This is a genomic window from Streptomyces sp. NPDC006174 (assembly GCF_040614075.1).
In the GTDB taxonomy this organism is placed as follows: Bacteria; Actinomycetota; Actinomycetes; order Streptomycetales; family Streptomycetaceae; genus Streptomyces.
This window is the reverse complement of record NZ_JBEXTJ010000002.1, coordinates 461,374-516,360: the sequence shown is the minus strand read 5'-3', so window position 1 is coordinate 516,360 and position 54,987 is coordinate 461,374. Positions and strand designations below refer to the sequence as shown.

The 54,987-nt window shown below is 69.7% G+C and carries 56 protein-coding genes and 1 tRNA gene (1 of these 57 only partly in view); 18 read left to right on the top strand and 39 right to left on the bottom strand.

The window, feature by feature from the left end:
- The 4 genes from ABZ267_RS06820 to ABZ267_RS06805 form a co-directional block, all read right to left on the bottom strand.
- Positions 1–598, bottom strand: the 5' portion of a protein-coding gene (locus ABZ267_RS06820; RefSeq protein WP_356755593.1) for an MBL fold metallo-hydrolase. Its footprint begins 233 nt before the window's first position; the window shows 598 of its 831 coding nt (coding positions 1–598); its start codon is at positions 596–598; its stop codon lies off the left edge, out of view.
- The gene (locus tag ABZ267_RS06815) at positions 595–1,491 is read right to left on the bottom strand and encodes an NUDIX hydrolase (protein WP_356755595.1); all 897 of its coding nucleotides are present in this window, start codon (positions 1,489–1,491) and stop codon (positions 595–597) included. Before ABZ267_RS06815 ends, ABZ267_RS06820 begins: the two co-directional genes overlap by 4 nt.
- Positions 1,492–1,636: 145 nt before the next feature.
- A complete protein-coding gene (locus ABZ267_RS06810; protein WP_356755597.1) occupies positions 1,637–2,107 on the bottom strand; it encodes a RidA family protein in 471 nt (156 codons plus the stop codon).
- Positions 2,107–2,265: a DUF4177 domain-containing protein gene (locus ABZ267_RS06805; RefSeq protein ID WP_019063748.1), complete on the bottom strand. Its 159-nt coding sequence runs from the start codon at positions 2,263–2,265 to the stop codon at positions 2,107–2,109. Before ABZ267_RS06805 ends, ABZ267_RS06810 begins: the two co-directional genes overlap by 1 nt.
- 72 nt (positions 2,266–2,337) lie before the next feature.
- On the opposite strand from ABZ267_RS06805, the gene ABZ267_RS06800 reads away from it, so the two are divergent.
- Both ABZ267_RS06800 and ABZ267_RS06795 read left to right on the top strand, forming a co-directional pair.
- Positions 2,338–3,312, top strand: a complete 975-nt coding sequence (locus ABZ267_RS06800; RefSeq protein ID WP_356755599.1) for an ArsA-related P-loop ATPase — start codon at positions 2,338–2,340, stop codon at positions 3,310–3,312.
- Positions 3,309–4,727 carry an ArsA family ATPase gene (locus tag ABZ267_RS06795; protein ID WP_356755601.1) on the top strand — a complete coding sequence of 473 codons (1,419 nt, stop codon included), beginning with the start codon at positions 3,309–3,311 and terminating at the stop codon, positions 4,725–4,727. Before ABZ267_RS06800 ends, ABZ267_RS06795 begins: the two co-directional genes overlap by 4 nt.
- A gap of 57 nt (positions 4,728–4,784) precedes the next feature.
- Here ABZ267_RS06795 and ABZ267_RS06790 read toward each other — a convergent pair whose 3' ends face one another.
- Positions 4,785–5,135, bottom strand: coding sequence for a WhiB family transcriptional regulator (locus tag ABZ267_RS06790; protein WP_018489477.1), 351 nt, complete (start codon positions 5,133–5,135; stop codon positions 4,785–4,787).
- 654 nt (positions 5,136–5,789) lie between these two features.
- Here ABZ267_RS06790 and ABZ267_RS06785 point away from each other — a divergent pair.
- Entirely contained in the window at positions 5,790–8,045 is a 2,256-nt protein-coding gene (locus ABZ267_RS06785) for a transglycosylase domain-containing protein (RefSeq protein ID WP_356755603.1), read from the top strand.
- Positions 8,046–8,124: 79 nt separating this feature from the next.
- On the opposite strand, the gene ABZ267_RS06780 is transcribed toward ABZ267_RS06785, so the two are convergent.
- Entirely contained in the window at positions 8,125–8,589 is a 465-nt protein-coding gene (locus ABZ267_RS06780) for a GatB/YqeY domain-containing protein (protein WP_356755605.1), read from the bottom strand.
- A gap of 79 nt (positions 8,590–8,668) precedes the next feature.
- On the opposite strand from ABZ267_RS06780, the gene ABZ267_RS06775 reads away from it, so the two are divergent.
- Both ABZ267_RS06775 and ABZ267_RS06770 read left to right on the top strand, forming a co-directional pair.
- Positions 8,669–9,607, top strand: coding sequence for a metallophosphoesterase (locus ABZ267_RS06775; protein ID WP_356755607.1), 939 nt, complete (start codon positions 8,669–8,671; stop codon positions 9,605–9,607).
- A gap of 99 nt (positions 9,608–9,706) precedes the next feature.
- Positions 9,707–9,780: transfer RNA gene (locus ABZ267_RS06770), tRNA-Pro, on the top strand.
- A 95-nt stretch (positions 9,781–9,875) separates the two neighbouring features.
- On the opposite strand, the gene ABZ267_RS06765 is transcribed toward ABZ267_RS06770, so the two are convergent.
- The 15 genes from ABZ267_RS06765 to ABZ267_RS06695 all read right to left on the bottom strand — a co-directional run bounded on the left by ABZ267_RS06765 (position 9,876) and on the right by ABZ267_RS06695 (position 21,179).
- Positions 9,876–11,045, bottom strand: a complete 1,170-nt coding sequence (locus tag ABZ267_RS06765; RefSeq protein WP_356755609.1) for a site-specific integrase — start codon at positions 11,043–11,045, stop codon at positions 9,876–9,878.
- Positions 11,045–11,227: a helix-turn-helix domain-containing protein gene (locus ABZ267_RS06760; RefSeq protein ID WP_010064779.1), complete on the bottom strand. Its 183-nt coding sequence runs from the start codon at positions 11,225–11,227 to the stop codon at positions 11,045–11,047. Before ABZ267_RS06760 ends, ABZ267_RS06765 begins: the two co-directional genes overlap by 1 nt.
- The gene (locus tag ABZ267_RS06755; RefSeq protein ID WP_356755611.1) at positions 11,220–12,572 is read right to left on the bottom strand and encodes a replication initiator; all 1,353 of its coding nucleotides are present in this window, start codon (positions 12,570–12,572) and stop codon (positions 11,220–11,222) included. The genes ABZ267_RS06760 and ABZ267_RS06755 overlap by 8 nt, the downstream gene beginning before the upstream one ends.
- 92 nt (positions 12,573–12,664) lie before the next feature.
- Positions 12,665–12,934 carry a SpdD protein gene (locus tag ABZ267_RS06750; protein ID WP_356755613.1) on the bottom strand — a complete coding sequence of 90 codons (270 nt, stop codon included), beginning with the start codon at positions 12,932–12,934 and terminating at the stop codon, positions 12,665–12,667.
- Between the two features lie 19 nt (positions 12,935–12,953).
- Positions 12,954–13,109, bottom strand: coding sequence for a hypothetical protein (locus ABZ267_RS06745; RefSeq protein ID WP_010064784.1), 156 nt, complete (start codon positions 13,107–13,109; stop codon positions 12,954–12,956).
- A gap of 15 nt (positions 13,110–13,124) precedes the next feature.
- Complete coding sequence (locus ABZ267_RS06740; RefSeq protein ID WP_019762649.1) at positions 13,125–13,304, bottom strand: mobile element transfer protein; 180 nt, start codon at positions 13,302–13,304, stop codon at positions 13,125–13,127.
- A 16-nt stretch (positions 13,305–13,320) separates the two neighbouring features.
- Positions 13,321–14,001, bottom strand: a complete 681-nt coding sequence (locus ABZ267_RS06735) for a DUF2637 domain-containing protein (protein WP_356755615.1) — start codon at positions 13,999–14,001, stop codon at positions 13,321–13,323.
- 85 nt (positions 14,002–14,086) lie between these two features.
- Positions 14,087–15,451: an FtsK/SpoIIIE domain-containing protein gene (locus ABZ267_RS06730; RefSeq protein WP_356755617.1), complete on the bottom strand. Its 1,365-nt coding sequence runs from the start codon at positions 15,449–15,451 to the stop codon at positions 14,087–14,089.
- A gap of 5 nt (positions 15,452–15,456) precedes the next feature.
- On the bottom strand, positions 15,457–15,804 hold the full coding sequence (locus ABZ267_RS06725) for a hypothetical protein (RefSeq protein WP_030565063.1): 348 nt from the start codon (positions 15,802–15,804) through the stop codon (positions 15,457–15,459).
- A gap of 174 nt (positions 15,805–15,978) precedes the next feature.
- A complete protein-coding gene (locus tag ABZ267_RS06720; protein WP_356755619.1) occupies positions 15,979–16,800 on the bottom strand; it encodes an integrase in 822 nt (273 codons plus the stop codon).
- On the bottom strand, positions 16,797–17,648 hold the full coding sequence (locus tag ABZ267_RS06715; RefSeq protein WP_356755621.1) for a sigma-70 family RNA polymerase sigma factor: 852 nt from the start codon (positions 17,646–17,648) through the stop codon (positions 16,797–16,799). The genes ABZ267_RS06720 and ABZ267_RS06715 overlap by 4 nt, the downstream gene beginning before the upstream one ends.
- Positions 17,649–17,811: 163 nt before the next feature.
- A complete protein-coding gene (locus tag ABZ267_RS06710; RefSeq protein WP_356755623.1) occupies positions 17,812–18,201 on the bottom strand; it encodes an ATP-binding protein in 390 nt (129 codons plus the stop codon).
- Positions 18,202–18,296: 95 nt separating this feature from the next.
- Positions 18,297–19,145, bottom strand: coding sequence for a helix-turn-helix transcriptional regulator (locus tag ABZ267_RS06705; protein ID WP_356364001.1), 849 nt, complete (start codon positions 19,143–19,145; stop codon positions 18,297–18,299).
- Positions 19,146–19,570: 425 nt separating this feature from the next.
- Positions 19,571–20,137 (bottom strand): hypothetical protein, encoded by a 567-nt coding sequence (locus tag ABZ267_RS06700; protein WP_356755625.1) that lies wholly within the window; start codon positions 20,135–20,137, stop codon positions 19,571–19,573.
- Between the two features lie 16 nt (positions 20,138–20,153).
- Positions 20,154–21,179, bottom strand: a complete 1,026-nt coding sequence (locus ABZ267_RS06695) for a hypothetical protein (protein ID WP_356755627.1) — start codon at positions 21,177–21,179, stop codon at positions 20,154–20,156.
- Positions 21,180–21,541: 362 nt separating this feature from the next.
- On the opposite strand from ABZ267_RS06695, the gene ABZ267_RS06690 reads away from it, so the two are divergent.
- From ABZ267_RS06690 to ABZ267_RS06680, 3 genes are all read left to right on the top strand, one after another.
- Positions 21,542–22,021 (top strand): hypothetical protein, encoded by a 480-nt coding sequence (locus tag ABZ267_RS06690; protein ID WP_356755628.1) that lies wholly within the window; start codon positions 21,542–21,544, stop codon positions 22,019–22,021.
- Positions 22,022–22,671: 650 nt separating this feature from the next.
- The gene (locus ABZ267_RS06685) at positions 22,672–23,841 is read left to right on the top strand and encodes a hypothetical protein (protein WP_356755630.1); all 1,170 of its coding nucleotides are present in this window, start codon (positions 22,672–22,674) and stop codon (positions 23,839–23,841) included.
- A gap of 1,072 nt (positions 23,842–24,913) precedes the next feature.
- On the top strand, positions 24,914–25,720 hold the full coding sequence (locus ABZ267_RS06680; RefSeq protein ID WP_356755632.1) for an SGNH/GDSL hydrolase family protein: 807 nt from the start codon (positions 24,914–24,916) through the stop codon (positions 25,718–25,720).
- A 78-nt stretch (positions 25,721–25,798) separates the two neighbouring features.
- Here the strand turns inward: ABZ267_RS06680 and ABZ267_RS06675 are convergent, their stop codons facing one another.
- Complete coding sequence (locus ABZ267_RS06675) at positions 25,799–26,209, bottom strand: nuclear transport factor 2 family protein (RefSeq protein WP_356755634.1); 411 nt, start codon at positions 26,207–26,209, stop codon at positions 25,799–25,801.
- A gap of 59 nt (positions 26,210–26,268) precedes the next feature.
- Positions 26,269–27,111 (bottom strand): class I SAM-dependent methyltransferase, encoded by an 843-nt coding sequence (locus ABZ267_RS06670; protein WP_356755635.1) that lies wholly within the window; start codon positions 27,109–27,111, stop codon positions 26,269–26,271.
- A 180-nt stretch (positions 27,112–27,291) separates the two neighbouring features.
- On the opposite strand from ABZ267_RS06670, the gene ABZ267_RS06665 reads away from it, so the two are divergent.
- A complete protein-coding gene (locus ABZ267_RS06665; protein WP_356755661.1) occupies positions 27,292–29,103 on the top strand; it encodes a prolyl oligopeptidase family serine peptidase in 1,812 nt (603 codons plus the stop codon).
- A gap of 62 nt (positions 29,104–29,165) precedes the next feature.
- Entirely contained in the window at positions 29,166–30,095 is a 930-nt protein-coding gene (locus ABZ267_RS06660; protein WP_356755637.1) for an SURF1 family protein, read from the top strand.
- 109 nt (positions 30,096–30,204) lie between these two features.
- Here ABZ267_RS06660 and ABZ267_RS06655 read toward each other — a convergent pair whose 3' ends face one another.
- The 10 genes from ABZ267_RS06655 to ABZ267_RS06610 form a co-directional block, all read right to left on the bottom strand.
- Positions 30,205–31,497, bottom strand: a complete 1,293-nt coding sequence (locus tag ABZ267_RS06655) for a hypothetical protein (protein ID WP_356755639.1) — start codon at positions 31,495–31,497, stop codon at positions 30,205–30,207.
- A gap of 755 nt (positions 31,498–32,252) precedes the next feature.
- Positions 32,253–32,828 (bottom strand): SigE family RNA polymerase sigma factor, encoded by a 576-nt coding sequence (locus ABZ267_RS06650; RefSeq protein WP_356755663.1) that lies wholly within the window; start codon positions 32,826–32,828, stop codon positions 32,253–32,255.
- Positions 32,829–33,214: 386 nt separating this feature from the next.
- Positions 33,215–34,351 carry an aspartate-semialdehyde dehydrogenase gene (locus ABZ267_RS06645; protein ID WP_356755641.1) on the bottom strand — a complete coding sequence of 379 codons (1,137 nt, stop codon included), beginning with the start codon at positions 34,349–34,351 and terminating at the stop codon, positions 33,215–33,217.
- A complete protein-coding gene (locus ABZ267_RS06640) occupies positions 34,348–35,619 on the bottom strand; it encodes an aspartate kinase (protein ID WP_356755643.1) in 1,272 nt (423 codons plus the stop codon). The genes ABZ267_RS06645 and ABZ267_RS06640 overlap by 4 nt, the downstream gene beginning before the upstream one ends.
- A 282-nt stretch (positions 35,620–35,901) precedes the next feature.
- Complete coding sequence (locus tag ABZ267_RS06635) at positions 35,902–36,666, bottom strand: DUF1838 family protein (RefSeq protein WP_356755644.1); 765 nt, start codon at positions 36,664–36,666, stop codon at positions 35,902–35,904.
- 86 nt (positions 36,667–36,752) lie between these two features.
- Complete coding sequence (locus ABZ267_RS06630; protein ID WP_356755646.1) at positions 36,753–38,882, bottom strand: LamG-like jellyroll fold domain-containing protein; 2,130 nt, start codon at positions 38,880–38,882, stop codon at positions 36,753–36,755.
- A gap of 112 nt (positions 38,883–38,994) precedes the next feature.
- A complete protein-coding gene (locus ABZ267_RS06625; protein WP_356755648.1) occupies positions 38,995–39,504 on the bottom strand; it encodes an SgcJ/EcaC family oxidoreductase in 510 nt (169 codons plus the stop codon).
- A gap of 107 nt (positions 39,505–39,611) precedes the next feature.
- Positions 39,612–40,271, bottom strand: coding sequence for a DUF5063 domain-containing protein (locus tag ABZ267_RS06620; protein ID WP_356755650.1), 660 nt, complete (start codon positions 40,269–40,271; stop codon positions 39,612–39,614).
- A 95-nt stretch (positions 40,272–40,366) separates the two neighbouring features.
- Positions 40,367–40,966 (bottom strand): recombination mediator RecR, encoded by a 600-nt coding sequence (gene recR / locus ABZ267_RS06615; protein ID WP_356755652.1) that lies wholly within the window; start codon positions 40,964–40,966, stop codon positions 40,367–40,369.
- A gap of 88 nt (positions 40,967–41,054) precedes the next feature.
- The gene (locus ABZ267_RS06610; protein ID WP_356755654.1) at positions 41,055–41,399 is read right to left on the bottom strand and encodes a YbaB/EbfC family nucleoid-associated protein; all 345 of its coding nucleotides are present in this window, start codon (positions 41,397–41,399) and stop codon (positions 41,055–41,057) included.
- A gap of 343 nt (positions 41,400–41,742) precedes the next feature.
- Between ABZ267_RS06610 and ABZ267_RS06605 the strand changes: the two genes are divergently transcribed.
- Positions 41,743–42,726, top strand: coding sequence for an SLATT domain-containing protein (locus tag ABZ267_RS06605; RefSeq protein WP_356755665.1), 984 nt, complete (start codon positions 41,743–41,745; stop codon positions 42,724–42,726).
- 264 nt (positions 42,727–42,990) lie between these two features.
- Here ABZ267_RS06605 and ABZ267_RS06600 read toward each other — a convergent pair whose 3' ends face one another.
- The 3 genes from ABZ267_RS06600 to ABZ267_RS06590 all read right to left on the bottom strand — a co-directional run bounded on the left by ABZ267_RS06600 (position 42,991) and on the right by ABZ267_RS06590 (position 45,950).
- Positions 42,991–43,641 carry a hypothetical protein gene (locus ABZ267_RS06600; RefSeq protein WP_356899703.1) on the bottom strand — a complete coding sequence of 217 codons (651 nt, stop codon included), beginning with the start codon at positions 43,639–43,641 and terminating at the stop codon, positions 42,991–42,993.
- A gap of 94 nt (positions 43,642–43,735) precedes the next feature.
- On the bottom strand, positions 43,736–44,434 hold the full coding sequence (locus tag ABZ267_RS06595; RefSeq protein WP_356756135.1) for a GntR family transcriptional regulator: 699 nt from the start codon (positions 44,432–44,434) through the stop codon (positions 43,736–43,738).
- A 142-nt stretch (positions 44,435–44,576) separates the two neighbouring features.
- The gene (locus tag ABZ267_RS06590) at positions 44,577–45,950 is read right to left on the bottom strand and encodes an aspartate aminotransferase family protein (RefSeq protein ID WP_356756133.1); all 1,374 of its coding nucleotides are present in this window, start codon (positions 45,948–45,950) and stop codon (positions 44,577–44,579) included.
- Between the two features lie 203 nt (positions 45,951–46,153).
- Here ABZ267_RS06590 and ABZ267_RS06585 point away from each other — a divergent pair, with 203 nt between their 5' ends.
- The 3 genes from ABZ267_RS06585 to ABZ267_RS06575 all read left to right on the top strand — a co-directional run bounded on the left by ABZ267_RS06585 (position 46,154) and on the right by ABZ267_RS06575 (position 49,289).
- Complete coding sequence (locus tag ABZ267_RS06585; RefSeq protein WP_356756131.1) at positions 46,154–46,756, top strand: DJ-1/PfpI family protein; 603 nt, start codon at positions 46,154–46,156, stop codon at positions 46,754–46,756.
- On the top strand, positions 46,734–47,276 hold the full coding sequence (locus ABZ267_RS06580; protein ID WP_356756129.1) for a MarR family transcriptional regulator: 543 nt from the start codon (positions 46,734–46,736) through the stop codon (positions 47,274–47,276). The genes ABZ267_RS06585 and ABZ267_RS06580 overlap by 23 nt, the downstream gene beginning before the upstream one ends.
- 288 nt (positions 47,277–47,564) lie before the next feature.
- On the top strand, positions 47,565–49,289 hold the full coding sequence (locus tag ABZ267_RS06575) for a serine/threonine-protein kinase (RefSeq protein WP_356756127.1): 1,725 nt from the start codon (positions 47,565–47,567) through the stop codon (positions 49,287–49,289).
- On the opposite strand, the gene ABZ267_RS06570 is transcribed toward ABZ267_RS06575, so the two are convergent.
- A complete protein-coding gene (locus ABZ267_RS06570) occupies positions 49,271–50,524 on the bottom strand; it encodes an MFS transporter (protein ID WP_356756125.1) in 1,254 nt (417 codons plus the stop codon). The two genes, ABZ267_RS06575 and ABZ267_RS06570, sit on opposite strands and share 19 nt — an antisense overlap.
- 265 nt (positions 50,525–50,789) lie before the next feature.
- Here ABZ267_RS06570 and ABZ267_RS06565 point away from each other — a divergent pair, with 265 nt between their 5' ends.
- The 3 genes from ABZ267_RS06565 to ABZ267_RS06555 all read left to right on the top strand — a co-directional run bounded on the left by ABZ267_RS06565 (position 50,790) and on the right by ABZ267_RS06555 (position 53,460).
- The gene (locus ABZ267_RS06565) at positions 50,790–51,476 is read left to right on the top strand and encodes an MFS transporter (protein WP_356756123.1); all 687 of its coding nucleotides are present in this window, start codon (positions 50,790–50,792) and stop codon (positions 51,474–51,476) included.
- A 70-nt stretch (positions 51,477–51,546) separates the two neighbouring features.
- Positions 51,547–52,134, top strand: a complete 588-nt coding sequence (locus ABZ267_RS06560) for a TetR family transcriptional regulator (protein ID WP_356756121.1) — start codon at positions 51,547–51,549, stop codon at positions 52,132–52,134.
- Positions 52,135–52,359: 225 nt separating this feature from the next.
- Positions 52,360–53,460 (top strand): methyltransferase domain-containing protein, encoded by a 1,101-nt coding sequence (locus ABZ267_RS06555; protein WP_356756119.1) that lies wholly within the window; start codon positions 52,360–52,362, stop codon positions 53,458–53,460.
- Between the two features lie 53 nt (positions 53,461–53,513).
- Here ABZ267_RS06555 and ABZ267_RS06550 read toward each other — a convergent pair whose 3' ends face one another.
- Positions 53,514–53,801 (bottom strand): hypothetical protein, encoded by a 288-nt coding sequence (locus tag ABZ267_RS06550; RefSeq protein ID WP_356756117.1) that lies wholly within the window; start codon positions 53,799–53,801, stop codon positions 53,514–53,516.
- Between the two features lie 115 nt (positions 53,802–53,916).
- On the opposite strand from ABZ267_RS06550, the gene ABZ267_RS06545 reads away from it, so the two are divergent.
- A complete protein-coding gene (locus ABZ267_RS06545; RefSeq protein ID WP_356756115.1) occupies positions 53,917–54,549 on the top strand; it encodes a GNAT family N-acetyltransferase in 633 nt (210 codons plus the stop codon).
- Here the strand turns inward: ABZ267_RS06545 and ABZ267_RS06540 are convergent.
- Positions 54,506–54,928, bottom strand: a complete 423-nt coding sequence (locus tag ABZ267_RS06540; RefSeq protein WP_356756113.1) for a hypothetical protein — start codon at positions 54,926–54,928, stop codon at positions 54,506–54,508. The two genes, ABZ267_RS06545 and ABZ267_RS06540, sit on opposite strands and share 44 nt — an antisense overlap.
- Positions 54,929–54,987 lie beyond the last annotated feature (59 nt).

Here is a 54,987-nt window from a genome sequence, read left to right as displayed (position 1 = left end):
CCGTGTGCACGCCGTCGTCGACCGTCAGCGAGCGCAGCCGCCGCAGCGAGTCCAGGTAGTCGCCGAGCCGCCCGTCCGGGTGCGCGACCACTGTCGTACCGCGGCCGAGGATCGTGTCGCCCGTCAGCACCGCCCGGTCGGCGGGCAGATGGAACGAGAGCGAGTCGGCGGTGTGGCCCGGCGTCGGCACCACGCGCAGCTCCAGGCCGCCGGTGGTGATCACATCACCCGCACCCAGGCCCTCGTCGCCGAGCCGCAGCGCCGGATCCAGCGCCCGTACGTTCGTCCGCGTCAGCTCGGCGAACCGCCCGGCGCCCTCCGCGTGATCAGGATGGCCGTGCGTGAGCAGAGTAAGGGCGACGCGACGCCCGGACCGCTCCACCGCGTCGATGACGGCTCTCAGGTGACCGTCGTCGAGCGGTCCCGGGTCGATGACCACCGCGAGATCGGAGTCGGGCTCGGCGACGATCCAGGTGTTCGTGCCGTCCAGCGTCATCGCGGACGGGTTCGGCGCGAGGACGTTGACCGTACGGGCGGTGGCGGGCCCGGAGGACACAGTTCCGCGCGGTTGTCCCGGCAGGGCGGCCGCGTCGCTCATGCCGCGCCCCCGCTCTCGCCCGCCGTGGGTACGTGTTTGGTGAACTCGTCGTGTCCCGGCCAGCTCAGCACCAGCTCATCCCCGTCCAGACGGGCCTGCGCGAGTACGGGAGTCAGGTCCTGGACGTCCGCCACCCCGAGCGCCTCGGCGGCCGTCCTGAACGGCGTCAGAGCCCGCAGCGTCGACACGGTGGGCGGCATCATCAGCAGCTCCCCCAGGTCGTAGCGGCGGACCGCCTCCGCCGGCGCGATCCACACCGTACGGTCCGCCTCGGTGGAGACGGCCCTGGTGCGCTGGCCTTCAGGGAGTGCGGCGACGAAGAACCAGGTGTCGTAGCGCCTCGGTTCGAACTCCGGAGTGATCCAGCGCGCCCAGGCGGCCAGCAGGTCCGAGCGGAGCAGCAGCCCGCGCCGGTCCAGGAACTCCGCGAAGGACAGATCGCGGGCCACCAGCGCCTCACGGTCGGCCTCCCAGTCGGCGCCGGTCGTATCGCCGACCACCGTCCCGGCACTCTCTCCGGCGAGCAGGACGCCCGCCTCCTCGAAGGTCTCGCGCACCGCCGCACAGACGATCGCCTGCGCCTCGGTCACCGTCGCCACGCCGAGCCGGGCGGCCCAGTGCTCCAAGGAGGGCCCGGCCCACCCGATCAGCCGGTCGTCGTCGCGCGGATCCACGCCGCCGCCCGGATAGGCGTACGCGCCTCCGGCGAACGCCATGGAGGTGCGCCGGCGCAGCATGTGCACCACCGGGCCGGGCGTCGCGGCCCGAGGCGCCGGATCGCGGAGCAGCATCACGGTGGCGGCCCGCCTCGGTGTCACGGCCGTCAGCTCACCGGCGGCGAGCGCCCGGATCCGGTCGGGCCATTCCGGTGGGTACCACTGACCTTGGGACATGGCCGGAGGCTATCCGGAACCGCGCCGATGTTCGAGGGGCTCCGTGATCATCACCGGGAGCCGACATGTCCCGTACACACGCGATCCCGCCCGGTCGGTGACCGGACGGGATCGGGAGGAACGCCGAGAAGGGTGTTCGTACGGCTCAGGCCTCTTCGAGTTCGACCTGGATCTCGATCTCGACCGGCGCGTCCAGCGGCAGCACGACGACGCCCACGGCGCTGCGCGCGTGCACGCCCTTGTCGCCGAGGACCGCGCCCAGCAGCTCGCTCGCACCGTTGATGACGGCGGGCTGCCCGGTGAAGTCGGAGGCCGAGGCGACGAAGCCCACGACCTTCACGACGCGCTTGATCCGGTCCAGGTCGCCGGCGACCGACTTCACGGCGGCCAGGGCGTTGAGCGCGCAGGTCCGCGACAGTTCCTTCGCCTCGTCCGGCGTCACCTCGGCGCCGACCTTGCCGGTGACCGGAAGCTTGCCCTCGACCATCGGGAGCTGGCCCGAGGTGTAGACGTACACACCGGACTGCACGGCCGGCTGGTACGTGGCCAGCGGCGGCACGACGCCGGGCAGAGCCAGGCCCAGCTCGGCGAGCCGGGATTCGACGACGCCCGCCATTACGCCTTCTCCCGCTTCAGGTAGGCCACAAGCTGCTCGGGGTTGTTCGGGCCCGGAACGACCTGGACCAGCTCCCAGCCGTCCTCGCCCCAGGTGTCCAGAATCTGCTTCGTCGCGTGCACGAGAAGCGGCACGGTCGAGTATTCCCACTTGGTCATGGGCCTGACTGTAACGCCTGGCACGTACGGTCCCGTGCGTAGGCCGGGGTCTGACTGGTTAGGCTCGAATACGTGAGCAGGTTCCAGGTCGTCAGCGGCAAGGGCGGTACCGGTAAGACCACGGTCGCCGCCGCCCTCGCGCTCGCCCTCGCGACCGAGGGCAGGCGTACCCTCCTCGTCGAGGTCGAGGGCAGACAGGGCATCGCGCAGCTCTTCGGTGCCGACGCGTTGCCCTATGAGGAGCGCAGGATCGCCGTCGCGCCCGGCGGCGGCGAGGTGCACGCCCTGGCGATCGACGCCGAGCAGGCCCTCCTCGACTACCTCCAGATGTTCTACAAGCTCGGCAGCGCGGGCCGGGCGCTCAAGAAGCTCGGCGCGATCGACTTCGCCACCACCATCGCGCCCGGCGTCCGGGACGTCCTGCTGACCGGCAAGGCGTGCGAAGCCGTACGCCGCAAGGACAAGCAGGGCCGGTTCGTCTACGACTACGTGATCATGGACGCGCCGCCGACCGGCCGCATCACGCGCTTCCTCAACGTCAACGACGAGGTGGCCGGGCTGGCCAGGATCGGCCCGATACACAACCAGGCGCAGGCCGTGATGCGGGTCCTGAAATCCCCGCAGACCGCGGTCCACCTGGTGACCCTCCTGGAGGAGATGCCGGTCCAGGAGACCGCCGACGGCATCGCCGAACTGCGCGCCGCCGAGCTGCCCGTGGGCCGCGTCATCGTGAACATGGTGCGCCCGCACCTGGTCGACGAGGAGACCCTGCGCACCGCCGCGACCGGCCGCCGCAAGGAGATCGCCAAGACGCTGACCCGCGCCGGTGTGACCGGCTCCGCCGCCCTCGTACGGCCCCTGATCGAGCAGGCCTCCGAACACGCCCAGCGCGTCGGCCTGGAGCGCGAGCAGCGCGCCGTACTGGCCGGGCTCGGCCTGCCGACCGCCGAGCTGCCGCTGATCGGCGACGGCGTGGACCTGGCCGCACTGCACGACCTGGCCACGGAGCTCCGTAAACAGGGCGTAGGAGAAGGGGCGGATTCATGAGTACGGGCGGGTCCACGAGTACGGGCGCGGTCGCGGAGGGGCTTCCCGGGCTGGACACCGACGCGCTGCTGGACGACCCGGCCATCCGGATCATCGTCTGCTGCGGCTCCGGCGGCGTCGGCAAGACGACGACGGCCGCGGCCCTCGGTGTACGGGCGGCCGAGCGCGGCCGGAAGGCCGTCGTCCTCACCATCGACCCGGCCCGCCGGCTCGCGCAGTCCATGGGCATCGACCAGCTGGACAACGTCCCGCGCCGGGTCGACGGCGTCGTGGGCGAGGGCGAACTGCACGCCATGATGCTCGACATGAAGCGCACCTTCGACGAGACCGTGGAGGCGCACGCGGATCCGGAGAGGGCCCGCGCGATCCTGGAGAACCCCTTCTACCAGTCGCTGTCGGCCGGGTTCGCCGGTACGCAGGAGTACATGGCGATGGAGAAGCTCGGGCAGCTGCGGGCGCGCGACGAGTGGGACCTGATCGTCGTCGACACCCCGCCCTCCCGTTCCGCGCTGGACTTCCTGGACGCGCCGAAGCGGCTCGGCTCGTTCCTGGACGGGAAGTTCATCCGGCTGCTGATGGCGCCCGCGAAGGTGGGCGGCCGGGCCGGGATGAAGTTCCTCAATGTCGGTATGTCGATGATGACCGGGACGCTGGGCAAGCTGCTGGGCGGTCAGTTCCTGCGGGACGTACAGACGTTCGTGGCCGCTATGGACACCATGTTCGGCGGCTTCCGCAGCCGCGCGGATGCCACCTACAAGCTGCTCCAGGCCCCCGGCACGGCCTTCCTCGTGGTGGCGACGCCGGAACGGGACGCGCTGCGCGAGGCCGCCTACTTCGTGGAGCGGCTGGCCGCGGAGGACATGCCGCTCGCCGGTCTCGTCCTCAACCGGGCGCACGGCAGCGAGGCTTCCCGGCTCTCCGCCGAGCAGGCGCTGGCCGCCGCAGAAAATCTTGACGACGCCCGCATTGTGGATCAGACGGCCGGGAAAGCTGGCTTTGGCGACCGGAAGCCCTCCGACCCTGCGGCCACCGCCCCCGAAGCCACCGCGCCGCCGCTCTCCCCCGAGCCCGAGAACACCGAAGAACACGAGCACGACCACGGCCACAGCCCCGAGGACACGCACGAGCCGCATGAGAAGAACACGACGGACGGCAGCTCTGAAACCGAAAGCAGCTCCGAAGCGCCCTTGGACGTCAACGAACTGACGGCAGGTCTGCTCCGGCTGCACGCCGAGCGCATGCAGGTCGTCGCGCGCGAACAGCACACACGCGACCACTTCACCGAGCTGCACCCCGAGGTCCCGGTGACCGCGGTGGCCGCACTGCCCGGCGACGTGCACGACCTCGACGGCCTGCGGGCCATCGGCGACCGCCTGGCGTCCGGCTCCGCACCGCCTCCGGCCGGAGCCGCGTAAACCTCCGCAGCGCACTGCCCGAGCGCCCTGCCTCGTGGGGCCGGCCCCGCGGCCGCCCTACCCCACAGCGGCGTACGTCTCCTGCAGTTCGTCGTCCTCCAGCCCGATCACCGCGGGCAGCATGCCGGTGGACCGCTCGTACTCACTGCGTGCGGTCTCCAGCAGGCGACGCCAGGACGTGACGGTGGGCCGGCGGCGCAGCAGTGCGCGGCGCTCCCGCTCCGTCATTCCGCCCCACACGCCGAACTCGACGCGATTGTCCAGCGCGTCGGCCAGGCACTCGGTCCGCACCGGGCATCCGGTGCACACCGCCTTGGCCCTGTTCTGCGCTGCCCCTTGTACGAACAGTTCATCCGGATCGGTAGTGCGGCAGGCTGCCTGCGCACTCCAGTCGGTTACCCAGCCCATGCCGGCGCCGTCCTCTCCCGAATCGAGGCTCCCCCACGGCGGTAGCGGCATATTCACCGCTGCCAGTTGAGGACGTTACGGAAGGTGGGGACAGCACAACACCCCCTTCGGGCCCAATCTTGAATGGTCCGAACGGACTATGCGTATGCGGCAGATCACCCAGGGGAGTGAGGGGAAGACATGCGCGACTAACTCCGCAAAAACGGGACAGTACACCCGAATGGCAAAGGACGTTCAGTGACACACAGGGCGTTTTCGGGAGCGCCTCGATGTGCGATTCAGCTGTGCGTCGGCCGGGAGAAGAATGACCAGAAGAGGTGCATGGCTCTGCAGGGGGGTTGATACGGAACCGGACTGCTGTGACAGTTGAGAGCAGCTTAGGCCAAGGCCTGTGCGCCTGTCCGGCGAATGAGAAGGTAGGCGCCTCCTGTTGGTATGCCTTTCGGCGCGCCGATCTCCGTGCCGTTCGCCGTGCCTTTCGCCGCGCCGTCCTCCGTACCGGGTTCGCGAGCGCTTCCGCGACCGGTGACCGGCGATCCGTGCCCTGTGACCTGTGCCCTGTGACCGCACCCGGATGTCACGGCTTGGTACGCGAACGCTCCGAGAGGCCCCCGCTCCTACAGAACGCTCATAACTACGGATTAGGCTGCCCTCATGCCAAAGAAGCGCTCGGGCGGGGGTCTCACCACGACCCAGCAGGCCGCCAAGTTCCTCGGTGTCGCCGCACTCTCCGGAGCTGTCCTGGCAGGCATCGCGCTGCCCGCAGCCGGAGCGTTGGGGCTCGCCGCCAAGGGGACGGTCGAAGGGTTCGACGAGATCCCCTCCAACCTGAAGACTCCGCCGCTCAGCCAGCGGACCACGATCCTGGACCGCGACGGCGGTGCGATCGCGACGGTCTACTCGCGCGACCGCACGGTGGTCCCGCTCAAGGACATCTCCCCGTACATGCAGGACGCGATCATCGCGATCGAGGACTCCCGCTTCTACGAGCACGGGGCGGTCGACCTCAAGGGCATCCTGCGCGCGATGAACCGCAACGTGCAGTCGGGCGGGACCGCGCAGGGCGCGTCGACGCTCACCCAGCAGTACGTGAAGAACGTGTTCGTCGAGGAGGCGGGCGACGACCAGGAGAAGGTCGCGCAGGCCACCCAGCAGACGCTCGGCCGCAAGGTCCGCGAGCTCAAGTACGCGATCCAGGTCGAGGAAGAGCTCGGCAAGAAGAAGATCCTGGAGAACTACCTCAACATCACCTTCTTCGGTCAGCAGGCGTACGGCGTCGAGGCCGCGTCCCAGCGGTACTTCTCCAAGCACGCCAAGGACCTGAAGGTGGAGGAGGCCGCGCTGCTCGCCGGCATCGTCCAGTCGCCGACCCGCTACGACCCGGTCAACGACACGGAGGAGGCCACCAAGCGACGTAACACCGTGCTCGCCCGGATGGCCGCCACCCGCGCGATCACGCAGGCCGAGGCCGACAAGGCCATGGAGACGCCGATCAAGCTGAAGGTCCGCAAGCCGAAGAACGGCTGCATCACGGCCGTCAGCGGCTCCGGCTTCTTCTGCGACTACGTACGCAAGACGATCCTGACCGACCCGGCGTTCGGCAAGACCGAGGAAGAGCGCTCCAAGCTCTGGAACCTCGGTGGGCTCACCGTCCGGACCACGCTCGACCCGCGCGCCCAGAAGGCCGCCAACGAGGCCGCGACCGCGAAGGTCAACAAGGACGACAAGTTCGCGGCCTCCGTGGTGCAGGTGCAGCCGGGCAGCGGCAAGATCCTCTCCATGGGCCAGTCCCGCCCGTACGGCCTGGACCAGAAGCAGAACGAGACCGTCCTCAACCTGTCCGTCAGCAACAGGATGGGCGGCAGCACCTACGGCTTCCAGGTCGGCTCGACCTTCAAGCCGTTCACCGCGGCAGCGGCGCTGGAGAAGGGCATCAGCCCGGCGACGTCGTTCTCGACGGACTGGAAGATCACCCTCCAGGAGCGGGACTTCCGCAACTGCACCGGCTCCCCGGCGGGCTACGCGGAGTGGCCCCTGCAGAACGAGCTGGAGTCCGAGAAGGGCTCCTGGGACATGACGAGTGCGCTCGGCAAGTCCATCAACACCTACTTCGCGCTGCTGGAGCAGAAGGCCGGCCTGTGCGAGACGGTGGAGCTGGCGAAGAAGGTCGGTTACGAGCGCGGCGACGGCAAGAAGATCGTCGAAGCCCCCTCGATCACCCTCGGCAGTGAGGTGAGCACCCCGCTCTCCATGGCCGGCGCGTACGCCGCGTTCGCCAACCGGGGCACGTACTGCACGCCGATCGCCATCGAGTCGATCACCGACCCGAACGGCAAGAAGCTCAAGGTCCCGCAGTCGAAGTGCTCGCGGGCGATGAGCGAGAAGACCGCGGACACCATCAACCAGATGCTCAAGGGCGTGGTGGAGGACGGAACCGGTACCCAGGCCGGTCTGAGCGACCGGGACAACGCGGGCAAGACCGGTACGACGAACGACCGCAAGGACGCCTGGTTCGTCGGGTACACGCCGAACCTGTCCACCGCGGTGTGGGTCGGGGACGACATCGGCGACAAGAGCTCGATGTTCGACGTCACCATCGGCGGCCAGTACTACGACAAGGTCTGCGGTGGCTGCCTCCCCGGTCCGATCTGGAAGATCGCGATGACCGGCGCACTGGATGCCTCCGAAACTCCGCAGTTCAACCCCGTCTCCGTCCCCCGGATGAAGGAGAAGGAGGACAGGGAGAAGGAGGACGGCGACCGCGACGGTGACCGTGGTGGCGACGAGGACCGCGAGGACGGCAAGCCCGGCGGCAACCGTCCCGGCGGTATCCAGCTCCCGGGCGGCCTGATCGGCGGCCCCGGCGGCGGCGATGACGACCAGCGTGGCGGCGGCAGGTCAGGCCCCTGACCTGCACGTACGGCATACGAAGGGTGGGGCGCCCCGGTCGACGGACCGGGGCGCCCCACGCTTTTGCGTGTTGGTACGGTCAGCCCGCGAGGAGCTTCTTCACCGCGGCGGCGACGCGGCCGCCCTCGGCGAGACCGGCCACCTTGGGGTTGACGATCTTCATGACGGCGCCCATGGCGCGCGGTCCCTCGGCGCCGGCGGCCTTGGCCTCCTCGACGGCGGACGCCACGATCGCGTTCAGCTCGTCGTCGGTGAGCTGCTTGGGGAGGTAGCCGTCCAGCAGCTCGCCCTCCGCCTTCTCCCGCTCGGCCTGCTCGGTCCGGCCGCCCTGGGCGAACGCCTCGGCCGCCTCGCGGCGCTTTTTCGCCTCCTTGGCGATCACCTTCAGCACCTCGTCGTCGGAGAGCTCGCGCGCTGACGTGCCGCTGACCTCTTCCTTGGTGATCGCGGTGAGGGTGAGCCGAAGGGTGGACGAGGTCAGCTCGTCACGCGCCTTCATGGCCGTGTGGAGGTCTTCCTTGAGCTTGGACTTGAGCGTGGTCATGTCGTGATTGTGACAGGTACGGGGCGCCTGCCGCCCTCCGGTTTTCCGCTCGCCGCACCCCGTCTGCGACGATGGGCGCATGCGCGCACGCTACGGAGTACCCCTGAAAGTCACGGCAGTCGGCGCAGCGGTCGGTGCCGCGGGACTGGCCTACGCCGCCGGATTCGAGGCCCGCTCGTTCCGCCTGCGCCGGGTCACCGTTCCGGTGCTCCCGCACGGTGCCCGTCCGGTGCGCGTCCTCCAGGTGTCCGACATCCACATGGTGAGCGGCCAGCGCAAGAAGCGGGCCTGGCTCCAGTCGCTGGCCGGCCTGCGGCCCGACTTCGTGGTGAACACGGGCGACAACCTCTCCGACCCGGAGGCGGTGCCCGAGGTGCTGGACGCGCTGGGGCCGCTGATGGAGTTCCCGGGGGTGTACGTCTTCGGCTCCAACGACTACTACGGGCCCAAGCTGCGCAACCCGGGCCGCTACCTCCTGGAGAAGGTCCAGGGCAAGCACGGCCTCAACGGGAACGAGCCCGCGGTCGGCGTGGTGCACAACCCGTGGGAGCCGATGCGTGACGCCTTCGACGAGGCGGGCTGGCTGAACCTGTCGAACACCCGCGGCCGGCTCAAGCTGGACGGTATGGAGATCGCTTTCACGGGCCTGGACGACCCGCACATCAAGCGCGACCGGTACGCCGAGGTCCAGGGCGGCCCCGAGACCGGCGCCGACCTCTCCATCGGCGTGGTCCACGCCCCGTACCTGCGCTCCCTGGACGGCTTCACGGCCGACGGCTACCCCTTGATCCTGGCGGGTCACACCCACGGCGGCCAGCTGTGCATCCCGTTCTACGGGGCCCTGGTCACCAACTGCGACCTGGACACCGACCGCGTCAAGGGCCTGTCCACCCACACGGCCGGCGGCCACCGCGCCTACCTCCACGTCTCCGCAGGCTGCGGCACCAACCGCTACACCCCGGTCCGCTTCGCCTGCCCACCGGAGGTCACCCTGCTGACGCTGACGGGGCGCGAGTGACGCTCTCGCCCGACGGAGGCCGGTCCCGGAGAAACCGGATTTCGCCTCCGGGCGCAGGTGGGCTAAAGTAATCGATGTCGCCGGGAGACCGGTGGGCATCGGGGTGTAGCGCAGCTTGGCAGCGCGCTTCGTTCGGGACGAAGAGGTCGTGGGTTCAAATCCCGCCACCCCGACAGCTAAGCACCAGGTCAGAGGGCCCTTACCGAATCGGTAAGGGCCCTCTGGCGTTGCTGTGTGTCTATCTGCGTGACTATCGCTTCCTGCGTGCCTACGGCTTCCGCCGATCCGCGCCGAAGATGCCGTCCATGACCACGGCGCCCGTCTGGATCACCGGCCTGATCTGCTTCCGGTAGACCTCCTCCGTCACGGCCGTCCCCGAGTGACCGACGAGCCGGGAGATCTCCTCCAGCGGGACGCCACGGTCGGAGAGCAGTGACACAAAGCTGTGCCGGAGCTCCCGAGGCGTCCACTCGGCCGCGTCGACCCCGTCGACGCCCTTGAGCGCCTGGCGGAAGGCGCGGCGGACGTTGGCGGCGTCGAGCGGCTTGCCGACCGCCGAGGAGAAGACGAGCCCGTGTTCCTCCCACTCGTCGCCGGCGGCAAGCCGGTCCCAGCCCTGATCCTCGTACTGCCGCCAGAGCGCATCGATACAGCGTGACGGCAGGGCGAGCGTGCGCCGGGACTTGCGGGTCTTGGTGTCGCCGCTCCGCCGGACCGACCGCCACACGGCGATGTGCGGAGGCTGCGCCGGGACCAGGTCGGGCCGCCCCTTGAGGAAGACGTGGTCCCAGGTGAGGGCCCGCAGTTCCTCGGTGCGAGCGCCGGTCAGGAGGGCGACGACGATGTAGGCGTACATCGAGGTTCCCTCAGCTCCCCGGAGTACGGCCTCGGCCTGGGCGAAGGTGAGGGCTTTCGAGGGGCGCCCGGACTGCCCCTGGGGCACCGAGCACAGCTCCACGACGTTCCGCTTGACCTTGTCCCGGGCCATGGCCCGCTTGACCGCCCGGTTCAGGCAGGAGTGAAGGCCCTGGAGGGTACGTGTGCTGAGCGTCCTGGACTTCGTGGCCAGCCAGCGGTCAACGTCCTCCGCGCTGAGATCGCGGAGCTTGCGGGCACCGAGCGACGGAATGACGTGCTTCTCGCTGAGGAGCGTGGTCGTCGCGACGGTGCTCGGGTCGAGGCCGGCCAGACCATAGGCGAGCCAGTCCGTGACGGCGTCCTTCACGGTGTAGTTGGTCGGCGCGATGGCCAGACCGTCTTCGTGGTCGCGCAGCACCTCCTTGAGCTTGTTCTTCGCCTCGGTCTTGGTTCTGCCACTCCCCCGCTTCACGATCCGCTTGCCGCTCGGGTCGAAGCCGAGGTTCGCCGTGGCGATCCACCGTTGCCGCTTCTCGTCCCAGTGCAGGCCGCCGTCACCGCGACTACGTCGTTTCGTCATCAGGCCGCCCGCCCCATCTCGTCTGCGATGAACTGGCGCAGGGCGACGGCAGGAATCCGGCGGCAGCGCCCGATGGTGACCGAAGGCAGGCGCCGCGTGCGGATCAGGTCGTAGACGGTGGACCGGCCGAGCCGGAGACGCTTCGTCACCTCGGCCACGGTGAGCAGTTCGTCATCACGCATCGTGGGGTTCTCCTGTCTTGTCGGGTGACTGCGGGCGTAAGGCGCTGAACAGGGCCTCGGCATCAGTCAGACCCATTCCGGCGAAGCGCCAGTGGGTGAGGACGAGGACCGTGTCCGGCTCCGGAAGCGGGTGGCCGGCCGCGATGGCGCGTTCGCGGGTGAGGGCTTCGTTGTGGTCGGCGCGTTCCTGGCGGAGGGCGCCCAACGTGACGGAGTAGGCGCGGGATTTGGTGGAGAAGTGGCCGCGGAAGCCGAGCATGTGAGCCCACTTGCGCAAGCGGAGTTCGTCCAGTTCCGGCAAGGCACCGAGGCGCCAGCAGGTGAGGATCATGCGCCGTGCGTGCTCGCTGACATCGGCTCCGATGAGGTCGGTGACGGGATTGCGAAGGGGCCGGTCCAGGGTGCCGGTCGCGGCCTCGGCGCCTTTGGTGGCGTACTTGGCGATGTAGGCCGCGACGGCGCGGCTGGTGAGGTTCGTCGTGCCGGTGAAATCGGCCGACCGGATCGGACGGATGTCGAGCTGCTCACCGAACCGGAAGGTATGGGCGCGCCCCTCCAGGACCGGCCCCGGAGCCTCGGCCAGGCGGACGGCGGACCGGATGGCGTCGGTGAGTAATGCGGTCGTGGCCCAACCGGGCGGGGCGTCCTCGGCGCCCTCCGGGCCGTCGAGGCGGATCACGGCATGGAAGTGCACGGCTCCGCGCCGCTGGTACTCCGCGACCTTGGCGTACGAGACCTTGAGGCACTGCCCCAGGGCGGAACGCGTGATTCCCGCACGGGCTGCGAGCTGCTGGCGGAGGTAGGTGGTGAAGCGGGCCCAGAGGGCACCTGCGTGGGCGTTCCAGAGGACGGCGGTGCGGTAGTCGTAGCGGTCGGGGTTGAGCGGCGTACCGAGGGCCGTGTCCCCTTCCCTGTGCAGGCGTCCGCAGCGGCAGCGGCCGGTGCCGGGGCGGTTGTGGACAGGCCCGAAGGAAGGGGCGGTGAAAGTGGCGAAGACGAGAGGGTGTTGGGCGACAGTCGGGCCGATGCCCTTGCCTCCGGTGAGACCTGCCGTGACGAGGTGGAAGGTGTCCTTGCGATACGTCTCCGCGCAGGCCGCGCACCGGGTGGTACGGCGGTTGTTGCAACGGACGAGGAGCTGACCGGCGGGGAGTGTGGCGCCGGTGATCTCCCGTACGACCTCACCGGTAGTGGTGTGGACGTCGAGGCGGTGGCCTTCCAGTCGGACGGGCCGCTCGCAGCCGCCGAGGCGCTGGATCTGCCGGGCGTAGGCGCCGAGGTCGCCGTACCGGGCGAGGGTGGCCAGTTGGCGGAGCGCCCCGGCATCAGGAGCCTGGGGATTCACGTGAGGTTCCTCCTTGGCGGGGGCCGAGGCCCGCCCAAGCCGTCCAGGGGACTAGACAGCAAGGGCAGGCCAAGGCGTCGAGAAAGCGGGAATCAGCGGCGGTCGCTCTGGAGGATCGAGCGGACGACGACAGCGCAGACGGCGACGGACGCGGCGGTGACCGCGACCGTCAGCAGCAGGGAGACCAGGACCGTGCCGACGACCAGGACCAGGGCGCCGCCGCCGACGACCAGAGTGAGGACGCTTCCGGGAGTGAGCCGCAAGGCCGGTCGAGCCAGGGCCGCCTGGAGCGGGGTCGGGATGTACGGAGCCGGGACGTGGGCAGGCGGGGTGTCCGGGGTCGGGTACTTCGGCGAGAACATACGGGGTCCCTTCTTCGGGTCAGCCGAGGAGACCGGCGACGGCGGGGGCGAGGAAGCTGTTGGCGACGAGGTAGCCGCCGAGCAGGAGCAGCACGACCAGCCACCACGGCGGGCGGGCGAGCTGGATGCCGAGGACGGCGACGACGAGCACGACGAACCACAGCGGTACGTGCATGGGGGCAACCTCCTGTCAGGCCTTGCAGCGGTGGGTACGGGCGGCCAGTTCGGCGGCGGGGCGACTGTCGTACTCGGCGGAGAAGTCGCAGCGGGGCGCGGTACAGGCGGCGAGGTGCCGGTTGCGGCCACGGGCGAGGAACGTGGCGACCTGGACGGGGCCGATGCGACGGACGTTGCGGAAGCGCGGGGTCATGGGGCGGGGTCCTTTCTCAGAGGTGCGCGGCCACGGACGGCGTCATGGATGCGGGGAGGCCGAGCCGGGTCCGTACGGTGTCGGCATCGGCCGCCCTACCGGTGGAGGCGCGGTACTCCGCCGCCAGCGACTGGACGCGGTCCACGAGGGCGGGCGGCAGAGGCGATACGGGAACGGGAGCGGACGTCGATTTCTCGGAGGCCTCAGCGCCGGGGAGTTGAGGACGCGAACTGAACGATCCCGACTCGTCGTCCACCACCGCAGCAGCGGGCGGTTCCGGGGTAGGCGGCTCCGGGATCAGGTTCGTACGAACCGCTGTTGGACGAGGAGCGTGAGCGAGGAGCGTGCCGCCGAAGAAGGCGACGGCGGGCCAGCCGGCCACCACCACGCGGAGCGGGGCGGGGACGTGCTCCAGATCGAGGAGTCCTGCCGTGGCGACGTTGGCTCCGAGGGAAGCAGCCAGGGCGACGAGGAACCAGAGGCGCGGCCCCCCGGCAGGTTGTCCGGCGCGCTGCTGTTCGCGCATCCGGCGCCAGGCCGCGACAAGCAGCAGGTCGACGCTGACCGGGTAGGCCCACGCCTTCCATCCGCCCTGCCCTGCGGCTTCGGCAAGGTCGTGCAGGTGGGAGAAGGAGAGGGCTCCCGCGATGACGGCTTGCACGAGCACGGGATCGAAGCGGGCGAGGTGAGCGCGCATCGGTGCGGTTCCCTTCCGGTGCGAGGCATGGGCGGGGTAGGGACACGGCGTGAGGCGGTCACGCCGACGGTGGGGAGCGGGTGAGCTAGTCGGTCGCCGGTCGGGCGACGGGCCCCGAGGAGGGGACAGCTTCCACAACGACGGTCGAGGCCGCCGGGCGGAACGCGTCGAGGCGCGGCAGTTCCGGTACCAGGCCGGAGGTGGCACGGCATACGGCTGCCGCGTCGTCCAACGTGAGGTGCGGGGAGCGGGCGCGCGACCAACCGCCGGAGGCGTCACCGACGATCGCGACGCCGGGAAGGTCAGCGGGGATGGCGGTTGCAGCCAGGGCCGCTTCGGCTGAGATGTCGGCCAGCGCCATGTTCGCGGACGACTCGTCGTTGACCCGGTGGCAGACCCGGCCGGTGAGCTGCGCCCGGAGCATGGTGGCGCCCTTGCCCAGCTCCGAGCCGAAGCGCTGACCGCACACCTCCAGATAGATGCCGGCGGCACGGCCGAGCTGCGCTATGCGGATGAGCTTGGTGACCATGGCATCCCGGCGCTTCTCGTCATCACGGTTCGCCGCGAGGAAGAGTTCGGCCACCTCGTCCACCACGACCACGACCGGCACCGGACGATCGCTATCCGGCAGCCCCCACACATCCGAGGTGAGTACGGCGTCCGCGCCGAGGACGGAGGTCATCCCGATCAGCCGGAACCGCGCCTCCATCTCGTCCAACAGAGCATCCAGCAGCGCGTTCGCCCGGTCCGGTGTATCGGCCAGCGCCGACAACCGGGGCGCGAACGGAGCCAGCTCTACACCCCACTTGCAGTCGATCCCGACGAGAACGACCGGCTGCCGGGCGAGTCCACAGAGCAGGTTGCGGAGGTAGACGGACTTCCCGGACTGCGTGGCGCCGAGGATGAGTTCATGAGGCACGGTGCGGAAGTCCCGTACGTGCCAACGGCCGTCATCCCGCAGCGCCAGGGGCAGGGACAGCAGACCGCCGCCATCCGGCCTACGCCGAGGACGCCTCACGTCCGCGAGCACGTCCCAGCCGATCAGACGCAGTTCGAGCCAGCCCGGACGGGTCGGGCGGATGTGGACGGCGTGCGCGGCCCAGGCGTGCCGCAGGCGGTCGGCAGAGGCGAAGAAGTCCTCCGGCGCCTGTCCGGTCGCCATGCGGAGCTTCATCACGAGGCCGGCCCCGATCGGCCGTGGCAGTGAGCGGTGCGGGGGTACGGGTGCGGCTTCCCGCCCGACGAGACGGGCCGTGGCCCTGCGGACGGCAGAGGCCGGAACCGTCAGCCCGCAGGCGTCCATGGTGGCCCGGTAGGTAGCCAGGACGCGCAGAGCGACGATGGGAAAGCCGACGAGCCACCAGAAGGCGACCGGCGTACGACGGCGCAGCACCAGCAGCGCGGCAATGGCAGCCAGGCAGAGCGTTAATGCCCATACAGCGTCGGTCATGGCACTCAACCCCTGGCCGGTGCAGCGGCGTTGACCATGACAGCGTCGGCCCGGTAGGCGATGCCGTGACGCATCCGACCCCCGAACTCGCTCTCCCACGGCCGCGCGACGAGACCGGACAGGATGACGGGCACGCCCATCACCAGGCCCTCACCGATGCCCGGCTCCGGGACGGTCACCTTGATCATGTCCGAACCACCCTGTGCGATGAACACCAGCTCCAGCACCATGAGTCGCTGGTTCGTCGTCGGGTCTACGGCGACTTCGCCGGTCTGGCGGTCCTTCACCTTCACCTCGGGCAACTTGGTGACGAGGAGGGTGGCGGCGGAGACGTCTACGGGGATGACACGCATCTTCTGAACCTCACTGGTTGATGGAGCCGCAAGCGGCTCGACGACTGCATACCCCCCTAGACAGCGAGGGGTGACCCGCCCGAACTGTCTAGGGGGGTTGACGTTCACAGTAAACCGACGCGCCATCAACTGTCTAGGGGGGTATTCAGAGTGGCGTGGCGCCGGTTCCCCGAGCTAGGCCAGCACCCAGTGCAGAACGGTGGCGTCATCATGCGCTTTACCGCGAGGCCAGCGCCGCCCGTCAGGGTCATCGGCCTCAGCCGCCCGGACGCTTCGAATCAGCCCCTCAGGCCCGGATGAGCCGATGACGCCCAACGCCTCACGCCAGGAGGCAAGTTCGAAGCGATCCACGAGCCGTGTCGCGCCGTCGCTGAGCAGCGTCACCGAAGCCAGGGCACTCCGGGGAAGAGTGCCGGCCAAGGCATGTTCAGCAGCCGAGGGATCGGGCCCAGCAATCCAGAAGCCATCGGGCCGATTGCGACGGCCGGTGAGAGCGTCACGGTACTCAGCCAGTGCGCGAGCGTGTTCAGGCGTACCCGTAGGCAAGGAGTCGAGCGGCCCACGCAGCTGCCGACCGACCTCATCCAGCCGCCGGTCACTGACTGCCGCCACGGCTCCGCTCTTGTCCGCCAGAAGGAGGGACGAGTCCCCGAGAACCAGGTACTCGACAACTTCCGCAGCGACGCGGACGGCGACGACCGTGCTGGTCGGACTGGCCCGGTGCACCAGGTCGCAGGTGCCCTCATGCAGGCGCCTGACGCGGTCGATCGCATCGCCAAGGCAGTCCGTCAGCGGCCGGGTAGGGCGCGAGGTGACACCGCTCAACAGCAGGCCGCCGAGAGTCGCGGAGAACCAGGCGACGCCGTGCGAACAGCCGGTCTCTGCTCCTGCGACCCCGGCGCCGTCGAGCAAGACTGCGGCGCCAGGTGCAGCGGCGGCGAAGTCTTCGTTCTCGTGGTCGGCATCGGCCGCCAGGGTGGCGAGGGCCGCTCTCACACCGACGTCTCCTCGTCGTGGCGGTACAGCGGGCAGAGCAGTTCGGCCGACATAGGCTCACTGGTGTACGGGTCGTAATTGACACCCACGAGCGTCGAGAACGGCTGATCGCCCACCTGCCCCCACAGGGTGTTCAGGTCATTGGTGAGCAGCTGCACGACACCCAGAGAGCCTTGCGTGTGGATACCCGCGATGGCGAGGAGCGTCCCTTGGCCGTCCGGCCGTGGCAGCCTCCCGAGATATCCGACGTCGTACGGCCGGGCCGGCGCACTGTCCTGCCCCGAGCGGTGAACGAGGCCGGTCTTCCGGTCGACCACGGTCCACGGCCCGTCTTCCGCTCGCTCCCATGCGAGTACGGGGTCCTGCGCGTACGTGTCCCACATTTCCTGGGACATGCGAGGGCCGCAGACGACGACCAGGCCGTCGCGGTCGAGGTCGATCGCTCCCGTGACCGGGACGTGCTCCGAGGTCACGTCGAGCCCGTACGACCGGGCCAGCTCTTCCAGCCGCTTGCCGGAGCTGACATCGTCCACCGCGACGACCGTACGACCGCGCTCGTCGTCCCGTCGCAGCGGTGTTGCGACGGTGACACTGCCCCGGCCGAGGAACGCGCCTTCGGGGGCGGGGCCCGTATGCCGGATCTGGTGGATACGCCCGCGGCTGAGTCCCGCCTTCGCGGCGATCTGCGCGTAGGACAGCCCCTGAGCGTGGAGGTCCTGCACCACTCGACGGCGGAGACGGGCCAGCTCGGTCACCTCCTGCTGCGCGTCGGCCAACCGCGTCGTGACCTCACGCAGGAGCAGGTACGGATCATCAATGGCCACGATGCGCCGCAACTCGTCCGACATGACCTCACCTCCTAGCCCGTGCCAGGAGTCTAGCCCTCTAGACAAAAAGGGCGGGAGGCGCCGTCCCGTACGAACGCTGACCACGTAGAACCCGCTACGCCTCCGAGGCACACCCCGAGGGCTCACCGCCGACCGCTCAGCGCACCGAGGGAGAAGTACGCGATCACGCGCTCCCCCGCGCCAGGTCCGCCCACACGGAGCGCCGGTCGACCCAGTTCACGACTCCCCAGTCCTTGGCGCACCCCGCGATCAGCACGAGACCGCGACCACCTTCCTCCTGCTGGGTCGCGTCACACAGGCGCGGTTCGCGCTCACCGCCCTGGTCGATCACCTCGATCCGCACGAGATCGTCCCCGAAACCGACGACCACTAGGAACCACCCGCCGTCCGCTCCGCTGAGGGAGTGCCGTACGGCGTTCGTCGCCAGTTCGCTCACGACTAGAACGGCGTCATCGACAGGGGCATGGCCTTCCACCAGGGAAGCCACGAAGTGACGGGCCTCGGCCACCTCCCCGGCCAGACCAGGGAAAACACGGCACCACTCGGTACGCATGAACACTCCTCGTCATCGTCTAGGGGACTAGACATCCCGAAGGCAGAGTATTCCCATGCGCAAGCCCAAGCCAGGCATCTTGAGGAATTATTCCTCTACGAGTGAGTGGCGGGACCCAAACCCTGGAACTCCTTCATCACACGCAACAGAAGTTCTCTCACTTCACCACCGAAGACGGCCGCACCCTCGAAGCGCCCGAACTCCTCCTCGTACGTAGCCAACTCGTCCGAGTCGGCGGACACCCGCTCTCGATCGAAGGTCTCGATCACCACGGCCTCCTGGTCGCACAGAGTGAACCCATGTCGAGGCATAAACGGAACTGGCCGACGCCAGGGCACGATTCCGAGGCGGACCGTGGTGAGGCTCTCAACGGCCAACAGCCGGTCGAACTGGGCCAGCATCAGGTCCGGCGTTCCCGGCCAGGTCCGCAGTGCGGCTTCAGTGATCACGAACACCGACTCCCGCTGCGGCTCGTACAGCACGCTCTGCCGCTCCACCCGAGCAGCGACAGCACTTCCCACAGCTTCCGCAGTGGCGTTCGGTGCGCTGCTGAACACGTGCCGGGCGTACTCGGCGCTCTGCAACATGGCCGGCAGCACCACGCACTGGAACGAACGCACCAGCTGAGCCGACCGCACGGCGTCATCAACGGTCAGGCCGAGAGGCGGGGTAGTCGTCACTGCCGCCCGGTCCGAGGCACTCTCAACGGCAGTCAAGAGGTCCCGCACCTCACGCGAGGTGGCCTCATCGAGAAGGAGAGCGCGAGCCAGGCGCTCCAGTACGTCGGAGCTGGGGACCATGCGCCCGTTCTCCACCTTGGACACGGTGGGCTGTCCTACCCCGGCCCCCTGGGCCAGCGCTGCACCAGACAGGCCGGCCTCAGCACGCAATGCCCGAAGGCGCGCACCGAGCACCTTCATCCGCTCCTGCCGCTCACTCCCCATACCCAGGGTTCTACACCACAGGGCGGAGACCACGCCCAGGCCAGCGAGAGCAGCGGCCACAGAGGCCCGCCATGATTCAAACTTTCTCTACTGGTTCAAGGCGGCTCGCTCCGCTCGCCGCGCGCTCCCCGGCTCGCCGCCGGGGCCTGACGCTCCTGCCTTCGGCCCGCTCTGGCCCCGGCTACGCCGGTCGCGCGGTTGGAGCGAGCACCATGGTGGGGAGAAACCCGCTGTGGCTGGGGCGGTCGGCTCCACGGCTTTAGCCACCTCCCCGGTTCGGGTCCCGCGTCGAGCAAGACCAGGGGGCCACTCGTTCAAATTCCGGGCAGGATCACAGCCTGCCCGAGTTGCCGGCCAGCGTACGGCCCCCTGATCATGCTCGACCCCAAACCGGGCAGGACACCGGCCAAACCCGCTCCGCCGACCTAATCTCGCCCCTTGCCCTGAGTGAACCCACTGAGGCGACCGATTACCCCGTTTATTTCCACGTAAGCAGAATACAGACGCGGCAGAATGAGAATGAAGATCAACAGAACGTAAAAACTAATGCCGGACGACACTGCAGCCCAAAAACCCACAAGCCGCCCCTTTGAATCAAGCCCCAAATTCATCCCGACAACCAGGGATGCAGCATCCAGGATGCACGCCAAAGAACCCGCCAAGAGATGAGCGGCGGTTTCATCCAACATTTCCCTCTCTGCGCCAAATCGACTTTCACCGGACTCGCCGTCCCATTCGGTGATTTTAAGTCTCAGCGTAGAAAGATGCGTAAAAGCACTCAGCATTCCGCCTGCCAGTAGCGCCGCCCCCGTCAGAAGAGCGCTCGGCGCCGAAAGAGTTGCTCCACGGATGAGCAGGAAGACGAACAAGGCTATCGGCAGTAGCATGATCAAACGCGCCAAAACGTCCGGCCGATATGAAAGATATTGCCCGTTCGTCAAGCCCTTCCAATGACCTCTAAAAATAGGAGCGACGTTAAATCGATCAAGCACCGATTCCCCCTAATCGCTACTGGAGGGGCCACTCAATGGCGATCTTCGCTGCCGCCTGGAGCCCCACTGCCGTTCCCCGCACCTCAGCATAGAACTTGGGTGTGTCAACGGGCTGGTCCTCGGACAGCTTGTAGGTGAACACATCAGTCATGGTGCTTGGGTTGATACGCCTGACCTGGTCGTCTGGATCGGCAAGCTCCACCCACCCATCGTTGAGGTCAAGATCCTTGATCTCCGAGCTGACGATGGCCGCCAGTTGCCGAGCTGCCTGAGCGTTGGTAGTGGCCGCATGCGACCCGTCGCCGTCCTTGGCCTGGGCAGCCCACCCCCTGACTAGAGCGGCCACCTGCTTCACCTTTCCGTCATTGACCAATGGTGCGCGGATCTCGAATTCCTTTTCCGCCCGCGTGCGCCCTGGAGTAATGGATTGCTTTACCAGAACCAGACCTTGAGCAAGCCCAGCTTCGATCATTTCAGCAAGCCGGGCCTCATCAGTCAGACCCTCGACCTTTGAGCGCCAGCCGAGGGCAACCGCCCCTGTGCCCTGATTCTTTTTATGATCTTCCTCCAGCGACCGGTACCGCAGCCATTTAACTAGCGGTGCTACGGGGCAGGATCGACTGATTGATTCAACAGCAAGAATACCTCTAGCGCCATCCTCGGGAAACGCAAAGACCACTCGGAACCCATTAATCGCAGCCTTATCAGAAATATCAAAGTCTGCCACGGAAACGTCATGGCTCATTGCTTTTGCATGGCTCCCGATTTTGCCAACCCACACGGTAGCTCGCACCGTATTATCAACCAACTCCACACCCTCGACGCGGAGAGCAGGCTTACCCCGGAAATCATCCGGCGCACTAGCAGCTGCCTCCTCGAGGCTGGAAGGAGGATCTCCCACAACAGGGACTTCCAAGGACTTCAGCAGCCGCGCCACAGTTTCCTTGTAATGCTCCCCCTCGCAATCCTTGAAATTAATCGGAGTGCGCTTACTACCCCGAAAAACGCAAAGAGTGAAGAGCCTGTAACCGTAGCTAGTCATGTCCGCCCCCCTGGCCGAGATGGTTTACCTACGAGCTTATACAGGAAAGCAGCGACTTCTGCACCCCTCGCAACATCCGAAAGTGGCCCACAGCCAGCTCGACACTTGAATCGAACTAGTGAACTATTTTCAGGTGAGTGATGATCAACTCCCGCGCCAAAGGCGCTCAAGGTCGATGTGTGAACGAGGGGAATCACGGCCGGGAGACGTGCCATCACGCAGCTACGACCCCACGTCTCTGCAGATCAAGCTCGTATCCCCTCGGCTTGGCCTGCGACTTCCGAGCTCCTTACTTGCACGCCTTGAGCCATGAATGGCAGCTGCCATGCACCGAACGGGCGAAGGCTCTAGCCTCTCCTGTCATGGAGTGGATATCGCTGGCCAGTACGGCACTTGGTGCGGCAATCGGGGTTGGCTCCACCTTGCTCGCTGATCGAGTTAGATGGCGCAGGGACCGCGCCGGCCAGGACCTCGATGCGCGAAGGCAGATGTACGCCGACTACACCGCTGCGCTCTCACAGATCCGCACAGCGCTCAATGAGTGCGCGCAGGAGGACATCCCAGCCGCCGAGCGGCCGCAAAAGGTCCGTGACGTGTTCCTGACACCTGGTGCGTACGAGATCCGTCACCAGTTGGCCATCGTCGCACCACCGGAGATCGTGGAAGCCTCACGATCAGCGTTCGTGGTCCTGAGGGACACCCGAGACTTACTCGTGGCAGGTGCCTCGGTCGACGACGCGGCCTATGTGGAGTTGGAGGAGAGGTTCGATGCTGCCGTAGGCGAACTCCGCACCGTCATGCGCCTTGACCTTGGGGCGGCCAAGTCGATCACGGCACGGTGACACTCAGGACGGGAGCGGTCGCCCGTAGCCGCAGACGGGTCGCACCAGACGCGCACCAATTGGTACGGCGAACCGCGGTCACGACGGCTGCCGAAACAGTGTCCCTTGCGACCCAGCAAGTACATAGCTGCTGGTCAGTTGGCGTACCGGCCCGCTGTTGCCTGCGATTCCCAAGCTCAGAGCGCGAGTTCGATCCTCGTCACCCGCTCCACGGCTAAGGCCCAAGTCATCGACCCGGGCCTTGTTTGTTGTCTGGACCCGTCTAGGCATCCCGTGCCCGTTCTGTGCCCGATCGCTGCTTGGCCTGCTCCTTCTGTGCCCGAAGGGTGCGGCGCGCACGTGAGCGTCGCTGCGGTCGGCCACATCTTTCTGCTGCTCGGTGTCGCACCGTTCGCGAGTGCCGGCCGGAGCGAGGTGAGCGTTGTGGGGCCTCCATCCCGACCACACTCGACCCAGGGCAGAGCCGAGCGGTCACGACCCAGGGCGTCGTGGTCGTTCGTACAGTGGCGCAGGGACTTTCTGGAAGTCACCTCCAGGCCCGGGAGCGCCAAGGTACAACTTGAAGCCCGGGACGCCTGCTAATGCCTGGAGGATTGCGGGCTAGGTTTCGGGCGTGTTCGGTTAATCTCAGATTAAACACTGGAGGGGAAATGTGGAAACTTGATAAATCCCGGAAACAGTTCTTTGTGGATTGCGGAAATCCTGAGGAGAATTTCTGGAAAACTCTATTTGAGCAATCTGGTCACCAGAATCTCGTCGAGGGTGATGAATATTCCGAGTTCTTAGCTTGGAAGCCGGATCGCTCCAACTGTCCCGAGCTTGACATTGCAACCAAGAATCTCCTTGAAAGCGCGCCGGTAGAGTGGATGGCCACGATGCGCAACATTTTCGTTGCGCGTTCCTTTAAAGGAGATGTCAACGCAGAGGCCTCCTCTTTTCGAAGGGCAGGGATTATTGAGCTGAACTATGGATTTACCCTCGCAGCCATGATCTATAGTACACTTTTCAGTCATTTTTATGACGCAATTAGGGCGGCGGGCAAGGAGGTTGACTGGAGTTATGAGGATACCGCCGTGACTGAAATGATCGTCGAGGAACTTGAACGTGCCGCTTTTGAGCCGATCGAAGTCACCGATCGAGAGGTGCAGACATGGGCTGCCACCCGTCATGTAAAAGCCACACATCCCCTACAAATTGAACTGCCGAAACAAAGGACTCAGGGTGAGCATCATAACTTGGTACTGGCCATTGAGGAGTTCGTAATTGGACATGAGTATTGCCACCATATGCTTGGGCACACGGATTCAGCCTTTCGGCACGCACAAGCAGCGAGAGGTGCTGTGACTGATTGGTTGGATCGTATTGGGTGGAGTGATTTCACTTCCGCACTCAATGAGGACCAGGTGGAGGAACTTGAGGCCGACGTTGGGTCATTCCTTCTCTTGTCCGGGGTACTGTCCGGCAATGTTAGTCGCAGTCGCATTTATCGCGCTGTCGGTGGGTCCACGCTTGGCTTGGTAGCGCTTTCTCACGCTAATGACACTTGGCTTTCAGGGGGAGAGTCTCACCCTGATTTCCTGACTCGATACGAGGTGATGTATAGGCTGATCAAGGAGCTAGTCGTGGATATGCCGATTGGCGTTTCGGGTGACCATCCAATGGGATTCCTCATTCAGATTCGCGGTTTCATTTCTGCCATCCTGCAAACGCGAGCCTCGAATTCTGGGGGAGATTTCAAGAAGCCGAACTTCTTGAACGTCTTCTCCTGGATGATCGATCAAGAGGTCGAGTTTAAGAAAGAGTTGAAGTCTAAAGAGTGATCTGAGATGCCGCTTTGCGATAGACATGCAGGACAAAGTGATGGCGCTATGGCCTAGATGGAGGTTCAGTATGCGAGGACGAGAGCTGCCCTATACCAGTGCATCTGGCCAACGCGACGCTACGGAGTACATGCAGGCTTGCTACGCAGACGAAGGTGTCGACCGCTCCGGGGAACCGGCGGTGTTGGTGCGCTCCAGCGCTGCTGGGAACCGCGAGGTTTTCCACGGGAACGAGCACTGCGGCCTCATGGTCGGCGACGGACGGCACCTAGACGAAGCCAGTTGGATGCTGCTGGGTGACGCCCAGGGAGCGTGGTATCGCCCGTGCGAACGCTGCGGGTCTCCCGTCACATTGGGCGCACTTGGTGAGCAGAGGCACAAGATGAGTGTCTAACTGCGTGACAACGCCCACGAACAGCCGTGGACATGCGCGGACGGTCGCGGACCATCAGTGCAGGTGACACCGGCACCGGTCCAAGGTCGGGCGGCCACTACAGTTGCTTCGGGACGAAGAGGTCGTGGGTTCAAATCCCGCCACCCCGACTGCTGAAACACCAGGTCAGGGGCCTGATCCACTCAGTGGATCAGGCCCCTGAGTGGTTTCTGGGAGCAGAAAGCAGTACGGGCGCACGCTCACGCCTGTGTGCGGAAACGATCAGCTGGATGGCCGGGGAACTCGCTCGCCTGCCGCAGGGTGTCCGTGGTGTCGGCGACGCGGTGGAGGTCCGCGATGTGCCCGCCACGGCACGTCGGCGGACCGGGGAGGGGTGGCTGCCGTGTTGGGCCGTACGGCTGAAAACGGTGTCGGCCTTGGCGGCGCCTCTGCCGCTTATTACAGGGCCTGACCGCAGCTGGGTGTGAGGCGTTCAGGCACACAACATTTCCTTGAACTCGGCGGATTCGACACGGGGTTGAGCATTTAGCTACGCGCGGAGCATGGGACTCCGAGAGATCATCCGGCATATCAGACGACTTCTTGCGTGGGCATTACCGGTGGGTACCGGGAGCTGCTAGACACTGCATCGCTCCTTCAACCCCCCACCCACCCCCCACACTTCGAAGGTCGGCAACCATGTCCGTACGTAGGTTCTGGGCATCCCTCTCCACTCTCGCTCTCGCCGCCGTGGCCACTCTCGGTGTTGCCGGGAGCGCCGTCGCGGCGGACTCGGTCGCTGCCGGCGGTTATGTCGCGCTCGGTGACTCCTACTCCTCCGGTGTGGGCGCCGGGGACTATCTCCCCGACAGCGGCGACTGCCGACGCAGCACCAACGCCTATCCGCAGCTGTGGGCGGCGGCGAACTCCCCCACGTCGTTCGCCTTCGTCGCCTGTTCCGGTGCCACCACCTCTTCCGTCGCCAGTGGTCAGCTGAGTGTGCTCGAAGCGGCCACCTCGCTGGTCAGCGTTACGGCCGGAGGCAACGACGTCGGGTTCGCCGATGTCATGCAGGACTGCGTGCTCGGGAGCGAGGCCACCTGCATCAGCAGTGTCGACGCCGCAGTCGCCAAGATGAACAGCTCCCTGCCCGGGAGCCTCGACTCGCTGTACGCCGGTATCCGTGCCGGAGCACCCGCCGCCCAGGTCGTCGTTCTCGGGTATCCGCGCTTCTACCAGCTCTCGGGCGGCTGCATCGCGGGGCTCACCGAGGCCGAGCGGGCCGCGATCAACGACGCGTCGGACGTGCTGAACGGGGTCCTTGCCAAGCGGGCCGCCGATGCCGGGTTCGCCTTCTCCAGCGTCGTCGACGAGTTCACCGGGCATGAGCTGTGCTCGGGTGACCCCTGGCTCCACAGCGTGACCGTGCCCGTTCAAAACTCGTACCACCCCACCGTCGCCGGGCAGTCGGGCGGCTATCTGCCTGCCTTCCGGTCTGCGGTGTAGCCGAGAGCGGTATCTGTACGGAGGCGGTTCACCGCGTGTCGGGCGGGCCGCCTCCGTGCGTTTCCCGGCCCCGCCGGTTCAGTACCTCTCCACCAAGTGCTCGCGGCCCGCCGGGGGTTCGTACGACTCCGGCCAGAAGTCCGTCACGCCGGTGATCAGGCCCCGGTCGTCGAAGGTGAAGAAGTGGATCGCGTGCGTCTCCTCCGGGCCGACCGTGACCTCGGTCCGTGCGGCCGCCTGCCGGCCCTCCGCGTCCGCGACGATCCGCTCGATCCGGATGTGCCAGTCGCCCGGGTACTCCTGGTTGAACCGGACGTACTGCTCCTTGCCGCGGATACGCTCCCTGGTCTGCGGCAGCTCGTACACCACGTCGTCCGCCAGAGTCGCCGCGAAGGCGTCCCAGTCGCGGGCGTCGGCCGTCGCCCAGTACGTCTCCACCGCCGTGCGCAGCCCGACCGTGGTGATGTTCCCGCTTGTCTCGTGCGTCATGGGAGTGAGTGTGTCGTGCGGCACTGACAATCGGCCGGTGAGCCGTTGCTGACCTGTGGTCATGTCCCTTGCGGATTGGGGCGCGTCGCCTTCAGCGAGTACATCAGCGGGATCCTCGGGCGGTCCGCCGGGAAGCGGTAGTGGCCGTCCGTGCCGCGCTCCAGCGTGCCGAAGCGAGGGAAGAGCGTGGCGTCGTGCTCGTGGAGGAACTCGATCCGCAGGCCGGCCGCCGCCAGCGCCGTCACCACCTCGCTCAGCGGGTGCTGCCACTCGACGCTGCGGTTGTGCACGGTCGGCGCGGCGAAGTCGGCGTACGTCCCCGGCGTCTCGTCCACCCAGGCCTCGCGGCTGAAGTAGTCGTGGGTGACGACCGAGCCGGTTCCGTCGTCCAGCGTGTCCGTGAGCGGGTGGAACTCCGCCAGGTAGAGGAAGCCGCCGGGCGCGACCAGCGAGGCCGCGGTCTCGGCCCAGCGCTCCATGTCGGGCAGCCAGTTCAGCGCACCGGTGCCCGTGTAGACGATGTCGTACGAGGAATCGGGGACGGCCGTCGGGGCGTCGTACACGTCGGCCGTCACGAACGCCGCGCGGTCCGGCCCCAAACCCAGCGACTCCGCCAAGCCCCGGGCGGTCTCCACGGCGGGCTCGGAGAAGTCCAGGCCCACCACCTGCGCGGCTCCGTGCCGCGCCCAGGACAGGGTGTCCAGGCCGATGTGGCACTGAAGGTGGAGCAGGGTCTTTCCCGTCACGTCGCCGACCTCCACGAGCTCGAACGGGCGCAGCACGTTCTTGCCCGCGCGGAACGCCTCCAGGTCGTAGAAGTCGCTCGCGACGTGTATCGGCACACGCTCGTCCCAGCGTGCGCGGTTGGCGTCCTGCCAGTCGTCCGGAGTCGGGGAGTACATATCCGAAAAGTTACCCACCGGGTGGGAGGGGCGCGAGCCGTTATCCACAGGCGGACGGGGTCAGTCCGATCATCGGATAGGTCGGTCCGATGATCAGAGTGTGGTTGTGGACAGGCTTCTCCGGCTGAGTCGGTGATCGGGTTGGATGGAGGCATGAGCGAATCGGAGAACATCTCGACCATGCCGGAGTGGGAACAGCGGTTCCGCGCGCCCCGGGTGTCCCTGCCCGACTGGGCCGAGGACGCGCCCGACCGCTCGCTCTTCGTCTCCAACGCCACCGGGACCTACGAGCTGTACGCATGGGACCGGGCGAGCGGGCGGCAGCGCCAGGTGACCGACCGGCCCAACGGGACCACCGACGGCGTGCTGACGCCGGACGGTGAGGACATCTGGTGGTTCAGCGACACCGACGGCGACGAGTTCGGTGTGTGGATGCGCCAGCCCTTCGGCGGCGGGGAGGACGAGCCCGCCGCCCCGGGCCTCGCGCCCTCGTATCCGGCGGGCCTCGCCATCGGGCGCGACGGGACCTCGGTGATCGGCCGGTCAACCGATGAGGACGGGACCACCGTCCACCTGGTGCGCAAGCCGGGCGGCGGGAGCGGGAGCACGGCCGCCGAGATCCACGAGATCTATCGGCACCGGGAGTCCGCCGGAGTCGGGGACCTCTCGTACGACGGGACGCTCATCGCGCTCGAGCACACCGAGCACGGCGACGCCATGCACTCCGCCCTGCGCGTGGTGCGGCCCGACGGCTCCACGGTGGCCGAGCTGGACGACACCGAGGGCGGCACCAAGGAGCTCGGGCTCGCCGTGCTGGGCTTCGCGCCAGTGGCCGGTGACACCCGGCTGCTCGTGGGACACCAGCGCCGGGGCCGCTGGGAGCCGATGATCTGGGACCCGGTCGCGGGCACGGAGACCGCGCTCCCCGTGGACCTGCCCGGTGATGTGGGTGCCGAGTGGTATCCGGACGGCTCCGCCCTGCTCATCGAGCACAGCTTCGAGGCCCGCAGCGAGCTGTGGCGGTACGAGCCGGGGGCGGCGGCGCCGGTGCGCGTGGAGACGCCGGCCGGGACGGTGTCGGGTGCCACGGCCCGGCCGGACGGGACGGTGGAGTACCTCTGGTCCTCGGCCGCGCAGCCGCCGGTGGTGCGGTCGACGAGCGGTGCGGTGGTCCTGGACCCGCCCGGTGCCAAGGCGCCGGCCTCGGTGGCCGTCGAGGACGCGTGGGTGGAGGGGCCGGGCGGCCGGATCCACGCTCTCGTGCAGAAGCCCGCCACCGGGGACGGCCCGTTCCCGACCGTCTTCGAGATCCACGGTGGGCCGACCTGGCACGACAGCGATGCCTTCGCCTCCGGGCCCGCCGCCTGGGTGGACCACGGCTTCGCCGTCGTACGGGTCAACTACCGCGGCTCGACCGGATACGGGCGCGCCTGGACGGACGCGCTCAAGCACCGGGTCGGCCTGATCGAGCTGGAGGACATCGCGGCCGTACGGAAGTGGTCGGTGGAGTCCGGGCTGGCGGACCCGCAGCGCCTCGTGCTGGCCGGCGGGTCCTGGGGCGGCTACCTCACCCTCCTCGGCCTCGGCACTCAGCCCGACGCCTGGGCGCTGGGCCTGGCGGCCGTGCCGGTCGCGGACTACGTCACGGCGTACCACGACGAGATGGAGGCCCTGAAGGCAATGGACCGCACGCTGCTGGGCGGTACGCCGGAGGAGGTGCCCGAGCGGTTCGAGGCCTCGTCCCCGCTGACGTACGTCGACGTGGTGCGCGCTCCCGTCTACATCTCGGCGGGCGTCAACGATCCGCGGTGCCCCATCCGTCAGGTGGAGAACTACGTTGACCGTCTGGCGGCGCGCGGCGCGGTGCACGAGGTGTACCGGTACGACGCCGGGCACGGGTCGCTCGTGGTGGAGGAGCGCATCAAGCAGGTGCGGCTGGAGCTGGAGTTCGCCCTGAAGCATCTGGGAGGTGGTGACGTGCTGGGTGCGTAAGAGGTGGATAAAAGGGCGACCCCGCTCCGGGGGGCCGGAGCGGGGAACCGTACCTTGGTGGGGTGTATCGGTTCCTGCTGACCCCGCGATGGTGGGGGATCAACCTCTTCGTCGTGCTGGCCATTCCGTTCTGCGTGTTCATGGGCACCTGGCAGCTCGGCCGCTTCGAGGACCGTGTGCAGACGCACGAGCAGGCGGAGAAGCAGCCCGATCCGAGCACCCGGGCCGCGAAACCGCTGGACGAGCTGCTGCCCGTCGACAAGGTGACGTCCGGCCGGCCGGCCGTCGCGACCGGGACGTACGGCGAACAGTTCCTGGTCCCCGGCCGTGAGCTGGATGAGCGGCAGGGCTTCTACGTCCTGAACCTGCTGCGGACCGACGGGGGCAGGGCTCTGCCGGTGGTACGCGGGTGGCTGCCCGGCACCGCGGGCAGCGTCCCCGTACCGGCCGCGCCGAAGGGCGAGGTCACCGTGACCGGCGACCTCCAGGCCTCCGAGAACATCCACAGCGACGGCGTCAACACCAGGGGCGGGCTCCCGGCGGGCCAGCTCGGCATGATCAGTGCCGCGTCCCTGGTGAACCTGGTCGACTACGACGTGTACGACGCCTGGGTGACGCTGCCGGAGGCGGAGGCGGGCGGTACGGGCGGCGCGATGAAGCCGGTGCCCGCCGCCGCGCCTCAGGGCAGTGGGCTCGACCTGAAGGCGTTCCAGAACCTCGGGTACACGGGTGAGTGGTTCGTCTTCGCGGGCTTCGTGCTCTTCATGTGGTTCCGGCTGGTTCGCCGGGAGGCAGAGGCCGTCCGCGATGTCGCCCTCGGGTTGGTCCCGGAGGGCGGGGAGAGCGGGGAGAGCGGGCAGGTTACGGGGTCGGCGGCCGCTGCGGAGCCCGAGGTTCGGCCCGAGGCCGGCGCCGGGAGCCCTGCGGAACCCGAGGCTGGAGCGGTGGGTGTAGAGGTGGCGAAGGCTCCGGGGAGCGTGCAGGGGTCGTAGGCGGGGCCGTCGGTGGGCAACCTCGGGGCCCGTCTAGTTTCGGGCGCTGCCTTGGTCGGGTTCTCGGCCGCTGCGGCCTCGTCGCGGATTCGGCCGGGGCTTCTGGCGGCTACGAGGTGGGCAGGACGCCCGTCCGGTAGATCGTGCCCGAGCAGGCGTTTTCGATCTTCGTCTCGGCCGTGGGCGCGCCCGTCTCCGGGGTGTGCGTCACGGCGATGCTGCCGTCCGCCGTGGAGCCGTCCTGGTGCAGCGACTGCGTGTCGGTGCCGGACTGGCCGGAGTCGTCACCCGTCGATGCCCCTGTGGCGCTGCCGTCCGGTGACGGAGTCGGGCTGGGTGAGGGCGCGACGGTCGGGCAGGTGTCGGCGGGGACCCAGGCGAACTGCACCTCGTAGGCCATGGAGGGCTTCAGCAGCACCGTGCCCGGCTCCTGCGAGGGGTCGGGCAGGCCGGGGGCCGCGTCGCCCGCCGTGTGCTGGATGACGGTGATCTTGAGCGGGTCGGCGGCGCCGAGGGCGGTGAAGCCGACGGTGCCGTTGCTGCTGACCGTACAGTCGGCGCCGGAGACGTTGGCGATCTTGAAGCTGCCGTACACCGTGCCGTCGGTGCCCGGGGCGCCGGCTGCCGCGGAGGCGACACCGAGCTGGCCCGGGTCGCAGACCGGGAGGGCGGCGATGTCCACGTTCGGCGGTGCGGAGACCCCGCCTGTCGCGGCGCCGCTCTCCGGGTCTTCCGTGCGGGCCGCCGAGGGGCTCGCGGAGGGGGTCGGTTCGCCGACGCCGCCCCGGCTCTCCTGGTCGGTGGGTTCCACGGTCCGGTCTGCCGGTACCTGAGGGTCGGGCTCCTCGCCCCTGCCGCCCTGGGCCTGCTCGCCGTGACCGGCGATGGCGGGAAGTGCGGTGGTGGGGCCGTCGGAGTTCGCCACGTACACGAAGGCGGGGACCGCTGTGCCGATCAGCAGCGCCGCCGCGGCCGCACCGACGACGGCTTGGCGCCGACGGGCCCGCCGGGCGGGCACCGCGCGCTGGAGATGTTCCAGGGTCCGGTCGGAGGGTTCGAGGTCTCCCACGACGCCGTGCAGCATCCGGCGCAGGACGACCTCGTCCAGCTCGCCGTCGGCGCCGAAGCCGCTGGGACCGGGGGCCGGGTCTGAGCCGGGGCCGCTGGTGCCGAAGCCGTTGTGGTCGAAGCCGTCGGTGACGAAACGACCGGAGCCGGGGCCGAATCGGTTGGGGCCGGGGCCGCCGCCAGAGCCCGGCCCGTCACCGGCTCCGCGCTTGCTTCGGACGCGTCCGAAGAGGTCGGTGAGCGTACCGGCGGGGCCGGCGGACTCGGCGAGGTCGGCCGGGTCGGCGGGAGCGCTGGGGTCGGTCGCGTCACCAGGACCGGGCGAGTCGGCCAAGCCTGCGGGACCAGCCGCACCAGCAGTGCCGGCAGGGCCAGCAGGGCCGGTGAGGTCCGGCGGGCTGCCGGGGCCGGACAGGCCGGTGGAGCTGGCCCGGTCACCAGGGGCGGCGGGGGCGGTGAGGTTGGCCGGGGCGCCAGGTCCGACGGGACCGGTCTGGTCGCTGGAGTCACCAGGACCGGTTGGGCCACCGAGGCCAGCCTGGTCGTCACGGCCATCGGAGTAAGCCGAGCCAGCGGCTCCGGCCGGGCCGGTGAGGTCGGCCGGGTCATCGGAGCTACCAGCGCCGGCCAGGTCACCGGGGCCACCGGAGTCCCCAGCCCCGGCAGCCTCCGCGCGCCTCTCGTCCGGCTCGCCCTGCTCTCCCGCCGCGCCCTCGCCCAGCGGACCGGCCGGTCGGTCCAGACGGCCCGCGCCCTCCGGACGATCCGGGCGGTCCTTACCGTCCGCGTGGTCCAGGCGATCAGTACCGTCCCGCCGATCCGAGCGGTCCGTACCCCCCAGGCGGTCCGTACCCCCCAGGCGGTCCGTACCTTCCGGACGATCCGTACCGTCCCGCCGATCCGAGTGGTCCGTACCGTCCGTACCCCCCAGGCGGTCCGTACCCTCCAGGCGGTCCGCACCCTCCAACCGATCCAGGCGGCCCAGATGGTCGCTACCGGCGTGCGGAGTCTTCTCCTGCCCGTGGTTCACAATTCCGTTTCCCGTCGGGTCATTCTCGTGCCTGTGCTCGTGGTGCCGGCGGGGCCCGCTCATGTCTGGGCCTCCATCACGACGCGCAGCGCCGCGATACCGCGGGAACCGTACGCCTTGACGGAGCCCAGGGAAATTCCCAGCGTCTCCGCGACCTGGGCCTCCGTCATGTCCGCGAAATAGCGCAGGACCAGCACCTCGCGCTGGCGCCGCTGGAGCCCTTTCATCGCCTTGATCAGCGCGTCCCGCTCCAGCTGGTCGTACGCGCCCTCCTCCGCGCTCGCCATGTCCGGCATCGGCTTGGAGAGCAGCTTGAGCCCGAGGATGCGGCGGCGCAGCGCGGAGCGCGAGAGGTTGACGACGGTCTGGCGCAGGTACGCGAGGGTCTTCTCGGGTTCCCGGACGCGGTTGCGTGCCGAGTGCACGCGGATGAACGCCTCCTGCACCACGTCCTCGCAGGACGCGGTGTCGTCCAGCAGCAGGGCCGCGAGGCCGAGCAGCGAACGGTAGTGGGCGCGGTAGGTCTCGGTGAGGTGGTCGACCGTGGTTCCTGCTGCCACCGTCTCGTCAGCACCCCCGCGTTGCAAGGGCAGCTGGGCCGGGCGCGCGGCGGGCATGGGCGCGATCACCGGCATGCCGCCAGGCGCGCGGGGCCGCCGGGGCGGACGCACGGTCGCACCTCGGAACGGGCGCGCCACGGTGATGTCGAGAACCTCTGCCACGCCTGTTGGACACGCTTCCCCCCGCCAGGGTTGTACGCGTACGGCGCCATGTTCGGCACTGTGCGACATGCCCTCATACGTACCTGCTCTTCCCCAAATGCCCCGTAAACGCGTCCCCGTCACGCAAGAAGTGACGGCTGAGACGCTGTCCGGCCGACGTGCGGTTGCAGAAGGCCGGGAGATCATCGTCGGATATGACAACGCCCCAGCTCAAGGGGTTCAGACCAGGTAATTGCTCATAGGGCGTTCACAGATCCTACAAAACAGGTTCGACCAATCCGTACGAGATCGGGGCCTGTTCAAGCAGGAGTAATTTCGGCGGCCACCGATTCTGCGATCTGCGCCACGTTCAAAGCGGCACCTTTACGGAGATTGTCGCCGCAAATGAACATTTCCAGAGCCCGTGGATCATCCATCGAGCGCCGTACCCGGCCGACCCAGGTGGGATCGGTGCCCGCGACGTCGGACGGGGTCGGGAAGTCGCCGGAGGCCGGGCTGTCGAAGAGGACGACGCCGGGCGCGGTGGCGAGGATCTCGTGGACCCGCTCGACGGCGACCTCGTTCTCGAAGCGCGCGTGGACGGACATGGAGTGCGTCGCGATGACGGGAACGTACACGCAGGTCGCTGTGGTCTTCAGGTCCGGCAGACCCAGCACCTTGCGGCACTCCTCGCGGATGGCGAGCTCCTCGGAGGACCAGCCGTTGCCGGCGTCCGTACCGGCCCAGGGCACGACGTTCAGGGCGATGGGAGCGGCGAACGGGCTGCCGGTCGGCGCGCCGGCGTGCTCGCCGAGAGACCGGCGTACGCCACCGTGCTCGCCGAAGGCCCGGCGCACATCTCCGTTGTCGCCGAGAGCCCGCCGTACGTCACCGGGGTGCGTGCCCAGCTCCGTGCCGGCCACCAGCGACAGCTGTTCGCGCAGAGCGCGGACGCCGTCACGGCCGGCGCCGCTGACCGCCTGGTAGGACGAGACGATCAGTTCGCGCAGGCCGAACTCCGCGTGCAGTGCGCCGATCGCGACGATCAGCGACAGCGTGGTGCAGTTCGGAGAGGCGACGATGCCGCGCGGTCTGAGCCGGGCGGCGTGCGGGTTGATCTCCGGGACGACCAGCGGTACGTCGTCGTCGAGCCGGAAGGCCGCCGAGTCGTCGATCACGACGGCACCCTTGGCGGCGGCGATCGGGGCCCACTGGGCGGACACGTCGTCCGGCACCAGGAAAAGGGCCACGTCGATGCCGTCGAACACGTCCTCGCCCAGCGCGAGGACCTCGCTCTCCTCACCACGCACGACCAGCTTCCTGCCGGCCGAGCGCGGTGAGGCGACGAGTCTGACCTCGCCCCAGACGTCCGCGTGCTGCGAGAGGATCCGGAGCATGACGCCGCCGATCGCCCCGGTCGCACCGACGACCGCGAGCGAAGGGCGGCGTACGGTCATCGGCCGGTGCCTCCGTAGACGACGGCCTCGTCGGAGTCGCTGTCGAGGCCGAAGGCGGTGTGCACGGCGCGCACGGCCTCGTTGACGTCGTCGGCACGCGTGACCACCGAGATGCGGATCTCGGATGTCGAGATGAGCTCGATGTTCACGCCCGCGTCGGAGAGCGCCTCGAAGAAGCCGGCTGTGACGCCCGGGTTGGTCTTCATACCGGCGCCGACCAGGGAGATCTTGGCGATCTGGTCGTCGTAGCGGAGCGAGTCGAAGCCGATGGTGCTCTTGGCCCGCTCCAGTGCGTCGATGGCCTTGCGGCCCTCGGCCTTGGGAAGGGTGAAGGAGATGTCCGTCAGGCCGGTCGACGCGGCGGAGACGTTCTGCACCACCATGTCGATGTTGACCTCGGCGTTGGCGATGGCGCGGAAGATCGCGGCCGCCTCGCCCGGCTTGTCCGGGACGCCGACGACGGTGACCTTGGCCTCCGAGACGTCGTGGGCGACTCCGGAGATGATCGCGTGCTCCACCTTCTGGTCCCCTTGCGGCTCGTTGCTGACCCAGGTTCCGCGCAGTCCGGAGAAGGACGAGCGGACGTGGATCGGGATGTTGTAACGGCGTGCGTACTCGACGCACCGGTGCAGCAGCACCTTGGAACCGGACGCGGCCAGCTCCAGCATGTCCTCGAAGGAGATCCAGTCGATCTTCTTCGCCTTCTTCACGACCCGGGGGTCCGCGGTGAAGACGCCGTCGACGTCCGTGTAGATCTCACAGACCTCGGCGTCCAGGGCGGCGGCCAGCGCGACGGCGGTCGTGTCCGACCCGCCGCGGCCGAGGGTGGTGATGTTCTTGCCCTCCTGGCTCACGCCCTGGAACCCGGCGACGATGGCGATGTTGCCCTCGTCGATCGAGGTCCGGATGCGGCCCGGCGTGACGTCGATGATGCGCGCTTTGTTGTGGACCGAGTCGGTGATGACACCGGCCTGGCTGCCCGTGAACGACTGGGCCTCGTGGCCCAGGTTCTTGATCGCCATCGCCAGCAGGGCCATGGAGATCCGCTCGCCGGCGGTCAGCAGCATGTCGAATTCACGGCCGGCAGGGATCGGCGAAACCTGCTCGGCGAGGTCTATCAACTCGTCCGTCGTGTCACCCATCGCGGACACCACGACAACCACCTGGTTGCCGTTCCTCTTGGCGTCGACGACTCGCTTGGCGACCCGCTTGATGCCCTCGGCATCGGCTACGGAGGAGCCTCCGTACTTCTGCACGACAAGGCCCACGTGCGCTCCTCGCTCAGTCATTACTGCGGTCGGCTCAGTTTAACGAGCAGCCCGAAATCGACCCGTCCTTACCAGATGGTGAGATGTCCCGCCCACAACCCGGTACGGCGTGTCGACCCGAACTGCTCGTACGAGGCTGCTGCCCAGCACCGGAGGAGCGCACTCCCTTTTGTGTCCCAGCCCACACCTTCGGGGCGGAATGCGCGAGTCGGCGGCGCCGGTCGGGGTACGTGGCTTGACTGCTCACCGCACCGCGTCACCGCACCGGGTCACGGCACCGCGTCACAGCACCGGGTGGAGCTTGCGGAAGTACGTCCAGCTCGTCTCGTTCGGCTCGCTCCACTCCTCCGGGGCGTAGGCGAACTCCGGGTGGCGGTCCGCGATGTACGCGCGGGTCCGCGCCGGGACTTCGCCGTACGAGCCCAGCTTGCGGCCCCGGCAGTGGAAGGTGAGGCCGCCGGGCCGCTGCCCCTGGGCCATCCACGGCAGCCACGGCGACATCCGGGACCACGACATGGTGGCCGGGACGCTCGGCGCCGGTCCGGCCAGGTCGGCGCGGTCGGCGAAGAACTGGAAGAGCTCCAGCGCCTTGTAGGTGTCGCCGGCCGAGTGGTCCGGATACCGGTCCACCGGCAGCGGCGACGGGTAGGCGAGCGGGATCTCCAGGCTGAAGCAGACCTGCCCGCCGAGCTCGGTCATCGGGACCGGGAAAGGGCGCCACTTCTGGTTGGCCGGGTCGTTCCACACGTGCACCACCGGCCGGTCCTGCCAGGTCTCCAGGATCTCGCGGGTGGCGGGGTCCAGGTAGAACGCGGCTTCCCGGGTGAGCAGCTGGTACGCGTCCGGCCCTGCCTCGGCGTCCTGCACCAGGCGGGCGACGTTGAGCCCCTCGAAGCCGAAGACGCGCTGATAGGGCTCGTCGGGCGCCCAGGAGTACACGTCTCCCGACCACCAGTACGTGACCTCCTCACCGTCCAGCGAGGCGCGGGTGCGGGCGAGGGAGCGGAGCAGCTCGGCGGGGGTCGGCTGCGCGAGTGGTGTGGTCATACCCCCACTGTGCGCCACCGCCGGCCCGGCGTGCGGCCCGGGCGGCGGTGGCTTTCAACAGCGGTCGGTGGTCAGTGGCCGGTGGCCTACAGCCACGGCAGCTGGTTGATGTCCTGCGCGGACAGCACGCCCTCGTAGGCGAACACGCTGTCCACCGCGCCGTGCAGGTACTCGCCCCACCCGTCGGCGGTGCGGCCCCGGCCGAGCTGGAGCCCGCCCGTGCTCTTCCAGGCGGAGGCGAAGCCGGCGGTGCCGCCTTCGTCGTACTTCACACCGTCCAGGTAGAAGGACACCTGCTTGACGGAGGCGTCATGGACGACGGTCAGCCGGTGGCCGATCCCCTGGTTGCCGTCCGGCGCCTCGATCCGCCTCAGCACGGTCTCCGGCGCGCCCGGCTCATCGGCGTGCGACATCACCAGGTCCCAGCTGGAGTTCTCCGGGTCGAAGCGCACCTTGAAGGCGTCGCCGTGCTCGCCGCCCTGGGAGATCACGGTCATCGGCGTCGTCGGCTCGTCGTCGGTGAGCCGGACGCGGGCGCTGACGGTGAAGCTTCCCGAGGTGTCGACCACGGGCGCGTCCGTGGCCGCGTGGCCCAAGACGCCGTCGAGGCGGAGGTGGCCGTCACCGTCCATCTCCAGCGGGAAGTCCCAGCCGCACTCCAGGTCCAGCGGGTCGCACGGGTCATCGAGGCGGTAGAGCGAGGCGCCGGGGCCCAGCTTCAGCGGTGCGCCGCCGCCCTCCTCCGGTGCGAGGCCGTCCGGCGCGGCGTCGAGCGCCCAGTGGCCGAGCCGCCGCGCGGCACGGGTGGCGAGGTCCTTCACCTCGGAGGCCACGACGATCCGGTCGTACGCGCGTACGTCACCGATCTCGCCCTGCCAGCGGTCCCGATAGCCCTGCGCGCCGCGCGCCCGGCCGATCTGGAAGGCGCCCTCGCCCGCCACGGGGAACGCGGCCGCCTCCTCGCCGGCCGCACGGCCGTTGACGTACAGCCGTGCCGTACCGGACTCCGCGTCGTACTGGCCCAGCACGTACGCCCACGCGCCGGTCTCCGGCAGACCGCCCGTGACCCGCGCCCCGCCGACGGAGAACGACCACTTCGGGCCGCCCGCGACCTGGGTCAGGCCCAGGGTGAAGGCGCGCGCCGTGCCCGCGTCCTGCGAGAGGACCGTACGGGTGCCGTCCACGCGTCCCGGCCGCACCCAGCCGCCGACGGCGAAGGTCTTCGCGGTGTCGGTGACGACCGGGGCGCCCGGGGTCAGGAAGCCGTGTCCCGATCCGTCGAGCGAGGCGGTGGAGGTGAGCGGGGTGCCGGAGGGCACGGGTGCGCCGAAGGTGACGCCCGCACCGGCGCGGGCGGCGGTACCGGTCTCCGCGGCGGCCGAGCGGGAGCCCGCCGCGTCGGTGAGCTTCCACTGCGCGACCGGGGCGGGGCCCGACGAGATCCGGAAGGTGTAGGCGGTGCTCGAACTGCGGTTGCCGGCGCGGTCCTGCGCCTGTACGGCGAGGGTCTGCACGCCGGCGCTCTGCGGCAGGAAGCGGATCTCGGCGGACCCGTCGGCGCCGGCCTGGACCGTCCCCGCCGGGCCGCCGATGAAGGAGTAGCTGTAGGCGACGACGTCGTCGGCCTGCGCCGTGACGTGGAAGGTCCCCCGGACCCCGACGCCGGGCGTCCACGTGTCGTCGTCCGGGTAGTCGGAGGAGGTGACGACCGGCGCGTCCGGCGCGGTGCGGTCGTACACGAACTCGCAGGGTGCTCCGGCCCCTTCGCTGCTCCAGGCCGACGCCCCGGCGTCGTTGACGGCACGCACCCGCCAGGAGACGACGGCCCCGTCGGGGATCTCGCCCGGCAGCTGCCAGGTGAAGGGGGTGGTGTCGGGCTTCGTGGTGGTGGTCATGGTCACGCGCCCCCCGGCGCCGCCCTCGCCCTGCCACCACGCCTCGAACTCACCGCGTACGCTGCTCACTTGGCCCGGCTGTCCGCCGCCGGGCCCGTACAGCCGTGCGGTCAGCTGCGGCACGGACCTTGCATGAGGCCGCTCCGCACCGGAAGCGCACGGTGCGCCGCCCGTCGCCAGATCGGCGACCAGCGGCTGCTTCGGCTGCAGCCCACCGGGCGCCGCCAGCACGGTGCCCGGCGTCGCCAGCACCGTCCCGGCGGCGATCACCGCCACCGCGGCCGCCCGTCTCGCTCGTCCGTGTCCCGTACGTCCCACCATGCGCGTACCCCTCCCCTGTCCTGCCTCCGAAGATCGTCGGCCGGGGGAGGCTAACAGCGGCCTATGACAACCGCTCCCGAATATGGCTCTCCCGGGACGGGCGGGGTCGTCCTCACCCCGCCGCCAGTGTCTCCGCGTCGATGACCGAGGTGTTCTGCGCGGCCGCGATGCGCCAGACGCCGTCGTCCTTCGCCAGGACGTAGGTCGGGGTGCCGGGGACCGACTCGGGGTGGGCGGCGATGAGTTCGGCCGGGTCCTCCTGGCGGTGGAAGACCTCGTCCAGGAACCGGCCTCCGTCGCGGGTCGTCGGCCGCTGGCGGATCTTGACCGCGGCCACGTCGGGGCGGATGAAGAGGATCAGGTCGACGGTGTACGTGGCGGTCACCGCGGAGTCCGCCTGGGGAGGGAGCACCTTGCGGGTGAAGGCGCTGATCTCCGGCAGGCCGGTGAGCCTCTTGCCGTGGGCCGTGGTCCAGATGGCGTCCTCGCGGAATCCGCCGAGGAACGCGTCGGGCTCCGCCTTCTGCTGGGCGTCCTGCACGGCCGCCACGAAGGCGACGATCGCGTCGACGTCCTCCTGCGGAGCGGGCACGCCGAGGACGGTGGGGGTTCCGGTGCTCATGAGGGTCTCCTGCCGTGTGGTGCCGGCCGGTAGGTCGGTCCGGGCAGGACGAGCCTCACGCCTCAAGCGCGGTTGAGGTCAAGGGGGTCGGCACCACGCCGACCCCGTTACTTCACCGGCCGCAGCCCCAGCGGTCCCGCGATCTCCTCCAGCATCACGCGGCCCGCCTCCTCCGCCAGGTCGTCCTCGCCCGGGTCCTGGTCGGTGTCCAGGCCGTCGAGTTCTTGCAGGGGCTGGCCGAGGCGGATGTGGGCCACCAGGGACTGGAGGGCGCGGAGGGTGGCGGAGGCGGTGGAGCCCCAGTTGGAGAAGTAGGAGAACTGCCACCACCAGAGCGCCTCGGCCGTGCGGTCCGCCTCGTAGTGGGCGAGGCCGTGGCTCAGGTCGGTGACCAGGTCGGCCAGGTCGTCGGAGATGCGGTGCGGGACCGGGGCCTTGCGGGGCTCGTACGGGTCGAAGACCTCGGAGTAGACGTCGATCGGCTCCAGCAGGGCCGCGAACCGCTCGCGCAGGCCGTCCGCGTCCGGCTCGGCGCCGAGGTCCGGCTCGTACCGCTCGTCGGGCAGGACGTCCTCGTACGCGCCGAGGCGGCCGCCCGCGAGCAGGAGCTGCGAGACCTGGAGGAGCAGGACCGGGACGGCCTCTTCCGGCTCGTCGACCTTGGACACCTCGGTGACCGCGACGATGAACGTCTTGATCTGGTCCGCGATCTGGACGGCGAAGTCCCCCGGGTCCTGCGTGACGGAGTTCAGCGTGGCGTCAGACATCGAGGGGACCTCCCGTGGGCGCGGTCACAGACGGTGAAGCGGACGGGGAAGCGAGGAGCCGTACGCAGGAGGGCTGAGAGGCCGTGGCCGTCGTGTCAGACATCCAGGAGCCGCCTTCCCTCGAACGCGCGGCCCAGCGTGACCTCGTCGGCGTACTCCAGGTCGCCGCCGACCGGCAGGCCGCTGGCCAGCCGGGTCACCCTGAGGCCCATCGGCTTGACCATCCGCGCCAGGTACGTCGCGGTGGCCTCGCCCTCCAGGTTGGGATCGGTCGCCAGGATCAGCTCCGTGATGGAGCCGTCCGCGAGCCGGGCCAGCAGCTCGCGGATGCGCAGGTCGTCCGGGCCGACGCCCTCGATGGGGCTGATCGCCCCGCCCAGAACGTGGTACCGGCCGCGGAACTCGCGCGTCCGCTCGATCGCCACGACGTCCTTCGGCTCCTCGACCACGCAGATGACGCTCTGGTCGCGGCGCGGATCACGGCAGATCCCGCACTGCTCCTGCTGAGCGACGTTGCCGCACACGGCGCAGAACCGGACCTTGTCCTTGACCTCCAGGAGGGCATGGGCGAGACGGCGTACGTCGGTGGGCTCGGCCTGGAGGATGTGGAAGGCGATCCGCTGCGCGCTCTTGGGACCGACGCCGGGCAGCCTGCCCAGTTCGTCGATGAGGTCCTGAACAACGCCTTCGTACAACGGAACACCTCTCTTCGCTTCCTGCTCCGTACCGTAGTGGGTACGGGTCGGTACCAGTAGGCCCCAGGGCCTGATCGGACGGGCAGGGTCAGAACGGCAGGCCCGGGATGGAGCCCCCGCCGCCCAGGCCCTGCGCCAGCGGGCCGAGCTTCTCCTGCTGGAGCGCCTGCGCGTTCTCGTTGGCCGCCTGGACGGCCGCCACCACGAGGTCGGCGAGCGTCTCGGTGTCCTCCGGGTCCACGGCCTTCGGGTCGATCACCAGGGACCGCAGCTCGCCGGAGCCGGTCACGGTGGCCCTCACGAGGCCTCCGCCCGCCTGTCCGTCGACCTCGGTCCTCGCCAGCTCCTCCTGAGCCGCGGCGAGGTCCTGCTGCATCTTCTGGGCCTGCTGGAGCAACTGCTGCATATCGGGCTGGCCACCACCGGGAATCACGGTCACTCCTGGCATTTCGACGACAAATGTTTCGGTAAGCCGAGCCTACGTGCTCACCGGTCACCGCGCTCCACCCGCCGGGGACCAACTCTTTCGGGTGAGTTTCGTCAACCTCCGTGAAGGCTCCTATACCTGACCAGCGGCCCTGTACAGGCGGTAATCCCGCGATTTCGACTCCGCAGCCCACCATTCGGCGGTAGGAAGGGCATGCACATCGGTACGCCTGCGCGCATGTGCGGTGACGCAGAGTTACCCGCGTCATCCGCGAGGAAGCCCCGAGCGACCGTTCCGTCCGTCAGAGTGCAGAAGAGTGCAGAGGAGTGCCCCGGTGAGTCAGCCGGAGATGCAGCCCGAGTGGCCGCCCCGCAAGGAGTCCGATGCGGGTTCCGGTGAGAGCGGAGTGGAGTGTTCCGCTTCTGGCTCCCGCGCCGGAGCGGTCGGTGGAGCCGGTGGAGCCGGTGGGAGCGGCGGAGGCCGTGGGGTGGGCAGCGGTGGTGGCCGCGCTGCCGGCGGTGGCGGTGGAGGCGGTGACGGTGGCGGGGCCGGGGGTTCCGGTGGGCGGGACGGGTCGGGTGGCGGCGGGGCCGGGAACGGTGGTGGTGCACGGGCCAGTGGGGCCTGGGGTGGCGGGGCCGGGGCCGGCGGGCGCGATCTGACCGGGCGGCCCTTCCCGCTCGGCGACTGGGGCGAGCCCGCCGAGCGGCTCGACGAGCTCTACCGCTGGGTCGAGTCCGGCGCGCTTGCGACAGCGGACTGGTATCTCACCGACCGCGTGTGGAAGCGCCGAGGAGCCCGCGCGCTGCGGCTGGGCACGGCTCTCGGGGTCGTGGCGGGGGCCGGGCTGCCGCTGTTGGACCTGACCGGGACGTTGAGCGGTTCGGCCGGGTGGGGGTATCTGTCGCTGCTGCTGGGCGCCGCGTGCATGGGGTGTGACCGGTACTTCGGGCTCACCTCCGGCTGGATAAGGAACCTCGCCACCGCGCAGGCCGTGCAGCGGCGGCTCCAGGTGCTCCAGTTCGACTGGGCGTCGGAGTGCGTACGGGAGATGCTCGGGCCGACCGAGGGGACGGCCAGTGAGGCGGCCGAGCGGTGCCTGGGGGTGTTGCGGCGGTTCTCCGAGGACATCACGGAGCTGGTGCGGTCGGAGACGGCGGACTGGATGGTGGAGTTCCGGGCGGGGCCCGCGCCTATGGGGACGCAGGCGTTGGTGTCGGGCAGTGCGGGTGGCAGGGCGGAGCCGGGGGGGGTGCCGGGGCGGTTCTCGATGCCGTCCGTGGCGGCTCGGCCGAATATGCCTCGGCAGCGGCCTCCGGAGGCGCCGAGGTAGGCGGCCCGGGGGTGGTTGTCCTCAAGCGCCGGACGGGCTGGGTGTGGGTTGCCGGTCCGGCGGGCTCGGGAGCCACCTCGTGAGGGGTCCGTCCTCAAGCGCCGGACGGGCTGGAGTGGTCCGTCCGGCTCGGGAGCCCCCGCCTCAGGGTTCCGTCCTCAAACGCCGGACGGGCTGGATATGGCGCGGCACAAGCTGGAGGTGGCGCGGCAGGGGCTGTAGTGGGTGCAGGCGGGCTGGAAGTCGTGCGGGCGGGCTGGTTCGTCAGCTGAAGATGATCATGGAGCCTTGGGCCAGGGAGCGGGTTGCTGCTGCGTGGAGGCCCAGCCAGACGTGGCGTTCTCGTGCGAACGGGCTGTCGTCGTACGGCAGAGGGCTTGCCGGTTCCTCCAGGGCCGTGGGGCCCGGTGGCGGCTGCGGGGCGGCCGGTGGGTTGGCCGGGTCGATGCCGATGGACGGGGCCACGTACTCCAGCTCCCGCAGCAGGCCGTGCGCGGAGCCGAGCGGGCCGCCGCCTTCCAGCAGCGCGTCGTTCGAGAGCGGGTGCGGGAAGTCGAGCGGGACGTACGCGCCGGCGTGGTCGTAGTGCCAGACCAGGTGCGACTGCTGCGCGGTCTGCTCGAACATCTCCAGCAGCTGCTCGTAGTCACCGCCGAGGCCTTCGACCGGAGTGACCGCAAGCCCGCTCAGCTGGAGCAGGTAGGCGCGGCGCAGGAAGTGCAGGGCGTCGTAGTCGAAGCCCGCCACCGGGGCCACGTCTCCGTTGAGGCCCGGCATGTAGGCGAAGACGGGGACGGGCGGCAGGCCCGCGTCGTTCAGCGCCCGGTCGTAGACGGCGATCTCTTCGGCGAACGGATTGTCGGGGCTGTGGCACAGCACATCGACGAGGGGGACCAGCCACAGGTCACAGGCCACGAAGTCTCGCTCTCCAACGGGTTCGGCGATCGTCGGAACAGCGTAATGCGAGGTGTACGTCACGCACAGGGCCCCGGCGCCCTGAGGGTTTCGGCTACTCCTGGTTCTCGCGGGACCGGTGTGACTCCTGCGCCTCCAGGTGGTCCGCCCAGGCCAGCGCGTGGGCGTAGTACGACTGCATCACCGCCAGCACCTCGCCGCGGTCACCGCCCGCGATCGCCTCGACCAGCTCCTCGTGACCGAACCACAGCACCCGCTCGTCCGCGCGTTCGCCGCGCAGCCGGTGGACCGCGAACACCCAGGCCTGGACGCGGAGTTTGGCGAGGAAGGCGGTGATGTACGGGTTGAGGACGAAGGCGCCGAGCTCCCGCCAGAAGCGGAGGTCGTAACCGATCAGTACGTCGAGATCGCCGCCCTTCGCCGCGCGGACGGCCTCCGCGGCCCGGCGCCGGATCGGTGCGAGCGCCTCGGGCCGGACGGAGACCTGGTCGGCGGGTGAGCGGAAGATGCCCTCGACGACGAGGCAGCGGGCCTCGACCATCGCCCGGTAGTCCCGAATCGTGAACTCGTGGACCTGGAAGCCGCGGTGCTGGTCGGAGGAGAGCAGGCCCTGCGCGGAGAGGTCGAACAGCGCCTCGCGGACGGGCGTCGCGGAGACGCCGTACTGTTCCGCGATCTGTTTGACGGTGAACGCCCGGCCCGGGCGGAGCCGCCCGGCCAGCACCTCGTCGCGCAGCGCGTCGGCGATCTGCTGGCGCAGCGTACTGCGGGTCACGCCTCCGCTCGGCACCATCGGTGGCCGCCCTTCCGGTTCGCCGGCCGTGTTCAGCCGGATTCGGCCGTCTTTCGGCTCGGGTCACCTTAAGGCAGCTGCCCGTCGTGCCCGATTTCGGGCACGACGGGAGGCGATTGCGTACGCGAGAGTGGTCGTACGGCTACACCGTGTGCTCGTCGGCCACCGTGAGCGCGATGTCCAGCGCCGCGAGACCCTCCTTGGCCTCGGCCTCGGTGACGTTGCAGGCGGGGACGGCGTGGGTGCGGTTCATGTTGATGAACGGCCACAGGCCCTGCTTCTTCGCCGCCGCGCCGAAGGCCGCCATCGGCGCGTTCGCCTCGCCGGAGGCGTTGTACGGGACGAGCGGTTCGCGGGTCTCCCGGTCACGTACGAGCTCCAGCGCCCAGAACGCGCCGAGGCCGCGCACCTCGCCGACCGACGGGTGGCGCTCGGCGAGCTCGCGCAGGCCGGGTCCGAGGACGGTCTCGCCGATGTGGGCCGCGTTCTCGACGACCTTCTCGTCCTCCATCACGCCGATGGTGGCGACGGCGGCCGCGCAGGCGAGCGGATGGCCGGAGTAGGTGAGGCCGCCGGGGTAGGGGCGGGTCTCGAAGGTGGCGGCGATCTCGGCGCTGATGGCGACGCCGCCGAGCGGTACGTAACCGGAGTTGACGCCCTTCGCGAAGGTCAGCAGGTCCGGCACGACGTCGAAGTGGTCGGCGGCGAACCAGGCGCCGGTGCGGCCGAATCCGGCCATCACCTCGTCGAGCACGAAGACGATCCCGTACCGGTCGCAGATCTCGCGGACGCCCGCCAGGTAGCCCGGCGGAGGCGTCATGATGCCGGCCGTGCCCGGGATGGTCTCCAGGATGATCGCGGCGATGGTCGACGGGCCCTCGAAGGCGAGCGTGTCCTGAAGGTGCTGGAGCGCGCGGGCGCACTCCTCGGCCTCGGTCTCGGCGTAGAACGGCGAGCGGTAGAGGAACGGCGCCCAGAAACGTACGACGCCAGCCGAGCCGTTGTCGGAGGGCCAGCGGCGCGGGTCGCCGGTGAGGTTGATCGCGGTGGAGGTGGCGCCGTGGTACGAGCGGTAGGCGGAGAGCACCTTCGTACGGCCGGTGTGCAGCCGGGCCATGCGGACGGCGTTCTCGACGGCCTCGGCGCCGCCGTTGGTGAAGAAGATCTTGTCCAGGTCGCCCGGCGTGCGCTCGGCGATGAGGCGTGCGGCCTCGGAGCGCGACTCGACGGCGAACGCGGGCGCGAAGGTGGCGAGTTTGCCTGCCTGCTCCTGGATCGCGGCGATCACGGTGGGGTGCTGGTAGCCGATGTTGGTGTAGACGAGTCCGCTGGTGAAGTCGAGGTAGCGGTTGCCGTCGTAGTCCCAGAAGTAGGACCCCTCGGCGCCGGCGACGGCGAGCGGGTCGATGAGGCCCTGGGCGGACCAGGAGTGGAACACGTGCGCGCGGTCCGCGGCCTTCACGGCCGCACCGGCCGCGGGGTCGGCGTACGGGGCATGAGGGGCATGAGGGGTCATGCGGGGAGCGTAGGTGCTGGTGGAGGGCGGTTCCATGGCCATGTTGTACGGCGTGGGGCGCGGGGGTCGGCAGGGTGTCGGGTCCGGGTGCGCTCCTGGTGATGGTCCGGGTGGGCTTGTGGCGATGGTCCGGGTGCCGTCGTGGTGATTGACAGCATGTTGTCATTGTGACAGCCTTCTGTCATCTACTTCGGGAGGCTGCCATGACCGGCACCAGCTCTGTGGTTCATCTCGCCGTGTACGACACGCTCGCCGACTGGGAGACCGGGTACACCACGGCGTTTCTCGCCCAGAACGGCTACACCGTGCGGACCGTGGGGCCGGACCGGGAACCGGTCAGCACCATGGGCGGGCTCCGCATCCAGCCCGACCTGGCCCTCGCCGAGCTGCGGCCCGAGGACAGCGCGCTCCTCGTCCTGCCCGGGGCCGGGCTCTGGGACGCGGGCGACGATCTGGCGCCGTTCGCCCGTGCGGCGCGGGCCTTCCTGGAGGCGGAGGTGCCGGTCGCGGCGATCTGCGGAGCGACGGCCGGGCTGGCCCGCGAGGGGCTGCTCGACGACCGGGCGCACACGAGCGCGGTCTCCTTCTACCTGGCGGCGACGGGGTACGGAGGTGGCGCGCGGTACGTGGACGCCGACGCGGTGACGGACGGCGGGCTGATCACGGCCGGGCCGACGGAGCCGGTGGCGCTGGCGCGGGAGGTGTTCGGGCTGCTGGGGGTGTACGGGCCGGAGAAGCTGGGGGCCTGGTACCGGCTGTTCCATGACTCGGACCCGAGTGCGTATGAGGTGTTGGAGGGTGAGTGAGGGGGCCGGTGAGGTCACTTCGGAGGCCTCTTCGGAAGCCGCTGCCGAAGTCCCTTTTCAGCAGGCGTTGTTGAGCCGGGCCGCGTTGACGGTGTTCCGGCTGAACGGGCAGTTCCTGGGCGTGGCGGAGGAGTTGGCCAGGCCGGGTGGGCTGACGGCTGCTTGGTGGCAGGTGCTGGGAGCGGTGCTGCCGGGGCCGTTGCCGGTGGCGGGGATCGCGCGGGAGATGGGGATCACGCGGCAGAGCGTGCAGCGGATCGCGGACCTGCTGGTGGGGCGCGGGCTCGCGGAGTACGTCGAGAATCCGGCCCACCGGCGGGCGAAGCTGTTGCGGGTGACGGTTGCGGGGCGGGAGGCGGTGTCGCGGATCGACCCGTCCCATGCGGAGTTCGCTGCGCGGCTGGCCGGGGAGCTGGGGGCTGACGGGTTCGCGGAGGCGGTGGGGGTGTTGGAGCGGTTGGCGGGGGCGGTGGAGGCGGTGACGGCGGGCGGGGCCCACTCCAGCCCGTCCGGCGGTTGAGGACGGAACCCCCGCTTCGGTGGGGGCGCGCCTGAGTGGTCGGCTGGCCCGGAGTGCCGCCCATGCCCGCGCACCGAACCCGTGCTCTCCGGTTCCGTCCTCAAGCGCCGGACGGGCTGGGTAGTGCGCACCGAACCCCTGCGCCACGGTTCCGTCCTCAAACGCCGGACGGGCTGAGAAGGTGCGCGCCGGACCCGTCCGGTCGACGGTTCCGTCCTCAAACGCCGGACGGGCTGAAAGTGCGGCCGCGGGGCTATCCTCGTGCGGGCCGCAGGGGAGGAAGCGCACATGGACAAGCTCGGGCCCGACGACCCGCGCCACATAGGCGCGTACCGCCTCCTCGCCCGCCTGGGAGAAGGCGGCATGGGCCAGGTCTTCCTCGCCCGCTCCGAACGAGGCCGCACCGTCGCCCTCAAGCTCGTCCGCCGCGAGCTCGCCGAACAGCCCGAGTTCCGCGCCCGCTTCCGCCAGGAGGTCCGCGCCGCGCACCAGGTCGGCGGCGCCTGGACCGCACCGGTCCTGGACTCCGACACCGAGGCCCCGATCCCCTGGGTCGCCACCGGCTACGTCGCCGGCCCCTCCCTCCACCGCATCGTCTCCGGCCGCCCCGGCGCCCCGGTCGCCGACTCGGGCGCGTACGGACCGCTGCCGACACGTTCCGTCCAGCTCCTCGGCTCCGGCCTCGCCCACGCCCTTCAGCACATCCACCGCGCCGGGCTCATCCACCGCGACCTGAAGCCCTCCAACGTGCTGCTCACCATCGACGGCCCCCGCGTCATCGACTTCGGCATCGCCCGCGCCCTGGAGTCCCTGGCCGACGGCGACCTGACCCGTACCGGTGCGATGATCGGCTCGCCCGGGTTCATGGCCCCGGAGCAGGTGCGCGGCGAGCGCGTGACGACGGCGTGCGATGTGTTCTGCCTCGGTTCCGTGCTCGCGTACGCGGCGACCGGCCGCCTCCCGTTCGGTGCGGCCGAGAGCGGCGGAGTGCACGCCCTGATGTTCCGGATCACCCAGGAGGACCCGGACCTGACCGGCGTTCCGGCGGAGCTGGCCGGGGTCGTACGCGACTGCCTGGCCAAGGACCCGGCCGCGCGGCCGACCACCGACGAGATCCTGGCCCGGCTGGGCGAGCCGCAGGCCGACGAACCCTGGCTCCCCGCCACCCTCATCGCCCAACTGGGCCGCCAGGCGGTGGACTTGCTCGACGCGGAGGACCCGGAGGCGCCGGATGCCCCGGGAACCCCAGGAGCGCCGAATGCGCCGGAAGTCCCGCACCACCCCCACACACCCCCCGCCCCCGTCCACGCCCTCCCCACCCAGGCCGCCCCCGCCACTCTCCCGCCGGCCCCGGCCCCGGCCCCGTACGCCCACCAGCCCCAAGCTCCGTACAACCAGAGCTACAGCCCCGGCCCGACGTACAACACCCCGCTCCCACCCGCCTACTTCACGCCGCCGCCGGCCCCTGCACCCGCGCCCGCGCGCCGGTCCGCCGGAGCGACCGCCGCTCTCATCGCCGTGGCGCTGGTCGTGGCGATAGGCGCCGGCGGATCCGTGTACGCGTTCATGAACACCAAGGGCCGCGACACGCCAGGCCCCGGCCCGTCCGCCTCGGCCTCCGCCTCCGGCGACACGGCGGGAACCGGCGACGAGGGCGCCGTACCCGGTGACTACCTCGGCACCTGGACCGCCTCCATCCCCGGCGACAGCGGCGGGTCCACGCGGAAGCTGACCATCCGGCAGGGCGAGGTCGGCGACCAGGGCCTCTCGCTCACCGCCGAAGGCCCACTGGCGCTCGGCGCCACGTACCACTGCGAGTTCACCGCACCTCTGGTCGCCCGTCCCGGCGACGGCGAACCGGTCCTCATCGGCCCCTCCACCGTCTCCGTAGGCCGCCCGGCCGCCTCCTGCTCCCCCGGCAAGCCCACCGAGCTGACCCTCCTCCCGGACGGCAGCCTGCGCCGGGCCACGACCGGTTCGGGCGAGAGCCTGATCTACACCCGGTCGGAGTGAGGCGCGGGCACGTCCACCTCCGGCGAGGCCGCGGGCCGCCGCAGCGCCCCGGTGATCAGCGCCGCACCGGCCAGCAGCACCAGCACCACGATCATCGCCGACCGCAGCCCCACGTGGTCGGCCAGGAAGCCGAGCGACGGCGGGCCGACCAGGAACGCCGCGTAGCCGGCCGTCGAGACCGCCGCGACCCGCGCCGAAGCGTCCCGCGCCGCCGCGCCCTCACCGGCCGCCGAGACCGTGACCGGGAATCCCAGCGACGCGCCGAGGCCCCACAGCACGACCGCCGCACCGGCGAGCACCGCGCTGGACGAGAAGACCACCAGCGCCACGCCCGCCGCCGCCACGACCGCGCTCGCCCGCACCACGGCCGCAGGCCCGTACCGCACCAGCAGCGGCCCGCCCGTGAACCGGCCCGTCGTCATCGCACCGGCGAACAGCAGGAACGTCAGCGAACCGGCCGTCGCGCTCGTCCCGTGGCCGTCCACCATCAGCAGCGGCAGCCAGTCGTTGGCCGAGCCCTCCGCGAACGCCATGGCCAGCACGATCAGCCCGATCAGCACCAGCCGCCGGTCCCGCCAGACCTCCAGCTGCGCCCGCCATCCACCGGACGCGGCCGGCTCGCCGTCGCCGGAACCGCCGTCCTCACGACCCGTGCCCGGCGGAACCGCCCGTACGGTCCACACCGCGGCCGACGCCACCACGACGGCCACCGCCGCGAGGTGCCAGCCGACCGGGAACCGTACCGCCGTCAGCGCCATCCCCAGCAGCGCGCCGACCACCGTGCCGAGGCTGAAGCAGCCGTGCAGCACCGGCAGGACCGGGCGGCCCACGGTCCGCTCCACGGCCGCGCCCTCGATGTTGAACGCCACCTCCGCGAGCCCCATCCCGGCCCCGAACAGCGCCAGTCCGCCGAAGACCCCGCCGGACACCTCCAGCGCCGCGCCTCCGGCGACGCCCAGCAGCCCGGCCACGAGCAGCGCCGCGCCGAGCGCGATCACCGGCCGCCCTCCGTGCTTGCGCACGAGCCCGCCGGAGACCAGCACACCGGCCATCGAGCCGATCGAGAGCCCGAAGAGGACGAGCCCCATCGCGCCGGTGGACACGTCCAGCGCGTCGCGTACGGCAGGCGTCCTGGCCACCCAGGACGCCATGCTCACGCCGGTGGCGAGCATGAAGAGGAAGAGCGCGGCGCGCCAGCGGCGGGTGCGGGCGTCGATGACCGGCGTGACCTTCATGGAAGCGCTTCCTCAGTGGACGGAGAGGTGGAGCGTACGATCGTACGCCTGAAGCGTACGTTCGTACACACTCCACCTCGCCTCGCACTCCACCGCTCACGGCCGGTGCCCGGGAGCCGCCTTCGGCGGGCCGTCGGTACGCCGTCGGCCAGGCGGCCGCCCACTGCCGACGGAACCACCCGCCCGCCGGGCGCGTCCCCGGACCTGGATCCGTACCGCCATCGCCACCGCCATCGCCCGTCACCGCACCGGCCGGAGAGCCCCCGTGTCATCCCTGCTGTCGCTGTCGCCCTCCGTCCACGTCACCGCCCCCTTCGTCTGGTCACTGCTGGGCCTCCTCTTCGCCGCCGTCCCGCTCATCGCCTGGGCCCGCACCGCTCGCACCCGGACCACGGGGCTCGCGGTCGGTGGCGTACTGCTCGCTGCCGGAGCCCTGCTCGTCGCCGTTCAGCACGGGTGGGACGCGGGCATACCCCGGGCCGACGCCCACCTCCTCCTCGGAGTCGCCGCGCCGGCCGTCATCTGGTGCGGTGTGCGGCTGGAACGGGCGCAGGAAGGCCCCGAATCGGAGGAGTGGGCCCGCCGCCGCAGCAGGTCCGTCGGCCTCCTGGGCACGCACTTCGGGCTCACCCTCGTCGGCTGCCTGCTGGCCTTCCTGCTCGCCGGAGGAGCGGCCGTACCGCCGGCCGAACACGTTCCCGACCTGCCACCCGGCCTCACCGTCCTGTCCGAGGGCTCCAGTTGCGGCTCGTCCAGCTGCACCCGCTCGGTGACCGTCGGCAGCCGCGACGGTCTCACCAACGCCGAGATACGCCACAGACTCGGCCACTCGCCGAGCTGGACCTGCCGGCCGAACGGCTGGCTGCTGGACCGGCGGGACCGCTGCGTCGGCGTGACCGAGGTCGGCGGAAAGGTGCAGCTCAACGTCACCCTCAGCGACCTCATCCCCTGACCGCGCACGCCACCTCGCGCCCTATGCTGCGAGAAGCCAGGAGAGACCAGGCCGAACGAGGAGGCGCCGGGTGGCGACAGGGCGCACCGATCCCGAGCGGCGGGATCGCATCATCGACGCGGCGCTGGACCTGATCGCCGACGAAGGTGTCGCGGGCATGTCGCATCGCAAGGTGGCCGCCCGTGCCGGCGTTCCGCTCGGGTCGATGACGTACCACTTCGCCGGCATGGACGAGCTGCTCCACGAGGCGTTCACCCGGTTCTCCGGCACGATCGTCGCCGTCTTCGAGGACCGCCTCGGCGCCGCCGCCGGTCCCGACGAGGCACGCGAGGCCGTCGCCGACCTCGTCCACCACCTCTCCGGCGGCAACCAGCGCGAGCTGATCCTGACCCACGAGCTGTACACGCTCGCCGCCCGCGAACCCGCCTACCGCGAGCTCACCCGCACCTGGATGAGCCGCAGCCGACGCGCGCTGGAATGGCACTTCGACCCCGCCACCGCCCGCCAGCTGGACGCGCTCATCGAAGGCCTCTCCATCCACCGCGCCCTGGAGACCGAGCCGCACGACCGCGCGCTGACGGTCGAGGCGATCGCACGGATCACCACGCCACGAGTGAATGAGCCACCGGCAACGAACCGTTTCGGTCGATTGCGCTGATTACGCCCGGCCGGCCCGAGCCGCTCGCGACGATGAGACGTCCGCCTACGCGTACGGCCAGGAGGTCATCATGGGCACGCACGGCAAGCCGACACCGGACCCGTCGCAAGGGAAGCCGCCGCCCGGCAACTCGGACGGGCAGGTCCCGCCCACTCCCCCGCCCACCGGCACCCGGCGGAAGTAGCCCACGTGTTGGAAGAGCACCGCCTCCGTCTGCTCTCCGCGATGACCGACGGGGGCCTGTGGCCGGCGGACTCGCCCTGGGTCCGTCAGGCCATGGAGGCAGTTCCCCGGGATCGCTTCGCACCCGATGCCGTCCACGTCTGGACAGGTGAGCGGTACGAGGTCGTGCGCCGCACCGAGGCACCGGAGGCGTGGGCCGCCGCCGTCCACCCCGATCCGTACGGCTCCACCGTCACCCAGGTCACCGGCTCCTTGCCGACGTCCAGCATCTCGTGCGCGGCCATCGTCGCCACCATGCTGGACTCACTCGACCTGGAGCCCGGACACCGGGTGCTCGAACTCGGCACCGGCTCCGGCTGGAACGCCGCCCTGCTCGCCCACCGCACCGGCCGAGGCCACGTCACCAGCGTCGAAATCGACGCCGAACTCGCCGCCGGCGCGCGCCGGCGCATCGAGGCGGCCGTCCACCGGGTCCGCGTCGTCACCGGTGACGGCGACGCCGTGTCGACGACGGAGGAGGACGACGCTTTCGACCGCGTCATCTCCACCTACGCCGTGGACCACGTGCCCTGGGCGTGGGTGCAGCGCACGCGGGCCGGTGGCCGGATCGTCACTCCGTGGGGGCACACCGGGTGCGTCGCGCTCACCGTGGCGGACGACCGCACGTCGGCCACCGGCTGGATGCAGGCTGCCGCCCGCTTCATGCCCACCCGCCGTACGGACCATCGTCCGCCCGCCCCCTTCGACCGCGTACGGGACAGAGGCACCGGCGTACCGGCCGTGTTCCCGCGCCCCGTACAGGCGTTGTCCCATCCCGACGTGCTCTTCGCGCTCCGCGTGCTGCTGCCGGACGTGCGCATCGACATCCGAGCCGCCGGCACCGACGCGCAGGCGACGGCCTGGCTCAGCGACGGCCACTCCTCCTGGGCCGTCCTCCAGCAGGCCGGCACTGCCCTGAACGCACACCGTGGCGGTGAACGGAACCTGGCCGACGAAGCCGCCCGGGCCTGGAACGTCTGGGAGGAGCGCGGGTCACCCGGCATGTACGACTTCGGGCTGCACATCACGTCCGACGCCCACCACGTCTTCACCGGCGACGACCCCCACGGCCCCCGCTGGCAACCGCTCGCCCCTGCCCTCTAGCGCCCGCCGCACGCATCAGGCGGGCGGTCGCCGGATCACCGAGCCCGGGCCGGTCACCGATCGCCTCCGAGGAGGTCGTCGAGTTCGTCGGCGCAGTCCGTGCGGTCCCGGGAGAACGCCACGATGGCGCCTTCTCCCTCGCTGTTGCTCTCGGCTCGGTGGATGCGGCCTTCGATCTCCGCGATGTACGCGCGGCACTCGGCCTTGATACGTCTCTCGGGCCGCGCTTCCGGTGGCGATACGGCGGCCTGAAGCCCGGCGGTCGCGGTGAGGCCGGCCACGCAGAGTACCGCCCACGCGAGCAGCCAGGCGCGGCGGCTCAACCGTCGTGGATTCGGCATTCAGGCACCCTATGCGCACGACGGCAGCCACGCCTGGAGAGCCGCCGAAACCCCCAACCACCGCCGCCTTGAACCCACTTGCGGGAGCGCTCCCGCGCCGCTGAAAATCGGCGCCATGACTCACGCCATCCTCCGCCCGTACCGGCCCGACGACCGCGACGCCCTCTTCGACATCTGCGTACGCACCGGCCACGAAGGCGGAGACTCCCGCCACCTCTATCCGGACCCCGACCTCCTGCCGAACATCTTCGCCGCGCCCTACGTCGTCCTCGAACCCGGCCTCGCCTTCGTCGTGGAGGACGGCGGACGGGCGGTCGGCTACATCGTCGGTACGGCGGACACCGCGTCCTTCGTCGCCCGCTACCGCACCGAGTGGCTCCCGCGCCTGACCAGCCGCTATCCCGCACCCGTACAACCGCACTCGCCGTCCACCCCGGCCGACACGATGACCGGGCTCATGCACGATCCGGAGCGCATGGTCCTGCCGGAGCTGGACGCCTATCCGGCCCACCTCCACATCGACCTGCTCCCTTCGCACCAGCGGTACGGGTACGGGCGCCGGCTCATGGAGACCTTCCTCGGCGCCCTCCACCGCCAGGACGTTCCGGCCGTGCACCTCTCCATGGTCACCAGCAACACCGCCGCCCGCGCCTTCTACGACCGCGTCGGCTTCCATGAGATCGCCGTCCCGGATCCCGGGCCCGTCACCTATCTCGGCCGGAGTACAGCAGCGACTCCACCGCGTTGATCAGGATCAGCGTGTGGACGAAACGGCCCGGAGCCGTCGGCGGGTACCGCCACGACAGCGGCCACGTCCGGCCTTCCAGCGCCGGGACCGGTACGTAACTCACCCGGTTCCTCGTCGAGTTCAGGATCGTCACCTCGCGCGGCCAGCAGCGGTGCGCCGTCGAACCCGGCGGTACGAAGAAGTAGACGCCGCGCCGACCGTTCGCCTCGGTCACCACCGGGCCCGGTTCGCCGCCGACCAACTCCTCCATCAGGTCCGCCAGCCGCCGTCCGATCTCGCCGTCCACGCGGACCGCGTCGAATTGCACGCCCGCCTTGCGGAGTTGGAATCCCGAGTCCGGGACCCAGCCGATATTGCGCTCACCATTCAGTGCATTCACCAGGCGATTGTGACCCCGATCACCTAGCGTTCTCTACGACTGGCGAGGGGCGTCGCACA

Bases quoted from the DNA above. Each gene is read 5' to 3' on its own strand.
- ABZ267_RS06815 (WP_356755595.1), bottom strand. From the start codon at position 1,491: ATGTCCCAAGGTCAGTGGTACCCACCGGAATGGCCCGACCGGATCCGG.
- ABZ267_RS06810 (WP_356755597.1), bottom strand. From the start codon at position 2,107: ATGGCGGGCGTCGTCGAATCCCGGCTCGCCGAGCTGGGCCTGGCTCTG.
- ABZ267_RS06805 (WP_019063748.1), bottom strand. From the start codon at position 2,265: ATGACCAAGTGGGAATACTCGACCGTGCCGCTTCTCGTGCACGCGACG.
- ABZ267_RS06795 (WP_356755601.1), top strand. From the start codon at position 3,309: ATGAGTACGGGCGGGTCCACGAGTACGGGCGCGGTCGCGGAGGGGCTT.
- ABZ267_RS06790 (WP_018489477.1), bottom strand. From the start codon at position 5,135: ATGGGCTGGGTAACCGACTGGAGTGCGCAGGCAGCCTGCCGCACTACC.
- ABZ267_RS06785 (WP_356755603.1), top strand. From the start codon at position 5,790: ATGCCAAAGAAGCGCTCGGGCGGGGGTCTCACCACGACCCAGCAGGCC.
- ABZ267_RS06780 (WP_356755605.1), bottom strand. From the start codon at position 8,589: ATGACCACGCTCAAGTCCAAGCTCAAGGAAGACCTCCACACGGCCATG.
- ABZ267_RS06775 (WP_356755607.1), top strand. From the start codon at position 8,669: ATGCGCGCACGCTACGGAGTACCCCTGAAAGTCACGGCAGTCGGCGCA.
- ABZ267_RS06765 (WP_356755609.1), bottom strand. From the start codon at position 11,045: ATGACGAAACGACGTAGTCGCGGTGACGGCGGCCTGCACTGGGACGAG.
- ABZ267_RS06760 (WP_010064779.1), bottom strand. From the start codon at position 11,227: ATGCGTGATGACGAACTGCTCACCGTGGCCGAGGTGACGAAGCGTCTC.
- ABZ267_RS06750 (WP_356755613.1), bottom strand. From the start codon at position 12,934: ATGTTCTCGCCGAAGTACCCGACCCCGGACACCCCGCCTGCCCACGTC.
- ABZ267_RS06745 (WP_010064784.1), bottom strand. From the start codon at position 13,109: ATGCACGTACCGCTGTGGTTCGTCGTGCTCGTCGTCGCCGTCCTCGGC.
- ABZ267_RS06740 (WP_019762649.1), bottom strand. From the start codon at position 13,304: ATGACCCCGCGCTTCCGCAACGTCCGTCGCATCGGCCCCGTCCAGGTC.
- ABZ267_RS06735 (WP_356755615.1), bottom strand. From the start codon at position 14,001: ATGCGCGCTCACCTCGCCCGCTTCGATCCCGTGCTCGTGCAAGCCGTC.
- ABZ267_RS06730 (WP_356755617.1), bottom strand. From the start codon at position 15,451: ATGACCGACGCTGTATGGGCATTAACGCTCTGCCTGGCTGCCATTGCC.
- ABZ267_RS06725 (WP_030565063.1), bottom strand. From the start codon at position 15,804: ATGCGTGTCATCCCCGTAGACGTCTCCGCCGCCACCCTCCTCGTCACC.
- ABZ267_RS06715 (WP_356755621.1), bottom strand. From the start codon at position 17,648: ATGTCGGACGAGTTGCGGCGCATCGTGGCCATTGATGATCCGTACCTG.
- ABZ267_RS06710 (WP_356755623.1), bottom strand. From the start codon at position 18,201: ATGCGTACCGAGTGGTGCCGTGTTTTCCCTGGTCTGGCCGGGGAGGTG.
- ABZ267_RS06705 (WP_356364001.1), bottom strand. From the start codon at position 19,145: ATGGGGAGTGAGCGGCAGGAGCGGATGAAGGTGCTCGGTGCGCGCCTT.
- ABZ267_RS06695 (WP_356755627.1), bottom strand. From the start codon at position 21,179: ATGACTAGCTACGGTTACAGGCTCTTCACTCTTTGCGTTTTTCGGGGT.
- ABZ267_RS06690 (WP_356755628.1), top strand. From the start codon at position 21,542: ATGGAGTGGATATCGCTGGCCAGTACGGCACTTGGTGCGGCAATCGGG.
- ABZ267_RS06685 (WP_356755630.1), top strand. From the start codon at position 22,672: ATGTGGAAACTTGATAAATCCCGGAAACAGTTCTTTGTGGATTGCGGA.
- ABZ267_RS06680 (WP_356755632.1), top strand. From the start codon at position 24,914: ATGTCCGTACGTAGGTTCTGGGCATCCCTCTCCACTCTCGCTCTCGCC.
- ABZ267_RS06675 (WP_356755634.1), bottom strand. From the start codon at position 26,209: ATGACGCACGAGACAAGCGGGAACATCACCACGGTCGGGCTGCGCACG.
- ABZ267_RS06670 (WP_356755635.1), bottom strand. From the start codon at position 27,111: ATGTACTCCCCGACTCCGGACGACTGGCAGGACGCCAACCGCGCACGC.
- ABZ267_RS06665 (WP_356755661.1), top strand. From the start codon at position 27,292: ATGCCGGAGTGGGAACAGCGGTTCCGCGCGCCCCGGGTGTCCCTGCCC.
- ABZ267_RS06650 (WP_356755663.1), bottom strand. From the start codon at position 32,828: ATGCCGGTGATCGCGCCCATGCCCGCCGCGCGCCCGGCCCAGCTGCCC.
- ABZ267_RS06645 (WP_356755641.1), bottom strand. From the start codon at position 34,351: ATGACCGTACGCCGCCCTTCGCTCGCGGTCGTCGGTGCGACCGGGGCG.
- ABZ267_RS06635 (WP_356755644.1), bottom strand. From the start codon at position 36,666: ATGACCACACCACTCGCGCAGCCGACCCCCGCCGAGCTGCTCCGCTCC.
- ABZ267_RS06630 (WP_356755646.1), bottom strand. From the start codon at position 38,882: ATGGTGGGACGTACGGGACACGGACGAGCGAGACGGGCGGCCGCGGTG.
- ABZ267_RS06625 (WP_356755648.1), bottom strand. From the start codon at position 39,504: ATGAGCACCGGAACCCCCACCGTCCTCGGCGTGCCCGCTCCGCAGGAG.
- ABZ267_RS06620 (WP_356755650.1), bottom strand. From the start codon at position 40,271: ATGTCTGACGCCACGCTGAACTCCGTCACGCAGGACCCGGGGGACTTC.
- ABZ267_RS06605 (WP_356755665.1), top strand. From the start codon at position 41,743: ATGCAGCCCGAGTGGCCGCCCCGCAAGGAGTCCGATGCGGGTTCCGGT.
- ABZ267_RS06595 (WP_356756135.1), bottom strand. From the start codon at position 44,434: ATGGTGCCGAGCGGAGGCGTGACCCGCAGTACGCTGCGCCAGCAGATC.
- ABZ267_RS06590 (WP_356756133.1), bottom strand. From the start codon at position 45,950: ATGACCCCTCATGCCCCTCATGCCCCGTACGCCGACCCCGCGGCCGGT.
- ABZ267_RS06585 (WP_356756131.1), top strand. From the start codon at position 46,154: ATGACCGGCACCAGCTCTGTGGTTCATCTCGCCGTGTACGACACGCTC.
- ABZ267_RS06580 (WP_356756129.1), top strand. From the start codon at position 46,734: ATGAGGTGTTGGAGGGTGAGTGAGGGGGCCGGTGAGGTCACTTCGGAG.
- ABZ267_RS06575 (WP_356756127.1), top strand. From the start codon at position 47,565: ATGGACAAGCTCGGGCCCGACGACCCGCGCCACATAGGCGCGTACCGC.
- ABZ267_RS06570 (WP_356756125.1), bottom strand. From the start codon at position 50,524: ATGAAGGTCACGCCGGTCATCGACGCCCGCACCCGCCGCTGGCGCGCC.
- ABZ267_RS06555 (WP_356756119.1), top strand. From the start codon at position 52,360: ATGACCGACGGGGGCCTGTGGCCGGCGGACTCGCCCTGGGTCCGTCAG.
- ABZ267_RS06550 (WP_356756117.1), bottom strand. From the start codon at position 53,801: ATGCCGAATCCACGACGGTTGAGCCGCCGCGCCTGGCTGCTCGCGTGG.
- ABZ267_RS06545 (WP_356756115.1), top strand. From the start codon at position 53,917: ATGACTCACGCCATCCTCCGCCCGTACCGGCCCGACGACCGCGACGCC.